47 protein-coding genes, 1 tRNA gene and 1 pseudogene (1 of these 49 running past the window's edge) are annotated in these 57,671 nt (G+C 65.3%); 32 read left to right on the top strand and 17 right to left on the bottom strand.

The features are described from left to right. From TVB01_RS08075 to TVB01_RS08050, 6 genes are all read right to left on the bottom strand, one after another. Nucleotides 1–11 carry the 5' end (the start) of a hypothetical protein gene (locus TVB01_RS08075; protein WP_422455386.1) on the bottom strand. Its footprint begins 1,702 nt before the window's first position, so only the first 11 of its 1,713 coding nucleotides appear in the window; it begins with the start codon at nt 9–11; the stop codon falls past the left edge of the window. 163 nt (nt 12–174) lie between these two features. Next, on the bottom strand, nt 175–699 hold the full coding sequence (locus tag TVB01_RS08070) for a ferritin (RefSeq protein WP_422455385.1): 525 nt from the start codon (nt 697–699) through the stop codon (nt 175–177). A 115-nt stretch (nt 700–814) separates the two neighbouring features. Then, nucleotides 815–1,867 (bottom strand): NUDIX hydrolase, encoded by a 1,053-nt coding sequence (locus TVB01_RS08065; protein ID WP_422455384.1) that lies wholly within the window; start codon nt 1,865–1,867, stop codon nt 815–817. Further along, nucleotides 1,867–4,092 carry an RNA degradosome polyphosphate kinase gene (locus TVB01_RS08060; RefSeq protein ID WP_422455383.1) on the bottom strand — a complete coding sequence of 742 codons (2,226 nt, stop codon included), beginning with the start codon at nt 4,090–4,092 and terminating at the stop codon, nt 1,867–1,869. Before TVB01_RS08060 ends, TVB01_RS08065 begins: the two co-directional genes overlap by 1 nt. 89 nt (nt 4,093–4,181) lie before the next feature. Then, nucleotides 4,182–5,156 (bottom strand): mycothiol synthase, encoded by a 975-nt coding sequence (gene mshD, locus TVB01_RS08055; RefSeq protein WP_422455382.1) that lies wholly within the window; start codon nt 5,154–5,156, stop codon nt 4,182–4,184. 41 nt (nt 5,157–5,197) lie between these two features. After that, entirely contained in the window at nt 5,198–5,908 is a 711-nt protein-coding gene (locus tag TVB01_RS08050; RefSeq protein ID WP_422455381.1) for a winged helix-turn-helix transcriptional regulator, read from the bottom strand. A 144-nt stretch (nt 5,909–6,052) separates the two neighbouring features. Between TVB01_RS08050 and TVB01_RS08045 the strand changes: the two genes are divergently transcribed. The 4 genes from TVB01_RS08045 (at nt 6,053) to TVB01_RS08030 (ending at nt 9,278) form a co-directional block, all read left to right on the top strand. Next, the gene (locus TVB01_RS08045; RefSeq protein WP_422455380.1) at nt 6,053–6,796 is read left to right on the top strand and encodes a hypothetical protein; all 744 of its coding nucleotides are present in this window, start codon (nt 6,053–6,055) and stop codon (nt 6,794–6,796) included. 210 nt (nt 6,797–7,006) lie between these two features. Then, nucleotides 7,007–7,606 (top strand): FABP family protein, encoded by a 600-nt coding sequence (locus tag TVB01_RS08040; RefSeq protein ID WP_422455379.1) that lies wholly within the window; start codon nt 7,007–7,009, stop codon nt 7,604–7,606. 96 nt (nt 7,607–7,702) lie between these two features. Further along, entirely contained in the window at nt 7,703–8,800 is a 1,098-nt protein-coding gene (locus TVB01_RS08035) for a YgfZ/GcvT domain-containing protein (protein WP_422455378.1), read from the top strand. Between the two features lie 70 nt (nt 8,801–8,870). Continuing rightward, on the top strand, nt 8,871–9,278 hold the full coding sequence (locus TVB01_RS08030) for an ankyrin repeat domain-containing protein (protein ID WP_422455377.1): 408 nt from the start codon (nt 8,871–8,873) through the stop codon (nt 9,276–9,278). 22 nt (nt 9,279–9,300) lie between these two features. Here the strand turns inward: TVB01_RS08030 and TVB01_RS08025 are convergent, their stop codons facing one another. The 5 genes from TVB01_RS08025 to TVB01_RS08005 form a co-directional block, all read right to left on the bottom strand. Next, nucleotides 9,301–10,020: a GNAT family N-acetyltransferase gene (locus TVB01_RS08025; protein WP_422455376.1), complete on the bottom strand. Its 720-nt coding sequence runs from the start codon at nt 10,018–10,020 to the stop codon at nt 9,301–9,303. Between the two features lie 65 nt (nt 10,021–10,085). Further along, nucleotides 10,086–11,114 carry a 6-phosphofructokinase gene (locus TVB01_RS08020; RefSeq protein WP_422455375.1) on the bottom strand — a complete coding sequence of 343 codons (1,029 nt, stop codon included), beginning with the start codon at nt 11,112–11,114 and terminating at the stop codon, nt 10,086–10,088. A 132-nt stretch (nt 11,115–11,246) separates the two neighbouring features. After that, nucleotides 11,247–11,486 (bottom strand): PspC domain-containing protein, encoded by a 240-nt coding sequence (locus TVB01_RS08015; RefSeq protein WP_422455374.1) that lies wholly within the window; start codon nt 11,484–11,486, stop codon nt 11,247–11,249. 67 nt (nt 11,487–11,553) lie between these two features. Further along, nucleotides 11,554–11,853: a hypothetical protein gene (locus tag TVB01_RS08010; protein ID WP_422455373.1), complete on the bottom strand. Its 300-nt coding sequence runs from the start codon at nt 11,851–11,853 to the stop codon at nt 11,554–11,556. Next, the gene (locus tag TVB01_RS08005) at nt 11,850–13,286 is read right to left on the bottom strand and encodes a PspC domain-containing protein (RefSeq protein WP_422455372.1); all 1,437 of its coding nucleotides are present in this window, start codon (nt 13,284–13,286) and stop codon (nt 11,850–11,852) included. The genes TVB01_RS08010 and TVB01_RS08005 overlap by 4 nt, the downstream gene beginning before the upstream one ends. A gap of 134 nt (nt 13,287–13,420) precedes the next feature. Between TVB01_RS08005 and TVB01_RS08000 the strand changes: the two genes are divergently transcribed. Both TVB01_RS08000 and TVB01_RS07995 read left to right on the top strand, forming a co-directional pair. Next, nucleotides 13,421–14,698, top strand: a complete 1,278-nt coding sequence (locus tag TVB01_RS08000) for a PspC domain-containing protein (RefSeq protein WP_422455371.1) — start codon at nt 13,421–13,423, stop codon at nt 14,696–14,698. Then, the gene (locus TVB01_RS07995; protein ID WP_422455370.1) at nt 14,695–15,354 is read left to right on the top strand and encodes a LuxR C-terminal-related transcriptional regulator; all 660 of its coding nucleotides are present in this window, start codon (nt 14,695–14,697) and stop codon (nt 15,352–15,354) included. The genes TVB01_RS08000 and TVB01_RS07995 overlap by 4 nt, the downstream gene beginning before the upstream one ends. Here TVB01_RS07995 and TVB01_RS07990 read toward each other — a convergent pair. After that, the gene (locus TVB01_RS07990; RefSeq protein ID WP_422455369.1) at nt 15,351–16,574 is read right to left on the bottom strand and encodes a pyridoxal phosphate-dependent aminotransferase; all 1,224 of its coding nucleotides are present in this window, start codon (nt 16,572–16,574) and stop codon (nt 15,351–15,353) included. The genes TVB01_RS07995 and TVB01_RS07990 overlap by 4 nt on opposite strands. Nucleotides 16,575–16,937: 363 nt before the next feature. Between TVB01_RS07990 and TVB01_RS07985 the strand changes: the two genes are divergently transcribed. From TVB01_RS07985 to rplL, 8 genes are all read left to right on the top strand, one after another. Beyond that, nucleotides 16,938–17,010 (top strand) — tRNA-Trp (locus TVB01_RS07985). A 103-nt stretch (nt 17,011–17,113) separates the two neighbouring features. After that, nucleotides 17,114–17,380: a preprotein translocase subunit SecE gene (gene secE / locus TVB01_RS07980; protein WP_227894251.1), complete on the top strand. Its 267-nt coding sequence runs from the start codon at nt 17,114–17,116 to the stop codon at nt 17,378–17,380. Nucleotides 17,381–17,479: 99 nt separating this feature from the next. Then, a complete protein-coding gene (gene nusG, locus TVB01_RS07975) occupies nt 17,480–18,256 on the top strand; it encodes a transcription termination/antitermination protein NusG (RefSeq protein ID WP_422455368.1) in 777 nt (258 codons plus the stop codon). A gap of 126 nt (nt 18,257–18,382) precedes the next feature. Then, nucleotides 18,383–18,814, top strand: a complete 432-nt coding sequence (gene rplK / locus TVB01_RS07970; RefSeq protein WP_091602584.1) for a 50S ribosomal protein L11 — start codon at nt 18,383–18,385, stop codon at nt 18,812–18,814. Nucleotides 18,815–18,946: 132 nt separating this feature from the next. After that, complete coding sequence (rplA, locus tag TVB01_RS07965) at nt 18,947–19,654, top strand: 50S ribosomal protein L1 (RefSeq protein WP_152226438.1); 708 nt, start codon at nt 18,947–18,949, stop codon at nt 19,652–19,654. Nucleotides 19,655–19,776: 122 nt separating this feature from the next. After that, entirely contained in the window at nt 19,777–20,850 is a 1,074-nt protein-coding gene (locus tag TVB01_RS07960) for a GNAT family N-acetyltransferase (RefSeq protein ID WP_422455367.1), read from the top strand. A gap of 279 nt (nt 20,851–21,129) precedes the next feature. After that, the gene (gene rplJ, locus TVB01_RS07955; RefSeq protein ID WP_422455366.1) at nt 21,130–21,696 is read left to right on the top strand and encodes a 50S ribosomal protein L10; all 567 of its coding nucleotides are present in this window, start codon (nt 21,130–21,132) and stop codon (nt 21,694–21,696) included. A 61-nt stretch (nt 21,697–21,757) separates the two neighbouring features. After that, nucleotides 21,758–22,135 (top strand): 50S ribosomal protein L7/L12, encoded by a 378-nt coding sequence (gene rplL, locus TVB01_RS07950; protein ID WP_422455365.1) that lies wholly within the window; start codon nt 21,758–21,760, stop codon nt 22,133–22,135. Nucleotides 22,136–22,230: 95 nt separating this feature from the next. Here rplL and TVB01_RS07945 read toward each other — a convergent pair whose 3' ends face one another. Both TVB01_RS07945 and TVB01_RS07940 read right to left on the bottom strand, forming a co-directional pair. Then, on the bottom strand, nt 22,231–22,713 hold the full coding sequence (locus tag TVB01_RS07945; protein WP_422455364.1) for an aminoacyl-tRNA deacylase: 483 nt from the start codon (nt 22,711–22,713) through the stop codon (nt 22,231–22,233). 31 nt (nt 22,714–22,744) lie between these two features. Then, the gene (locus TVB01_RS07940) at nt 22,745–23,965 is read right to left on the bottom strand and encodes an acetyl-CoA C-acetyltransferase (protein ID WP_422455363.1); all 1,221 of its coding nucleotides are present in this window, start codon (nt 23,963–23,965) and stop codon (nt 22,745–22,747) included. 532 nt (nt 23,966–24,497) lie between these two features. Here TVB01_RS07940 and rpoB point away from each other — a divergent pair. The 17 genes from rpoB to tuf all read left to right on the top strand — a co-directional run bounded on the left by rpoB (nt 24,498) and on the right by tuf (nt 46,890). After that, nucleotides 24,498–27,998, top strand: coding sequence for a DNA-directed RNA polymerase subunit beta (gene rpoB / locus TVB01_RS07935; RefSeq protein WP_422455362.1), 3,501 nt, complete (start codon nt 24,498–24,500; stop codon nt 27,996–27,998). A gap of 189 nt (nt 27,999–28,187) precedes the next feature. Next, complete coding sequence (locus tag TVB01_RS07930; RefSeq protein WP_422455361.1) at nt 28,188–32,078, top strand: DNA-directed RNA polymerase subunit beta'; 3,891 nt, start codon at nt 28,188–28,190, stop codon at nt 32,076–32,078. A gap of 93 nt (nt 32,079–32,171) precedes the next feature. Further along, nucleotides 32,172–32,966: an IclR family transcriptional regulator gene (locus TVB01_RS07925; RefSeq protein WP_422455360.1), complete on the top strand. Its 795-nt coding sequence runs from the start codon at nt 32,172–32,174 to the stop codon at nt 32,964–32,966. 183 nt (nt 32,967–33,149) lie between these two features. After that, nucleotides 33,150–34,346 carry a 4-hydroxybenzoate 3-monooxygenase gene (locus TVB01_RS07920; protein ID WP_422455359.1) on the top strand — a complete coding sequence of 399 codons (1,197 nt, stop codon included), beginning with the start codon at nt 33,150–33,152 and terminating at the stop codon, nt 34,344–34,346. A gap of 151 nt (nt 34,347–34,497) precedes the next feature. Further along, nucleotides 34,498–35,352, top strand: coding sequence for a protocatechuate 3,4-dioxygenase subunit beta (pcaH, locus tag TVB01_RS07915; protein ID WP_422455358.1), 855 nt, complete (start codon nt 34,498–34,500; stop codon nt 35,350–35,352). Further along, the gene (pcaG, locus tag TVB01_RS07910; protein ID WP_422455357.1) at nt 35,352–35,915 is read left to right on the top strand and encodes a protocatechuate 3,4-dioxygenase subunit alpha; all 564 of its coding nucleotides are present in this window, start codon (nt 35,352–35,354) and stop codon (nt 35,913–35,915) included. The genes pcaH and pcaG overlap by 1 nt, the downstream gene beginning before the upstream one ends. Nucleotides 35,916–35,919: 4 nt before the next feature. Further along, nucleotides 35,920–37,317: a lyase family protein gene (locus TVB01_RS07905; RefSeq protein WP_422455356.1), complete on the top strand. Its 1,398-nt coding sequence runs from the start codon at nt 35,920–35,922 to the stop codon at nt 37,315–37,317. Then, a complete protein-coding gene (locus TVB01_RS07900; protein WP_422455355.1) occupies nt 37,314–38,114 on the top strand; it encodes an alpha/beta fold hydrolase in 801 nt (266 codons plus the stop codon). Before TVB01_RS07905 ends, TVB01_RS07900 begins: the two co-directional genes overlap by 4 nt. A gap of 17 nt (nt 38,115–38,131) precedes the next feature. Beyond that, nucleotides 38,132–38,542 (top strand): 4-carboxymuconolactone decarboxylase, encoded by a 411-nt coding sequence (pcaC, locus tag TVB01_RS07895; RefSeq protein ID WP_422455354.1) that lies wholly within the window; start codon nt 38,132–38,134, stop codon nt 38,540–38,542. A gap of 112 nt (nt 38,543–38,654) precedes the next feature. Then, nucleotides 38,655–39,857, top strand: a complete 1,203-nt coding sequence (locus tag TVB01_RS07890; protein ID WP_422455413.1) for a thiolase family protein — start codon at nt 38,655–38,657, stop codon at nt 39,855–39,857. Between the two features lie 12 nt (nt 39,858–39,869). Then, a complete protein-coding gene (locus tag TVB01_RS07885) occupies nt 39,870–40,553 on the top strand; it encodes a 3-oxoacid CoA-transferase subunit A (protein ID WP_422455353.1) in 684 nt (227 codons plus the stop codon). Next, nucleotides 40,550–41,230 carry a 3-oxoacid CoA-transferase subunit B gene (locus TVB01_RS07880; protein WP_422455352.1) on the top strand — a complete coding sequence of 227 codons (681 nt, stop codon included), beginning with the start codon at nt 40,550–40,552 and terminating at the stop codon, nt 41,228–41,230. The genes TVB01_RS07885 and TVB01_RS07880 overlap by 4 nt, the downstream gene beginning before the upstream one ends. Before the next feature lie 18 nt (nt 41,231–41,248). Further along, nucleotides 41,249–42,040: an IclR family transcriptional regulator domain-containing protein gene (locus tag TVB01_RS07875; RefSeq protein WP_422455351.1), complete on the top strand. Its 792-nt coding sequence runs from the start codon at nt 41,249–41,251 to the stop codon at nt 42,038–42,040. 354 nt (nt 42,041–42,394) lie between these two features. Further along, entirely contained in the window at nt 42,395–42,769 is a 375-nt protein-coding gene (gene rpsL / locus TVB01_RS07870) for a 30S ribosomal protein S12 (protein ID WP_055239341.1), read from the top strand. 1 nt (nt 42,770) lies between these two features. After that, nucleotides 42,771–43,241 (top strand): 30S ribosomal protein S7, encoded by a 471-nt coding sequence (gene rpsG / locus TVB01_RS07865; RefSeq protein ID WP_422455350.1) that lies wholly within the window; start codon nt 42,771–42,773, stop codon nt 43,239–43,241. 113 nt (nt 43,242–43,354) lie between these two features. Then, a complete protein-coding gene (gene fusA, locus TVB01_RS07860; protein WP_422455349.1) occupies nt 43,355–45,469 on the top strand; it encodes an elongation factor G in 2,115 nt (704 codons plus the stop codon). 230 nt (nt 45,470–45,699) lie between these two features. Further along, on the top strand, nt 45,700–46,890 hold the full coding sequence (gene tuf, locus TVB01_RS07855; RefSeq protein ID WP_104052739.1) for an elongation factor Tu: 1,191 nt from the start codon (nt 45,700–45,702) through the stop codon (nt 46,888–46,890). 52 nt (nt 46,891–46,942) lie between these two features. Here the strand turns inward: tuf and TVB01_RS07850 are convergent, their stop codons facing one another. Genes TVB01_RS07850 through aroA form a run of 3 tightly spaced genes read right to left on the bottom strand, consistent with a single transcriptional unit; the run spans nt 46,943 to nt 53,202 of the window. Beyond that, nucleotides 46,943–48,955 (bottom strand): FAD-dependent oxidoreductase, encoded by a 2,013-nt coding sequence (locus TVB01_RS07850; RefSeq protein ID WP_422455348.1) that lies wholly within the window; start codon nt 48,953–48,955, stop codon nt 46,943–46,945. A gap of 9 nt (nt 48,956–48,964) precedes the next feature. Next, nucleotides 48,965–50,164 (bottom strand): acyl-CoA dehydrogenase family protein, encoded by a 1,200-nt coding sequence (locus tag TVB01_RS07845; protein WP_422455347.1) that lies wholly within the window; start codon nt 50,162–50,164, stop codon nt 48,965–48,967. Further along, nucleotides 50,161–53,202 (bottom strand): 3-phosphoshikimate 1-carboxyvinyltransferase, encoded by a 3,042-nt coding sequence (gene aroA / locus TVB01_RS07840; protein ID WP_422455346.1) that lies wholly within the window; start codon nt 53,200–53,202, stop codon nt 50,161–50,163. Before aroA ends, TVB01_RS07845 begins: the two co-directional genes overlap by 4 nt. 212 nt (nt 53,203–53,414) lie before the next feature. Here aroA and TVB01_RS07835 point away from each other — a divergent pair. Then, a pseudogene (locus tag TVB01_RS07835) lies at nt 53,415–57,671 on the top strand (hypothetical protein); the annotation flags it as partial.

Genomic DNA, 57,671 nt, shown 5'->3' with positions numbered 1-57,671 from the left:
AAAGCGTTCACAACGATCCCCCGATGTCCTGCACGAATTATTTGTACCGAGTATTTGGTACAAAACTCCATCGGTCAAGGCTCCCGAACCATCGAGATAGCAGAAACGGCCCGTATGAGCGCTCATACGGGCCGTTTCTGCTATCTCGATGGGGGGAGAAGTGGGGAGTGAAGCCTAGAGGGCGCCGCCCGCTGCCTCGGGAGCGCCCGAGTCCGCGCCGCCGTCGCCAACGCGCTCGCGGGCCATGAAGTTTTCCAGGTCGAAGAGGTTGTCTGCGCGGCGGGCCACGGTCAGCAGCGTGCTCATGGACGCCACCTCTTCCACCTGCTCCTTGAGGAACCAGAGCATGAACTGCTCGCCGAGGGCATCGCCTTCGGCGCGGGCAGCAGCGAACAGGGCCTCAATCTGGGAGGTGACCTGCTTCTCCTGCGCGAGGGCCAGCGCGATCGGCTCGACGACGTCCGAGAAGTCGTTCTTCACCGCGGCAATGCCTGGGATCCGCACGGGCAGGTCCCGGTCGAGCATGTACTGGACCAGCATCATGGCGTGGTTCCGCTCTTCGACGGACTGCGCATAGAAGTGGCGTGCCAGCTGCGGGAGGTCTTCGCCGTCGAAGTACACGGCCATGGCGACGTACTGCTGCGAGGCGTTGAATTCGTTCCCGATCTGGGCTTCAAGGAGTTCGGTGAATTTGCTCATAGCCCTACAATATGTGCGCTGACCTGCGGATAAAAGGACGGATAGGCTTAGCTCGCCAAGGATAGGCTACGCATGCACCGGCGGCAGCGGGTCCCGGGGGCCAAATCGTCAAACCCTAGTCATCAAACGGGCGGTAGCGTTCCACGGAAACGGTTCGGCGCGGATTGCGGCGGCTGACCTGGCAAACCACCATTTCGCCCGGGGCAAGGTAGGGGTCTTTGTCCGGGAGCTTGTCCGCCATGGCATTGGTCATGGTTGAGGCCAGGACCTCGAAGACCAGGGGCAGGACCGGGCGATGCGTGCACAGCGCCACGGGCCGCATTTTCTCAAAGAGGTTGTCGACGGCGCCGCGCGCCTTCCCGGGCTTGCGCTTGGCATTGTGTTCCGTGAGCGCGTCCACGGTCTTGAACTTGGGCTTGCGGGCATTGACGTACGGGCCCATGGTCTGGACGCACCGGAGCCATGGACTGGACACCACCCGGCCCGGCTGCCACGCAACGAGCAGGCGTGCGGTCGCCTTGGCCTGGCGCTGCCCCGTTGCGGCAAGCGGACGGTCGCCCTCTGCCCTGGCCCAGGAGGAGCGGGGTTTGGCCTTGGCATGACGGACGATGATCAGCGGCCACGTCGCGAGGTCCCCGGCTTCGAAAGCGGTGACCAGTGCTTCCAGCGGGGCCCGGTCGGTCGGGTTGGTGAGCAGCTCGTAGGCTTCTTCCGGCGCGGACCAGCGGAACCCGTCGACTTCCTTGCGGTCCGGGCGGGGCTTCTCGTCGTCGACCTGCGCCGCCCAGTAATGGACTGCCTTGATTCCCGAAGCCACGGGATAGCGGGTTTCCGGCAGCGGGATGCCGAGCCGGATTTCCAGCCCCACTTCCTCCTTCACCTCGCGGACGGCACATTCCGGCAAGGTCTCGCCGGCGTCGAGTTTGCCTTTGGGCCAGGACCAGTCGCCGTACCGCGGACGGTGGATCAGCAGGACCTGCAGCCCCTCGGCACGCACCCGCCAGCACAGCGCGCCTGCGGCAACTACCCGCGGCTCCCCGGTGAGGTCCAGATCCGTGTTGTCCTGGCCCAGCAGCAGCGCGGCTGTCTCTTCGGGCGTGTCCTGGCCCGAATGAGGTTCGGTGCTGCCGGTCCCCTGCGGGGAAGCGGAGCTATCCGTGCCGGGCATTAGCGGCGGGCCAGCGCACGCTGGCGGGAGCGTGAAGCCAGGAGCCAGGACTGCACATCCTCGAGCGGGGTTCCGTTCCCGTCTTTGTGGTGCCGGGTCCAGATGCCGTCGGCGTCCAGGTGCCAGCTCGCAGTTCCGGCGTCCAAGTAGCGGTCCATGAGCTCAATCAGGTCCGTAATGTCGTCCTTGGACCCCAGCTGGACCAGGGCCTCCACACGGCGGTCCAGGTTGCGGTGCATCATGTCCGCAGACCCGATGTAGACCACCGGGTCCCCGGCGTTGGCGAACGCGAAAACCCGCGAGTGCTCCAGGAAACGTCCCAGGACCGAACGCACGGTGATGTTCTCGCTGAGGCCGGGAACGCCCGGCCGCACCGAACAGATTCCCCGCACGATCACGTCCACCCGCACCCCTGCCTGCGAGGCGCGGTAGAGGGAATCGATGATCGCCTCGTCCACCATGGAGTTGACCTTGATGATGACCCGCGCGTCCAGTCCGGCCTTCTTATTGGCGATTTCACGTTCGATCCGGTCGATCAGTCCGGAGCGGACCGACCGCGGTGCCACGAGCAGGCGCTTGAACGTGGACTTGGGGGCGTAGCCGGAGAGCTGGTTGAACAGTTTGGTCAGGTCTTCACCGACCTTGTCGTTGGCGGTGAGGAGTCCAAGGTCCTCGTAGTACCGGGCAGTACGCGGGTGGTAGTTGCCGGTTCCGATGTGGCAGTAGCGGCGCAGCCCGTCGACCTCCTGGCGCACCACCAGGGACAGCTTGCAGTGGGTCTTCAACCCCACGATTCCGTAGACCACGTGGACGCCGGCCTGTTCGAGCTTGCGTGCCCAGGAAATGTTCGCCTGCTCGTCGAAGCGGGCCTTGATCTCCACCAGCGCCAGGACCTGTTTGCCGGACTCTGCGGCGTCGATCAGCGCGTCGACAATGGGGGAGTCGCCCGACGTGCGGTAGAGGGTCTGCTTGATGGCCTGTACGCGGGGATCCGCTGCTGCCTGTTCCAGGAAGGCCTGGACGGAAGTGGAGAACGAGTCGTAGGGATGGTGCAGCAGGATGTCCCGGCGGCGCATCGCAGCGAAGACGTCAGCCGGCTTGGAGGTTTCGGATTCCTTCAGGTGCAGGCTCGTGTGCGGAACCTGCTTGGGATAGTGCAGGTCCGCCCGGTCGATGCGGCTGATGACGCTGAGTCCGCGCAGGTCCAGCGGCGCCGGAAGGGTGTAGACCTCGTCTTCTTCCACGCCGAGTTCGCGCACCAGCAGTTCGCGGATGCTCGGATTGATATCCGGAGTGACTTCGAGCCGTACGGGCGGTCCGAAGCGGCGGCGGAGCAGTTCCTTCTCCAGCGCCTGGAGGAGGTTCTCGGCGTCGTCCTCTTCAACTTCCAGATCCTCGTTGCGGGTGACCCTGAAGGTGTAGTGCTCCACGACGTCCATGCCGGGGAAGAGCTGGTCGAGGTGCTCGGCAATGACTTCCTCGAGCGGAATGAAGCGTGCTGTCCGCCCGGCGACGGTTCCAGCCCTGGGCCCGTCGACGGAGACCAGCCGCGGAAGCTGGTCCGGTACTTTCACCCGTGCGAAGAACTCTTTTCCGCTGACCGGGTTGCGCACCACCACAGCGAGGTTCAGGGAGAGCCCGGAAATGTACGGGAACGGGTGTGCCGGGTCGACGGCGAGCGGGGTCAGGATCGGAAAAACCTTCGCCGCGAACTGGCGGTGCAGCTGGGCCTTGGAAGCGTCGTCGAGTTCTTTCCAGCTGATGAGGTGAATGTTCTCGTCGTCGAGCGCCGGGCGGATCTGCCGGGCGAAGACCTCCGCATGCCGCTGCTGCAGCCGGTAGCCTGCTTCGGTGATTTCCTCCAGCTGTTCCACCGGGCTGAGGCCGGCGGCGGAGGGCACGGCAAGGCCGGTGGCGATGCGGCGCTTGAGGCCGGCGACCCGCACCATGAAGAACTCATCCAGGTTCGAGGCAAAGATGGAGAGAAAGTTGACCCGCTCCAGCAGGTACAGATCAGGGTCCTCAGCCAGTTCCAGGACCCTGGCATTGAAGTGCAGCCAGCTGATTTCGCGGTCAAGGAAACGATCCGGGGTGACTTCACCGCTGGGCAGCAGTGCGGGCCCGAAGTCCGGGATGTCGATGCGGTCCTGCGTTGCCCGCGGTGCCGGCATGGCTTCGGCCGACCCGAAGGACGTCCGTGTGCTGGCTGCGGTGTCGGAATCCATAGTGTTTTCTCCCCTGGCAGTTCTGGCAGGCTGCGTGCGCCGGTAGCCCGGTGCCGCACCTCATCCTCCACATTACAAGCCGGCAGCGCCTATTCCGCCGCGTACATCACGTCTACATCCCAGCGCACGAAACCGAGCCTTCGGTAGAGCGCAACCGCGGGGGCGTTGTCCGCATCCACGTAGAGCATGACGGCGTCCAGGCCCGCCTCGTGCAGGTGCCGGATGCCGGCCAGCGTCAGGGCCTTGCCCAGCCCGGAGCCCTGCGCTTCCGGGGTGACCCCCACGACGTACACCTCACCCATGGCCGGATGGCTGCCCATGCGCGGGTGGACCTTGGTCCAGTGGAAGCCCAGCAGCTCGCCGTCGTCCTCGCGGACCGCCAGCAGGAACCCGGCAGGATCAAACCACGGCTCTTCCATCCGCGCTGCCAGGTCCGCGCGGGTCATGGCGCCTTGTTCCGGGTGATGCGCGAAGGCCGCTGCGTTGGCCTTCAGCCAGGCATCTTCGTCGCGTCCGGGTTCGAAGGAACGCAGCACGACGCCGTCGGGCAGGGACGGCGCGGGCAGCTCCGCCTTGAGGGAATCGCGGGTCAGGCGCATCCGCCACAGTTCACGCACCGGCCGGTAGCCGAAGTGGGCGGCCAGCCTGACGGCTGCCTCATGGTTGCCGTGGGACCAGGCCTTGTAATCCCGGCCGGTGTCCTCCCGCACGGCACGGGCCAGCGCCGAGCCCACGCCCTTGTTGCGGTAGTTCGGATGCACCACGAGTTCCAGGACGCCGGCGTCCGGATCTCCGGGGTCAACGCCCAGGACGGCGACGCCGGCGAGTTCCTGGGTGGTGGAGGGATCAGAGCGGTCGTCATGGGCGAACGTGGAGTAGACGCGCAGATGGTCCGGATCTGCGTCAGCTGCGCGCAGGTCCACCAGGGTCTGTTCCGAGAGCGGGGGATTACCGTCAGCCTCGGCGGCAGCGCCGGCAAGCTCCAGGATGCCGCGCAGTGAACCTTCGTCAGGAGTGCCGCGGGTAGTGAGGATAGGCCATGTGGTCAGGGGATTCTCGCTCATTGAAGAAGACTAGCCCCCATAGGCCTGTCAGGGGAGACAGATCAGCCCTCGCGTCCGGCGGCGGCCGTCTGCTCCTCAGATGTCCGTGAGCGTGCGAACCGGTAGCCGACGTTGCGCACGGTGCCGATCAGGTTCTCATGGTCCGGCCCCAGCTTGGCGCGGAGGCGCCGGACGTGCACGTCTACGGTACGGGTGCCTCCGTAGTAGTCGTAGCCCCAGACTTCATGCAGCAGCTGGTCGCGGGTGAAGACCCGGCCCGGATGCTGGGCGAGGTACTTCAGGAGTTCGAATTCCTTGTACGTGAGGTTCAGTGCCGTGCCGCTGACGCGGGCGGTGTAGCTGGCCTCATCGATGACGACGCCGGAGGCATGGATCTCGGTGCCCGTGTCCGCGGCAGCGGCATTGGACCGGGAGACGGCCAGGCGCAGCCTGGCCTCCAGCTCGGCCGGACCGGCTGTGTCCAGGACGACGTCGTCGGCCAGCCAGTTCGCCGCGACAGCGGCCATGCCGCCCTCGGTCAGGACCAGGATCAGCGGTGCCCCGAGTCCGGTGGCCTTAAGCAGCTGTGTCAGCGACCGGGCGCCGACCAGGTCCTTGCGGGCATCGACAAGCACAACTTCGCACGGCTCGATATCCAGCAGGGCAGTCGGTTCGGCCGGGACTATGTGGACCTTGTGGTTCAGGAGTTCCAGGGCAGGCAGGATTTCAACTGAAGACCCGGCACTGTTGGTCAGGAGCAGAATGTGCGACATAGAACCTCCGAAAGTTAGGCGCACATCATCGGGCACGTTTACTACCCGGTCCCAGCGGCCAGAGAGTGGTTGAAAGTATACCCAGCGGCACGCGGAGAACCCGTAGCTTTTATGAGTGCCGCGTAATAAGGCAGTATGGCTAGGGTGAAACTTTGGACCATAGCGGTGCCGGCCGCCACTGTACTGACCGGCATCGTGGCAGCATCCTACGTTTCTCCCGAAGCAGTCGCCATCGTCACCGGAGCGGCAGCAGCACTGGCCGGTTTCGGCTGGCCGTACCTGCTGGGGGTTCCCGCCCGCAAGACCCAGGGAGCTGTCCTGGCACTCGTTGGGGCAGGCAGTACTGCCGCGGCCTATTTTGCCCCGGCCACTGCCATGCTGACCTGGATGCCGGGCGTCGTTGCCGTAGGCGTGGGTGCCGTCTTCGTGATTCAACTGCTGCGCGGCACCGGCCAGGCCCAGCGCCTGGAATCGACCCTGGGCGTGATTAGCGGAGCACTCGTCGCCGGCATGGGAGCGGGATGGGTTGCCGCGGACAGGCTGGCAGGTGCCGAAGGTACCCAAGGGCTGATCGTCGCCAGTGCTGCAGCGATCGCCGTTGCCGTCGCCGTCTCCCTGATTCCGCTTCCGGACCGGATCACCGCGCCCTTTGGTGTCCTGACGGGAGCTCTTGCGGCTGCCGCAGCCGCAGCATTGGTGCCGGGACTTCCCGTGGCTGCCGGCGCCTTCATCGGTGCGCTGTGCGCCGCCGTGGTTGTAGCGGTGCGCCGTCTTGCGCTGATCCGGGACGATGCTCCCGGACTGCCGGGCTTGATCTCAGCCGGCATGGCGCCGGTTCTGGCGCTGGGTACGGCGGTGTACTTCGCCGGCCGCCTGCTGGTTCCGTAGAGGCCCCTGCCGCACGGCGTAACGGAGACAAAGCAGTCTGCCGTCAGGTTAGGATGTAGGCATGTCGCTTCTTGCTCTTGAAATCTTCTTCATTGTTCTCCTGGGTGTTGCCGGCCTGGCCATGGCCGGTTTCGCAGCCCTCGTCGTGGCACGCCTGTACAAGGGTCAGAAGTAATTCCACACCCGTAAAACCACAGGAAGGGTCCGGCCATGCCCATGGAGATCCCCACTGACCTGACACCTGAACTGGTGCCGCTTTCCTGGCTCCTCGGAGTGTGGGAAGGATCGGGCCGCCTCGGCGAAGGCGATGCCGAATCCGAGCACTTTTCCCAGCGTGTCACCTTCGCGCAGAACGGCCTGCCCTACCTGCAATACACGGCGGAGAGCTGGCTGACGGACGAGGAAGGCACGGTACTGCGGCCACTGGCTGTGGAAACGGGCTTCTGGGCCCTGGACCGCCCCCTGAACGACGCCGACGGCGGGCCGGGCCTGATCCCCGCGGACATTGTTCCCGCCATGCGCAGCGCCGATGAGGTTGAACAGCTGCGCAATGACGACGGCGGTTTCGACATCACCGCCACGATCGTGCATCCCGGCGGAATCGCCGAACTGTACTACGGACAGATCAAGGGCCCGCAGATCCAGCTGAGCACGGACCTCGTCATGCGCGGCGTCAACTCGAAGGAATACACCGCGGCCACCCGCATCTACGGGCTGGTGAACGGCGATCTCTACTGGCGCTGGGACGTAGCCGCAGAGGGCAAGGCACTGGAAGCGCACGCCTCCGCCATCCTGAAGAAGCAGCCCTAGCCGCCGGTGCCCGCTTACGGTGCCGCGGGGCACGGTATGGCACCCTCCATGCTCCTTCCCGGAATACCGCTCCCAGCCAAGGACGTTGCACCTGACATGAGCATCAAGAGCCCTCTCCTGACCCGTCCCGGCGCCGTCGAATCCGGCAGCCCGGATACCGGCATCGCGGCCCATTACGGGGATCCCCTGCGCGAACAGCGTGCCCTGGCCCGCGGCGAGGCCGTCACCGACCTTTCCAACCGGGGAGTTGTCACGGTCGAAGGACCGGACCGCCTGAGCTGGCTGAACACGCTCTCCTCGCAGCAGCTGCTTTCCCTCGCCCCGGGAGAGAGTACGGAGTTGCTGCTGCTCAGTGTCCAGGGGCGCATCGAGCATGATGCGCGTGTGCTCGACGACGGCGAACGCACCTGGCTCATCGTGGAGGGGAACGAAGCGCCGGTTCTCGCGTCGTGGCTCCAGAGCATGAAGTTCATGCTTCGGGTCGAGATTCAGGACGTCAGCGCCGACTGGGCCGTTGCGGGCTCTGTTGCCGAAGTGCCCGCCTGGTCCGGCTACCTCACCTGGAGTGATCCCTGGCCCAAGGTTGGTCCGGGAGGATTTGCCTACACGGAGACTCCGGAGGAAACCCATCCGGGCCTTGAACGCACCTGGTATGAATACCTGATTCCGCGTGCTTCCCTTGAGGATGCTGTTGCGGCTTCCGGGCGCACGCTGGCCGGAGCCATGGCGGCCGAGGCGCTGCGCATCGCTGCCTGGCGGCCCCGGATCGGCATGGAAACGGACGATAAAGCCATTCCGCATGAACTCGACCTGATCCGCACCGCAGTCCATCTGGCCAAGGGCTGTTACAAGGGGCAGGAAACAGTGGCACGAGTCCACAACCTCGGGCACCCGCCGCGCAGGCTGGTTTTCCTGCAGCTGGACGGATCCCAGCACACCCTCCCGGCTGCCGGTGCTCCCGTGAAGTTTGGCGAGCGCACGGTTGGACGCGTGACGTCGGTGGCCCAGCACTATGAAATGGGAGCGGTGGCCCTGGCCGTTATCAAGCGGTCAGTAGACCCCGAAGCCCAGCTGACCGTCGATGACGAGGGCGAACTGTACGCCGCAGCCCAGGAAATGATTGTTTCCCCGGCCGCGGGGCAGGCAGTCGGCCGCCCGACCGGTTTGCTGCGTACGCCGCGGGCGCGCGGCTGAGCGCCGGGTGCCCTGAACCAGGAACAGCCCCGCGGCCAGGCAGCGCGGGGCAAAGGAAGGACGGAGACACATGACAGATTCCCCCAACACAGCACAGGACGGCATGGAAGCCGACATGCTCGAACTGGCCGAACGCCTGTTCAACGCGGCACGTGAGGGAGACACCGGGCTCCTGCGCACCTACGTCACGGCCGGTGTGCCGGCAACGCTGACCAACTCGGCAGGAGATTCCCTGCTGATGCTTGCCGCCTACCACGGCCACGCGGAGACCGTTGCGCTGCTGGTGGAGCAGGGTGCGGACGTCAATACGCTCAATGACCGCGGGCAGTCGCCGCTGGCCGGGGCTGTCTTCAAGGGATACGCGGACGTCGTCCGTGTCTTGGCTGAAGCCGGGGCCGACCCGGATGCCGGGAACCCTTCTGCCCGGGCAACTGCAGCCTACTTCCAGCGGACGGACCTGCTCTCCGGAACCGCCTAGGGTACTGGTGCCGGCGGGCAGCCTAGGCGGTCAGGGACACGGAGGACCGCATGCCCGCCGGGACGAACCCTGCGCCTGCCGCTGTCCGCGTCGCGCCGACGTTGTTCGAGGGAATGCGTGACTGCGGAATCAGCCCTGCAGCCATGGCGTCTTCGACCGCAATGCTGGTGACGTAGGAACCCAGCCCGCGCATCCGCAGGCCCGGCGCTGTCAGTGCCGCGACGTCGGCCAGGATGCCGTCCCTGATGCTGTAGCCGGCGCCCGCAACCGGGACCGGACTGTTCCCGTCAGAATCATCCACCAGCACAAACAGCGAATCCCGGTGCGAAAGCTTCGCTTCGATGACGTCGTCCGGAGGGCAGAGGCGTTCCAAGGCTTCAGCGAAGTGCGGCTCCTGGGCGACAGCGAGTTCTTCGGCGGGGGGAACAGGGGGAAAAGAATCGGCGTAGTACAGGTACTCGGTGGCCATCGCACAGCCGCCGTGCTCGTGGGAAAGCCGTAAGAGCGCTGCATCACTGCTCAGCTCGGCGCCGCTGATGGAGCGGACCTGCTTGGCCGCCCATCCCGGTCCGGAAAAGACTTCGCGGCCAAACAGGTTGACGAACGAAACTTCCTGGGCCTCGTCATGGACGTCGTAGATGCGCTCGTGGCGGTCCGCGGCCGCCAGGGCATCGTCGTCGAGTCCCAGCCTGCGGGACCATGCGAGCTGGATGATGGCAATAGTGCCGGGGTCAAGGTCCATAAATTTCAAACTACACGGGGGTGCGCCGCCCTGCGCAAGTCCGGCTCCCCAATTTGATAGGAGCCCTAACCAAAAAGGATGGCGGCTTCTTCGTAGCGGCTCTCCGGAACCGTCTTGAGGTTGCCGAGCGCCTTTTCGAATCCAACCCGGACTATATCCGTTCCATGAAGTGAAACCATGGTGCCCCACAGTCCCTCCATCACGGAGTCCACGGCTGACATGCCCAGGCGAGTCGCCAGCACCCGGTCGAAGGCAGTAGGCACGCCGCCGCGCTGGATGTGTCCCAGTACCGCGGCCCTTGTTTCGATGCCGGTTCGGGCCTCGATCTCCGGAGCCAGCAGCTCGCCGATCCCGCCAAGGCGGGGACGGCCGAAGGCATCGAGTCCGCGCTCGGAGTGGGGGGCTTCCATGTCCGTGGTGACGAAGCCTTCGGCGACAACCACCAGGGGAGCACGGCCGCGCTCTCGCGCATCGTTGACCCATTGGGCGATTTGGTCCAGGCTGACGGGCTTCTCGGGAATCAGGATGGCGTGCGCGCCGGCGGCCATTCCGGAGTGCAGGGCGATCCAGCCGACGTGGCGTCCCATAACCTCCGCAACCATGCAGCGGTGGTGGGATTCACCCGTCGTGCGGAGCCGGTCAATCGCTTCTGTCGCGATCTGGACGGCAGTGTCAAAGCCGAAAGTGAAGTCTGTTGCGTCGAGATCATTGTCGACTGTCTTGGGGACACCGACGATCTTGAGGCCTGCATCGGTAAGCCGCTGTGCGGCCGCGAGCGTTCCTTCTCCGCCGATGGCGATCACAGCGTCGATGCCGAGCCGGTCCATCGTTGCCTTGATGTTCTCCGGGCCCCCGTTGGGACCTTCGAAGGGGTTGGTGCGGGAAGTGCCCAGAATGGTGCCGCCCTGCTTGGAAATGCCGCGGACCCTTGTCCGGGGGAGGTCAATGATGTCCCCGTCAACTACACCGCGCCATCCGTCGAGGAAGCCGACAAACTCCGCGTCGTGCGTCTTGATGCCGTTGAGCACTGCTCCGCGGATCACCGCGTTGAGTCCGGGGCAGTCGCCCCCACTGGTGAGAATGCCGATCTTCATTGCAGAACCCCTGGATCTGTTGGTGGGCGGCGGCCTTCTTTGATTCTAGCCACCGCGGCCCACCGCGCCGTCATAGACGCGGCGCCCGGGGGCAGCGAGCCCCGGGATTTACTTCCCGGGGCCGCACCGGCTTTAGCTGCGGATGAGTTTCTGCAAAACGATTGTGCCGTCGGTGGTGGGCAGCAGAAGCCACGCCACCAGGTAGGTGCCGATGCCGATAAACGGCAGCAGGAAGCTCAGCAGCACGCCAATGCGCACCAGGGAGACGTCCCAGCCAAACTTCTGGGCAATTCCGGCACAGATGCCGGCGACCCAGCCGCCGCGGGCACGCTTGATGGGGGAAGAACGGAGTACGTCATAGAACTTTTCCATGGGGATATTCTGCCTGCTTTCAGTTCTGGTGCCGGAGTAGGGTCCCGGCGCGGAGCCGGGGGAGATGTTATGGAGTTCGCCGGCGGCCCAGCACCGCCAGGAGCCCTCCGATGACCAGGGCGGCGCCTGCACCGATGAGCAAGCCGAGCAGCACCATTTCGGTGTCGAGCCGGATGCCGGTTAGCTGGACGGTCAGGATCAGTCCGCCGACTGCTGCCAGGACAAGGCCCCAGACGATCGTTCCAACCCGCAGCGGCCGGCGCTCAGGTTCGTGTTCCGGGAGGTAGGTGTCATCGGACGGACCGCTTCCGAAGGCGCTCGTGCCCCCGGCTCCGATCTTCTCGGATTCGTTCGTGAAATCGCTCATTGCTTGAGGCTGCTTTCGTTCGCGGTCACCAGCACGTGGCTGGCGACACCCTTGATCTGGATGACGATCCGGTTACCGGTTGCGTTGGGGTTCAGCTGCCGCTCCTGGTCGCCGACCCACAAGCCGCCGAAGGTGGCCTGTGTTCCGCCGTACTCCAGCTCCACCTCGCCCATGGCCATTTCGCTGTAGACCGAGACCGGAACGTCGTCGGGCACCAGGATGGTGAGATCGCCAGCGGCCACGCTCACCGGAACAATGACATCACCGTCCTTGAGGTCTCCGGCGACACCGCGCAGGTCCAGGGCACCGTCGGCGGCGATCACGCTGTAGCCCTCTGCTGCGCTGCTGGACTGCTCGGCGCTCCAGCTGGACTCGTTGGCGACCACCAGGTTCCGGTAGGCATAGTTGCCGCTGAACAGCAGCGCTCCGATCAAGGCGAGGACTCCGAGCCCGCCTGCAATGCCGGAGGACCGGCCGGCCGCGCCGAGTCCTGCGACGCCGAGGCCAATGATTACGCCTGCGGTTGCGAGGGCGACTGCTGCCGGGGATCCGAGGTCGTAAATGCCCGTGTAGTCCAGTGCGAGCAGGGTTCCCGCCGCGAGGAGGGCGAATCCGCAGATCAGTGCAGCCCACGACGCCGGGGGTGAGGTGCTGGGGGCTGTGGCAGGCTGCGGCTGCGGCGGCGGGGCAGGCATGTAGCCGAAACCGCTGTCCCGGTGGGGCTGTCCCGGGTAGGCCGTAGCTCCGGAAGGGAAGGGGAGCGGCATGGTAGGCGCATCCGGACCCGGGTATCCGGCGGCAGGGGGGAAGCCGGCGGTAGCCTCCGGAGAGGGGCCCGGTGCCGGGAACTGTGCCGAGGGCCAGGAGGGTTGGGGTGGTGCGGCAGCACTGTGCGGGTCCGTTCCCGGTACCCCGGCCGGTGTACCGGCGGGACCGGACCGGCCGTTCCGTGTCGTGGCCCAGTAGATGACCAGGATTACCGCAGCGACCCAGAAGAGGCCCCAGAGGATTGCTCCCAGCCAGCCGTCATCGGCCCAGAAGGAAATGCCCGGGCCGCTGAATCCAAGGATGGTGAAGGTCAGGGCGCCGGTCATGCCCGCTGTCCAGGTTCCGCGGATCGCCTGCTCCAGGTGGATCCGGCCATCTGGCTCGGGCAGCAGTGCCCAGGCGACGCCGTAGAGGACCACGCCGATTCCGAAAAGGGAGAGCAGGATGACGAGGCCGCGGACGAGGACTGGGTCAAGGCCGGTCCGCTGCGCCAGTCCACCGGCCACTCCGCCAATCCAGCGGTCCGGGGAGCGGCGGAGGCCCAGCTGCCGAAGCCAGAAGAAGAAGGAATTCTGCTGCGCTCCGCCGCCTTTTGGCTGAACGGGCGGGATGTTGCCCCCGGGGGCGGGGGGCCCGCTGGAGGGCTCGGAAGGGTGCGTGTTCATGCTTTCCAGTCTTCCGCTCCCGGCAGCTCGTTGCATCCGGGTTCCCCCTGAGCAACCCCTGATCCTTCCCTGAACCCGTGCGCCTGGACCGCAGCGGGGGCGGTTTCGCCTGTCCGGCGTGCTTGGATTGGAGCATGAGACCGCCCTTGCTCCGTTCCCAGCAGAAGGTAGTGGCAGGCGTTTGCCCCGGCCTGGCTGTCCACTTGGGATTGCCGGTGCGGACCGTCCGCCTCCTGATGGTGCTGCTGTCACTCCTGGCCGGTGCCGGCGTTGTCCTCTATGGATGGCTCTGGATCATGGTGCCCACCGCGGAGGAAAAGGCGGCTGCCGGGGAAGCTAATCCGCGCAGTGTTGCGGAGAACTTTGCCCGCTACCTGCAGCAGGGCCAGGGCGACCGTTCCGGTGCGGGCACCGCCGTATTGGGCAGCCGGGAAATCCTGATCGGCGTCGGACTGCTCCTGGCAGCCGCTGCCATCGTCGCCCAGGCCCTGGGTGCCTCAATCAACGTGCAGATCCTGCTTCCCTTCGCCGTGATCGTGGCAGGTGCTGTCCTCGCCTGGTCCCAGCTGGACGCCAGCAGGAGGGCCGGACTGGTCGCCGGAGCGGGAGGGAACCGGAAAATGGGCCTGTTCCGGCTGGTGACCGGGCTGGTCCTGGTGATCGCCGGCTTCCTGCTGGTGATTTCCGGTTCCTTTACCTGGGATGTCCTGCTGGCTGCCTCCCTGGCGTCCCTGGCCGTGCTGGCCGGCGTCGCGCTGGTGCTGGCACCGTGGGCCGTGAAGTCGTGGCGGGCCTTCCAGGCTGAACGGGCCGGCCGGATCCGCCAGACCGAACGCGCCGAGATCGCAGCACACCTCCACGACTCGGTCCTCCAGACGCTGGCCTTGATCCAGAACCGCGCAGGTTCCGAGGCCGACGTCGTCAAGCTCGCCCGGGCACAGGAACGTGAACTGCGCCAATGGCTCTATGCGGACCCGGAAAAGGGCACGGGCACGGTGGCTGACGCGCTCAAGGCCGCGGCCGCCGAGGTGGAAGATGCCTACGGCCACCCGGTGGACTTTGTCGCCGTGGGCACGGCGGAGCTGACGGAACAGAGCTCGGCGCTGGTCCAGGCCGCCAGGGCCGCACTCTTCAACGCAGCCCAGCACGCCGGCGGACAGATCTCCCTGTACCTCGAATGCCGGCCCGAGGCAGCTGAAGTGTTTGTCCGCGACCGGGGCAGCGGCTTTGATCCGGCCGCCGTACCCCTGGACCGCCTGGGGGTGCGGGAATCGATCATCGGGCGCATGACCCGGAACGGCGGGACAGCGAAGGTGCGCAGCAGTGCAGACGGCACCGAGATACATTTGGCATTGCCACTGGCCGGCGCTGACGCCCCGGTGGAACCGAAACGGGAAACGGAGAACAGTTGAGCAGCCCAGCAGAACCCATTTCGGTAGTGGTGGTGGACGACCACGCTATTTTCCGCTCCGGCCTCAAGGCAGACCTTGACGCGCGGATCGATGTCCTGGCCGAGGCCGCGACGGTAGAAGCTGCGATTGCAGCCATCCGCCGGTTCCAGCCGCAGGTAGTGCTTTTGGACGTCCACCTGCCCGGAGGCTCCGGAGGCGGCGGAGCCGAAGTCCTTGCGGGCTGCGCCGACCTCCTGGGTTCTACCAGGTTCCTGGCCCTCAGCGTCTCCGATGCAGCCGAAGACGTGGTCACCGTGATCCGCGCCGGAGCACGCGGCTACGTCACGAAGACCATTTCAGGCGCCGAAATCTCCGACGCCGTTGTCCGGGTTGCAGACGGAGACGCCGTCTTTTCGCCGCGACTGGCGGGGTTTGTCCTCGATGCTTTCGGGGCCTCGACGACGGTCAGCGTGGAGGACGAACTGGACCGGCTCTCGGTGCGTGAACGCGAGGTCATGCGCCTGATAGCCCGTGGCTACAGCTACAAAGAGGTAGCGAAGGAGTTGTTTATTTCCGTCAAGACGGTGGAGACCCACGTTTCCGCAGTCCTGCGGAAGCTGCAGCTCTCCTCGCGCCACGAACTGACGAGGTGGGCTGCAGCCCGCAGGCTGCTCTAGGCCTTGGCCTGTCCCAGGAAGTCCTTGAGGCGGTCCATGCCGGTTTTGAGGTCGTCGTCGCCCAGGGCATAGGAGAGGCGCAGATAACCGGAGGGGCCGAAGGCCTCACCGGGAACGACGGCGACTTCCACGGTGTCAAGGATCAGGGCCGCAAGTTCTGCCGAGGTCTGCGGACGTACCGGACCTGCCGCACCGGGGAATTCCTTCCCGAGCAGGCCGCGGACGTCGGCATACGCGTAGAACGCGCCTTCAGGCATCGGGCAGTTAATGCCCTCAATCGAATTCAGGGCCTCCACCATGGCCTTGCGGCGGCGGTCGAACGCCAGTTTCATTTCATCGACGGCCGCCAGCGGGCCCGACACTGCTGCCAGGGCCGCCATCTGGGAGATGTTGGAAACATTGGATGAAAGGTGGGACTGCAGGTTTGTCGCAGCCTTGATGACGTCCGGCGCAGCGATCATCCATCCGACCCGCCAGCCGGTCATGGCGTACGTCTTCGCCACACCGTTAAGGATGACGACTTTGTCCCCCAGCTCCGGGCAGCGCGTGGCGATGGACGTGAACGGCACGCCGTCGTAGGTCAGGTGTTCGTAGATTTCGTCGGTCACGACGAACAGCCCGTGGTCGGCGGCCCACATGCCGATTTCCGCGACCGTCTCGGAAGGGTAGACGGCACCGGTGGGATTGGAGGGCGAGACGAACAGCAGCACTTTGGTCTTGTCCGTCAGGGCAGCGTCGAGCTGCGAGACGGTCACCATGTAACCCTGCTCCGGCCCCGCGAAGACCTCAACGGGGACACCCCCGGCGAGCCGGATGGCTTCGGGATAGGTGGTCCAGTACGGCGACGGCACCAGAACCTCGTCGCCGGGATTAAGCAGCGTTGCGAACGCCTCGTAGACGGCCTGCTTGCCGCCGTTGGTCACCAGGACCTGGGAAGGGTCGACGGCGTACCCGGAGTCCCGCTGTGTTTTCTCCGCAATGGCCTTCTTGAGTTCAGGCAGTCCGGACGCTGGGGAGTACCGGTGGAAGCGCGGCTCCCGGGCGGCAGCAACGGCGGCGTCCACGATGTAGCCGGGTGTGGGAAAGTCCGGCTCGCCCGCGCCGAAGCCGATCACCGGGCGGCCGGCGGCTTTTAGGGCCTTGGCCTTCGCGTCGACTGCAAGGGTGGCGGATTCTGCAATGGAGGCGATGCGCTCTGAGATTCGGCCGTTGGAAGGCATGGCGTTCCCGTCTGGTTTGATGCTGAAGGCGTGCAGTTACGTGTGTGGTTCCGCGGAAAGCAGTGCCTTCCGCGCAGGACGGATGTGTCCGCCCCCGTATGGAAGCCAAGCTTAGGCGTGCCGGGGTCACATTGCAGTCTTTTACACTTTTCCGGCCGGGCCCCGGGAGCTGATTCCTGCGGCTGGGACACCGCTCGTGCGGCTGTCTGGGGACCGTGCCCGCAGGGCCCCGCGGGGCCGGTTCGACTCAGGGGAAAAGATTGCGTAGACTTGATCCTCGGTGTTGTTCTCTCGATGCTGGTTCATGCCCGCGGCCCGGTTAGGCCGGAGCAGGTTTGTACCGGTAATGTAGGACTCTCCCAAAGGGTAGTGGCGCAATTGGTAGCGCAGCGGTCTCCAAAACCGCAGGTTGCAGGTTCGAGTCCTGTCTGCCCTGCGCATGACGTCGTTTTTTCGCCGTCTAGAGCAGTTCCTTCATGAAGCAGCAGTTCCCAGCGCACGCTGCGGAACTGTGAACCGACAGATGAGTGAGGCGAAAGGTGACCGAAACAGCTGCCAGCAGCTCTAAGGGACACCCCTCAGGCAAGCCCCGGAAGCGCGGCTTCTTCGCCGGAATCGCCCTCTTCCTCCGCCAGGTCATTGCTGAGCTGAAGAAGGTGGTGACCCCCACCCGCAAGGAGCTGCTGCGGTTCACCATCGTGGTTATGGCCTTCGTGGTGGTCATGATGATCATCGTGTCGTTGCTGGATTTCATCTTCGGCACCGGCGCACTGTGGATCTTCGGTTCGGGCGGCGGCGAAAGCTAGCCACCGGCGTACCTCCAGCCGCACAGCCTGAAGGTACGGCGAAGAACCTGAGCTAGTGACAAACCCAAAAGAGCTCTGAAGAAGAAAGCAGGAATCTACGTGTCCGAGCAAGAACTCGAATCACAGATCAATGACGAAACCGCTGATCTGGATACCGAGGACCAGGTAACCGAAGCAGACGCCACGGCGGCTGCCGGTGACGCATCGGCCGAAGACGCGGAACAGGCTCCCACCGAGGAAGCGGAAACCGCGGCTGCTGAAGAGCCCGAAGAAGACCCTGTTGAAGCATTCAAGGCCAAGCTGCGCCGCCAGGAGGGTGACTGGTACGTCATCCACTCCTACGCAGGCTACGAGAACCGTGTAAAGGCCAACCTCGAGACCCGCATCCAGACCCTGGACATGGAAGAGAACATCTTCGAAATCCAGGTCCCGATGGAGGAAGTCGTCGAGATCAAGAACACCACGCGCAAGATCGTGAACCGGGTACGTATCCCCGGTTACGTCCTGGTCCGCATGGAACTCACCGACGCATCGTGGGGCGTCGTCCGCCACACTCCGGGTGTCACCGGCTTTGTCGGCAACGCACACAACCCGGTTCCGCTGAGCCTCAACGAAGTCTTCTCCATGCTGGAGCACACGGTGGTGTCTCCCAAGGCTGCCGCCGCCGGCACCCAGGCGAAGGCCGCGCAGTCCGCCGTTACCGTGGACTTCGAGGTCGGCGAGTCCGTGACCGTGAACGAGGGACCGTTCGAAACCCTTCCGGCAACGATCTCCGAGATCAAGCCGGAATCTCAGCAGCTTGTGGTCCTGGTGACCATCTTCGAGCGCGAGACTCCGGTGACGCTCTCCTTCGGCCAGGTCACAAAGCTGCAGTAACCAGACTTCGCTGCCGCGGGACCGCTTTATCCCGCCAAGCAGCGTTCGGCCGCCGCGCCACGGCGGCCACCAACCCGGATGGACGCTCCTGTTCTTCGGGAACATAATTTAGAGAAGGACCCTTTCATGGCCCCCAAGAAGAAGGTCACCGGCCTTATCAAGCTGCAGATCAATGCAGGCGCCGCCAACCCGGCTCCTCCGATTGGTCCCGCGCTTGGCCAGCACGGTGTCAACATCATGGAATTCTGCAAGGCGTACAACGCTGCAACGGAATCCCAGCGCGGAAACGTTATCCCGGTTGAAATCACGGTTTACGAAGACCGTTCCTTCACCTTCATCACCAAGACGCCTCCGGCGGCTGAACTGATCAAGAAGGCTGCCGGCGTCGCCAAGGGCTCAGGCACCCCGCACACCGTCAAGGTTGCGAAGCTGACCCAGGCACAGGTTGAAGAGATCGCCACCCAGAAGATGGAAGATCTCAACGCCAACGACGTCCAGGCTGCTGCAAAGATCATCGCAGGCACCGCCCGTTCCATGGGCATCACCGTCGAAGGCTAATAACGCCTTTCCGCTCGGGTTCGCCCGGGCACAACCAAATTCATCATCGCTGATCCGCCATCAGGGCAGGACAGCACGTGGCAGGGCCGAGCGCGGTCCGACAGACCACAACTGCACAAGGAGAAAAAGCAGATGGCAAAGCGCAGCAAAGCATATGAAGCCGCTGTGGCAAAGATCGACGCGGACAAGCTGTACGCGCCGGTAGATGCCGTAGCACTGGCGAAGGAAACCAACCCGTCCAAGACGGACGCAACCGTTGAGGTTGCCTTCCGCCTGGGCGTTGACCCCCGCAAGGCTGATCAGATGATCCGCGGCACGGTCAACCTTCCCAACGGCACGGGCAAGACGGCCCGCGTCCTGGTTTTCGCGACCGGCGAGAAGGCTGAAGCAGCAATCGCTGCCGGCGCCGACTTCGTTGGCTCCGATGACATGATCGAAAAGGTCGCAGCAGGCTGGACCGACTTCGACGCCGCAGTGGCTACTCCGGACCTCATGGGCAAGGTCGGCCGCCTGGGCCGCGTGCTCGGCCCGCGTAACCTCATGCCGAACCCGAAGACCGGAACGGTGACCCCGAACGTTGCCAAGGCAGTGTCGGACATCAAGGGCGGCAAGATCGACTTCCGCGTCGACAAGCACTCCAACCTGCACTTCATCATCGGCAAGACCTCCTTCGACGCGCAGAAGCTGGCTGAGAACTACGCAGCTGCCCTCGAAGAGGTGCTTCGCCTGAAGCCGTCCGCAGCCAAGGGCCGCTACATCCAGAAGGCCACCGTGACCACCACCTTCGGCCCCGGCATCGCCGTGGACCCGAACGTCACGAAGGTTCTCGCAGACGCATAGTCAGCGCATCACTTCGGGAGGCTACCTCCCCACAACGGCCGCAGCTTATGCTGCGGGCGTTTTGTGTTTCCGCTGCGGAACCATCTATGGACCCGGCGGATTTTTCCGGGAGGATGGGGACCATGACTCCTTTGGTTGTGGAACTGCTCGTCCTGCCGCAAAGCACGGAATTGCCGGACGCGGACGGCTTCCTGGCTGTTGCCGGACTCTTCAATGCCCAGCAGCGCGAGATCTGGGGAAATGACGACTTCTGCGAAACGCCCCGGGCACAGCTGGCCAGGCTCCGGAGCACACCCACCCGACGGCGGCAGCTGCTGGTTGCACGGGCCGGTTCCGCACAGGTGATCCTCGGCGTGGCCCAGCTCAACTTTCCCCTGACCGACAACCTGCATACGGGCACCATGAACGTGGTGGTGGATGCACGTGCGAGGCGCAGGGGCGTCGGCGCGGCGCTCTGTGCTGCGGCCGAGGAGCTGGCTGCCGCAGACGGCCGGCGGACCCTGATAGCGGAGACCGACCATCTGCTGGGCGGAGGGGAAGGAACAGCCGGCGAGGGTCCGGCGTCGTTCATCCCGCAGGACGCAGCGGCGTCCTACGCCTTGGCCTGCGGATTCAGGCTGGAACTCGTTGAGCGGATCAGCCGGCTCGACCTGCCGGCGGACGGTGCCGGGGAAGGTTTCCCGGACAGCGCCGCGGGCGCCGGCTACGAACTCGTCTTCTGGCAGGACGCATGCCCGGACGCACTGGTGGATGCCTACGCGCAGCTGAGGCAGAAGATGAGCACTGACGCACCCCTGGGCGGCCTGGACCTGGTGCCCGAAGTCTGGGACGCGCCCAGAGTGCGGGAAGCTGAGGGCAAAGCGCGTGGGATGGGGTATGGCGTGCTCGTGTGCGCCGTCCGCCATACGGCCTCGGGTGAGCTCGCGGGCCATACCGTGCTGGAAGTTGCCCGGAGCAAGCCGGCCGTGGCCTACCAGGACGATACGCTGGTGCTGCAGCGCCACCGCGGCAACCGGCTTGGGATGATGTTGAAGGCCGGGAACCTCCGGCAGCTCGGGCTGCACTTCCCCGAAGTGCAGCGGGTTTACACCTGGAACGCCGAGGAGAACCGGTACATGCTCGCCATTAATGAGCAACTCGGGTTCCGCCCCATCGGCTATGCGGGGGAGTGGCAGAAGGAGCTTTCCCTGGACTAGGCCTCCGATTTGTCCCTCCCCGGGATCTCCCGTACTCTTGAACTACCAAAGACCGTCGGTCGATGTGCCTTCAATCCCACTGTAAAAGCTGAACCTTCAGCCTGCGCGGGTGGAAACCGGTTGGGGAAACATCCGAAAGTCCCTCATGAGGGCGGCCTGCGCAGGTGAACGAACTGAACTCCGGAGAAATCCGTTGAGTGAAGCCCCGTGCATCTGCCCGGGGCGTTTTTTATGGGCGGGACCAGATCCACCGGCATTATTTTCCCCGGAAGGAGGGTTATGGCAACGCCAACCAAGGTGTCAGCAGTTGAAGAAATCGCCAACGATTTCAAGGATTCAACCGCCGCTGTCCTAACCGAATACCGCGGGCTCACCGTTGCACAGCTCAAGGAGCTGCGCCGTTCGCTCGGCCAGGACACCAAGTACTCGGTCGTCAAGAACACCCTGACGGGCATTGCAGCCAAGGAAGCCGGCATCGACGCGTTCGATGGCCAGCTCTCCGGCCCCACTGCAATCGCCTTCATCAAGGGTGACGCAGTTGCCGCTGCGAAGAGCCTGACGGATTTTGCAAAGACCAACCCGCAGCTGATCATCAAGACCGGTGTGTTCGAGGGCAACGCCCTTGACGCGTCCGGTGTTGCTGCCCTGGCTGCGCTCGAGTCCCGCGAGTTCCAGCTTGCACGCGTCGCCGGTGTCCTCAAGGCACCGATGTCCATGCTGGCCCGCTCGGTCGATGCCCTGCGCATCAAGCTCGAAGAAGAAGGCGGCGCTGCTGCTCCCGCTGCGGAGGAAGCTCCGGCAGCCGCAGAAGAAGCACCGGCCGCCGAAGCAGCCACCGAAGAGTAAGAACTCTTCACCCTCAAACTCCGGCGCCCTCGGGCGCCACTTATAGGAAGGACGCCACATCATGGCGAAGCTCACCAACGAAGAGCTCATTGAAGCTTTCAAGGAACTGTCCATCATCGAGCTCTCCGACTTCGTGAAGCTCTTCGAAGAGACCTTCGACGTCACCGCTGCTGCTGTTGCAGTTGCCGGTCCGGCTGGCGGCGGCGCTGCTGAAGCTGCAGAAGAGAAGAGCGAATTCGACGTTATCCTCGAATCTGCCGGCGACAAGAAGATCGCAGTGATCAAGGAAGTCCGTGCACTGACTTCCCTGGGCCTGAAGGAAGCCAAGGACCTGGTTGACAGCGCTCCGAAGGCCATCCTCGAAGGTGCCAACAAGGAGACCGCTGACAAGGCAAAGGAAGCCCTCGAGGCAGCCGGCGCCACGGTTACGCTCAAGTAGCATCAGTTCCGCGGGCATGCCCGCAGCGCTTTTCAAAAGCCCCCGCCGCCTGGAATCAGGCAGCGGGGGCTTTTGGCATTCAGGGGCCGGGGCCGCTAGGGGAGCGGTTCAGTGATGTCCAGGACTTCGGCGTCCAGCGCCGCGAGCAGCTCATCGCCGTTCACGAACAGGCTGGCGCCGTGCTCGCCGGCGCCCATGGAAACGCGCCGGCCGCGGATTCCCGGCGCGGCGAAGACGGGCCACGCGACTGTGCTGCCCAGAGGCGTGATCGTGCCGCGGAGATAGCCGGTGGCCTCGAACGCCTCGTCTGCCGGCGGCAGGACGAGTTTGTTCGCCCCCGCTGCTGCGCGGAGCTTGGGCCACGAAATCTGCTCATCGCCGGGAACGAGCGCGAACAGGTAGTCCCCGGCCCTGCGCCTCACCACCAGGGACTTCACGATGTCCGCCGGGCTGATGCCCAGCGCGGCCGCCGCTTCCGGCAGGCTCGCCGCTGCCGGCCGGTCCACGATGGTGACATCCAGCCCCAGTGTGTCCGCGGCCCGCAGCACCCGGTCTCGACCTCGGAGCTCCTCCGCCATGACCATTTCTCCTGGTTTCGCAGTCTCTCTCCTAGTTGCGGTACAGGAGCAGTGCCTCGCCCTGCCCGCCGCCCCCGCAGAGTCCGACGGCGGCGCGTCCGGATCCCCGCCGGTTCAGTTCATGGGCGGCATGGAGGGCCAGCCTGGCACCCGAAGCACCGATCGGATGGCCCAGCGCGATCGCCCCGCCGTGGATGTTGCAATCGGCCAGGTCGATCCCCAGTTCCTGCAGGGACTGCACCGCGACGGAACCAAAAGCCTCATTGATCTCAACGAAGTCCAGGTCTGCTGCTGTCCAGCCGGCACGTTTGAGCGCCTGCGCAATGGCGTTGGACGGCTGGGAATGCAGGCTGTTGTCCGGTCCCGCCACCTGGCCCGGCATACCCACGAAGGCCAGGATCTCCAGGCCCTGTTCCTCGGCGAAAGCGCGGGAGGCAAGGACAACAGCGGCCGCTCCGTCGGAAAGCGGTGACGAGTTGCCGGCGGTGATCGTCCCGTCGGCTGCGAAGGCCGGCCGCAGTCCGGCCAGCGTTTCCACGGTGGTGGTGGGACGTACTCCTTCATCGGCGGTGAGCACCACCGGGTCGCCCTTGCGCTGGGGAACGGAAACGGGGGCGATTTCGACGTCGAAGATGCCCGCCTCGGCCGCAGCAGCTGCCCGCTGGTGCGAAGCGGCGGCAACTTCGTCCTGGGCGGTCCGGCCGATCCCGAGGGCAGTGTTTCCCCGTTCCGTGGAAACACCCATGGACTCGTTGTCGAAGGCATCGGTGAGTCCGTCGTGTGCCACGGAATCCACCACGGACATGTTGCCGTAGTTCCAGCCCTGGCGTGAACCCGGCAGCACGTGCGGGCCGCGGGTCATGGACTCCTGGCCGCCTGCGACGACGACGGTCGCTTCCCCGGAGCGGATGAGGCGCGCCGCATCCGTAATCGCAGCGAGGCCGGAGAGGCAGACCTTGTTGATGGTTACCGTGGGTACATCCCAGCCAAGCCCTGCCTTGATGGCGGACTGACGGGCGGGGTTCTGCCCGCAGCCGGCCTGTACTACATGGCCCATGATCAGCGTGTCCACCTGGGACGGAGAGACACCTGCACGCTGCAGGGCGGCGGAGATGGCGAAGGCCCCGAGTTCGACGGCGGTAAAGGCCGCCAGCTGTCCGTTCAGGCGTCCCTGCGGAGTTCGCGCGCCGCCGACGATCACCACCTCCGGAGCGCCGTCGCTGCCGGATCCTGCAAATGCCGAAGTGCTCATGCGGACTGTCCACTTTCAGTTGGGGGAAGTACAAATTCTGCCCTTAGGCTACCTCGCCGGCCGTGGCGAGGGACACACCCGGCGCAGGCGGGATGGGGAACAGAGGAGCAGCGCGGTGTGCAGGGAAGGGCAGCGTGTGGATGAAAGCGCGCACAGCCGGCGGACTTGGGGTACGCTTGTGTGTAGCCAGCCGCATATCGGTACGCTGGCACCGCGCCCGTAGCTCCCCGCAAGGACGCAGCAGAGGAGAACCAGAGGTTCGGCGCTGCTGGAACCAGGGTAGAGCTGGCAGGGGTTTCAATTACCGGGTAGACTTCTGTGTCCCCAATGCCCTATAGTGGATATTTGCTTCCCTCTCTTAACCTTCAGCCTTCATATAGCGGTGGGCTGTGTCACGGGCCAGGCGGCATCGATAGGCGTTCCCACAAGAACTGTTCGATGCCCGGCGCCCCGCCAGGACGCACGCGGACCAGGTCCGTCAGTGCAGAGGGGGAGCGTGAAACACGCCTGAAGGTCTGTGGAAGGATCCCTCTTGGTCGCCTCGAGCACCTCTAATAACGCAACCGCTACCACTCCGGAGAACGCAGCTTCCCGGATTTCATTCGCAAAGATTCACGAACCGCTGGATGTTCCCAATCTTCTTGCACTGCAGACGGACAGCTTTGACTGGCTCGTCGGCAACGAACGCTGGAAGGAACGCCTGAGGAAGGCGCAGGAAGAAGGCGACGCCGGCTTCGCTACCACCTCCGGCCTCGCGGACATCTTCGAAGAAATCTCCCCGATTGAAGACTTCCAGGGCACCATGTCCCTGAGCTTCTCGGAGCCGGAATTCGCGGACCCGAAGTACACCATGGCCGAGTGCAAGGACCGGGACGCCACGTACTCGGCACCGCTGTACGTCAAGGCCGAGTTCATGAACAACAACACGGGCGAAATCAAGCAGCAGACCGTGTTCATGGGTGACTTCCCGCTGATGACGGAGAAGGGCACCTTCGTGATCAACGGCACCGAGCGTGTCGTCGTTTCCCAGCTGGTCCGTTCCCCGGGTGCCTACTTCGAGCGCACCGCTGACAAGACCAGTGACAAAGACATCTACACCGCGAAGATCATCCCTTCCCGCGGTGCCTGGTTTGAGCTGGAAATCGACAAGCGCGACCAGGTGGGTGTCCGCCTGGACCGCAAGCGCAAGCAGTCCGTCACCATCCTGCTGAAGGCCCTTGGCTGGACCGAAGGACAGATCCTCGAGACCTTCGGCGAGTACGACTCCATCCGCGCCACCCTGGAGAAGGACCCCACGGAGACGCAGGAAGATGCCCTGCTGGACATCTACCGCAAGCTGCGTCCGGGAGAGCCGCCCACGGTCGAAGCCGCCAAGACGCTGCTGGAGAACCTGTACTTCAACCCGAAGCGCTACGACCTTGCCAAGGTTGGCCGTTACAAGATCAACCGCAAGCTGGGCGTCGAGAAGCCCATCGGCGATTCTGATGCCTCGGTCCTGAACATCGACGACATCGTCGCGATGATCAAGTTCCTCGTGGCCCTGCACGCCGGCGAGAAGACCATCCCGGGCAAGCGCAACGGTGAAGACGTAGACATCCGCGTCGAGGTCGACGACATCGACCACTTCGGCAACCGCCGCATCCGCGCCGTGGGCGAGCTGATTGAAAACCAGATCCGCACCGGCCTTTCCCGCATGGAGCGTGTTGTCCGCGAACGGATGACCACCCAGGACGTCGAGGCAATCACGCCGCAGACCCTGATCAACATCCGTCCGGTCGTTGCCGCGATCAAGGAGTTCTTCGGAACCTCCCAGCTCTCGCAGTTCATGGACCAGAACAACCCGCTGGCAGGGCTGACGCACAAGCGCCGCCTCTCCGCGCTGGGCCCGGGCGGTCTGTCCCGTGACCGTGCAGGCATGGAAGTCCGAGACGTCCACCCCTCGCACTACGGACGTATGTGCCCCATCGAAACCCCTGAAGGCCCGAACATCGGCCTGATCGGTTCGCTGGCGTCCTACGCCCGGATCAACGCCTTCGGCTTCATTGAGACCCCGTACCGCAAGGTTGTGGACGGCGTCGTCACCGACCAGGTTGATTACCTGACCGCAGATGACGAAGTCGAGCGCACGATCGCACAGGCAAACGCCCCGCTGCGCGAAGACATGCACTTCGAAGAGGACCTCGTCCTCGTCCGTGCCCGCGGTGGATCCGGCGAGCCCGTGCTCGTTGAGCCCGAAGGCGTGGAGTACATGGACGTTTCCCCGCGCCAGATGGTGTCGGTTGCAACGGCCCTGATTCCCTTCCTCGAGCATGACGATGCCAACCGTGCCCTCATGGGTGCCAACATGCAGCGCCAGGCCGTTCCGCTGCTCCGTTCCGAGCGTCCCGTTGTGGGCACCGGCATGGAGAAGTACGCCGCGATCGACGCCGGTGACTCCGTCACCGCCGCGAAGGCCGGTGTCGTCACCGAGGTTTCGGCTGACCTGGTTACCGTCATGAACGACGACGGCACCGAGACCAGCTACCCGATCATGAAGTTCGCTCGGTCGAACCAGGGCAACGCCTACAACCAGCGCGTGACCGTCTCCGAGGGCACCCGTGTTGAGGTCAACGACGTCATCGCCGACGGCCCCTCCACGGACCAGGGCGAACTGGCACTGGGCAAGAACCTGCTCGTTGCGTTCATGTCCTGGGAAGGCCACAACTACGAAGATGCCATCATCCTCTCGCAGCGCATGGTCTCCGACGATGTCCTGACCTCGATCCACATCGAGGAGCACGAGGTTGACGCCCGCGACACCAAGCTCGGTGCCGAGGAAATCACCCGCGACATCCCGAACGTGTCCGAGGAAGTCCTCTCCCAGCTCGACGAGCGCGGCATCATCCACATCGGTGCCGAGGTTGAAGCAGGAGACATCCTGGTTGGCCGCGTAACGCCGAAGGGCGAAACGGAACTGACCCCGGAAGAGCGCCTGCTGCGCGCCATCTTCGGTGAGAAGAGCCGCGAAGTCCGCGACACGTCCCTGAAGGTTCCCCACGGCGAGTCCGGAACCGTCATTGGTGTGCGCATCTTCGACCGCGACAACGACGACGAGCTGCCCCCGGGCGTCAACCAGCTGGTCCGCGTCTACGTGGCACACAAGCGCAAGATCACGGACGGCGACAAGCTGGCCGGCCGCCACGGCAACAAGGGCGTCATCTCCAAGATCCTCCCGATCGAAGACATGCCGTTCCTGGAAGACGGAACCCCCGTCGACATCGTCCTGAACCCGCTGGGTGTTCCGGGCCGAATGAACGTCGGACAGGTCCTGGAAATCCACCTGGGCTGGGCTGCCAAGCAGGGCTGGAAGATCGAGGGAGAGCCGGACTGGGTCAAGGACCTGCCCGAGCTTCCGCGCGAAACCGGTCCCACGACTGTCGCCACCCCGGTGTTCGACGGTGCCAGCGAGGATGAAATCACCAACCTGCTGGATTCCACGAACGTCACCCGCGACGGCGACCGCCTGATCGGTGCTTCCGGAAAGGCGCGTCTGTTCGACGGCCGCTCCGGCCAGCCGTTCCCGGATCCGATTTCCGTTGGCTACATGTACATCCTGAAGCTGCACCACCTTGTCGACGACAAGATCCACGCACGCTCCACGGGTCCGTACTCCATGATCACGCAGCAGCCGCTGGGTGGTAAGGCACAGTTCGGCGGCCAGCGCTTCGGTGAAATGGAAGTCTGGGCCCTGGAAGCCTACGGTGCCGCTTACACCCTGCAGGAACTGCTCACCATCAAGTCCGATGACATCCACGGCCGCGTTAAGGTCTACGAAGCCATCGTCAAGGGTGAGAACATCCCGGAGCCCGGCGTTCCGGAATCGTTCAAGGTGCTCATCAAGGAAATGCAGTCGCTCTGCCTGAACGTGGAAGTCCTTTCCACCGAGGGCAACACGATTGAAATGCGTGACTCGGATGAAGAAGTCTTCCGGGCCGCGGAAGAGCTGGGTATTGATCTGTCCCGCGCAGAGCCGAGCTCAGTAGAAGAGGTTTAGCCGTAACTGGCCCGGCTGGGGCCGGGCGGCCCGGAACGGCGGCAACGAAATTCCTTGCTCGCAGAGCTCGCAGGAATATTAAAGCCGCCTAACCCGGACCGTCCGGCCCTGGCTGGGGACCAGTTCAGCTTTCGCTTCTTCCCGTACCCGAGACATTCAGATTTAGAGAACAAGAGAGAACAGGGACCCATGTCCAACGATTCCACGTTCGGCCTCATGCGAATCGGCCTTGCCACTGCGGACGAAATCCGCAACTGGTCATACGGCGAGGTCAAAAAGCCGGAAACCATCAACTACCGAACCCTGAAGCCGGAGAAGGACGGTCTTTTCTGCGAGAAGATCTTCGGTCCGTCCCGCGACTGGGAATGCTACTGCGGCAAGTACAAGCGTGTCCGCTTCAAGGGCATCATCTGTGAGCGCTGCGGCGTCGAAGTAACCCGTGCCAAGGTCCGCCGCGAGCGGATGGGCCACATCGAGCTCGCCGCTCCGGTTACCCACATCTGGTACTTCAAGGGTGTTCCCTCCCGCCTGGGCTACCTGCTTGACCTGGCGCCGAAGGACCTCGAAAAGGTCATCTACTTCGCTGCGTACATGATCACTGCCGTTGACGAAGAGAACCGCCACGCCGAACTGCCGAACCTGCAGGCCGAGCACGACCTGGAGCGCAAGCACCTCGTCGACCAGCGCGACTCCGACATCGCCGCCATTGCCAAGGACCTCGAGGGTGAGCTTGCCCGCCTCGAAGGTGAAGGTGCCAAGGCCGCTGACAAGAAGAAGGCCCGCGACTCCGCCGACCGCCAGATGGCCAAGGTCCGCCGCGACGCCGACAACAACATCGAACGCCTCGAGCAGGTCTGGGAGCGCTTCAAGAACCTCAAGGTCGGCGACCTCGAGGGCGACGAAGGTCTCTACCGCGAACTGCGCGACCGTTATGGCCTGTACTTCGAAGGCTCCATGGGTGCCGAAGCCATCAAGAAGCGCCTTGAAGACTTCGACATGCAGCAGGAGTCCGAGAACCTGCGCGAGATCATCCAGAACGGCAAGGGCCAGCGCAAGACGCGTGCCCTGAAGCGCCTGAAGGTTGTCAACGCGTTCCTGACCACCACGAACAGCCCCATGGGCATGGTCCTCGACGCTGTCCCGGTGATCCCGCCGGAACTGCGCCCGATGGTGCAGCTCGACGGCGGCCGTTTCGCGACGTCGGACCTCAACGACCTGTACCGCCGCGTGATCAACCGCAACAACCGCCTGAAGCGCCTGCTCGATCTCGGGGCCCCCGAGATCATCGTGAACAACGAAAAGCGCATGCTCCAGGAAGCCGTTGATTCCCTGTTCGACAACGGCCGCCGCGGCCGTCCGGTCACCGGACCGGGCAACCGCCCGCTGAAGTCGCTCTCGGACATGCTCAAGGGCAAGCAGGGCCGGTTCCGCCAGAACCTGCTCGGCAAGCGCGTTGACTACTCCGGCCGTTCCGTGATCGTGGTTGGCCCGCAGCTGAAGCTGCACCAGTGCGGCCTGCCCAAGCAGATGGCCCTGGAGCTCTTCAAGCCGTTCGTGATGAAGCGCCTGGTTGACCTCAACCACGCGCAGAACATCAAGAGCGCCAAGCGCATGGTCGAGCGTTTCCGTCCGCAGGTCTGGGATGTGCTGGAAGAGATCATCACCGAACACCCGGTGCTGCTCAACCGTGCACCCACCCTGCACCGCCTCGGCATCCAGGCCTTCGAGCCGCAGCTGGTTGAGGGCAAGGCCCTGCAGCTGCACCCGCTGGTCTGTGGCGCCTTCAACGCTGACTTCGACGGCGACCAGATGGCAGTGCACCTGCCGCTGAGCCCCGAAGCGCAGGCCGAAGCACGCATCCTGATGCTGTCCTCGAACAACATCCTGAAGCCGTCCGACGGCCGTCCGGTGACCCTGCCCTCGCAGGATATGATCATCGGCCTGCACCACCTGACCACCAAGCGTCAGGGCGCAGCCGGTGAAGGCCGTGTGTTCGCATCGCTGGCCGAGGCCATCATGGCCCACGACCTTGGCGAGCTGCACCTGAACGCTCCGGTCAAGATCCGCGTTGACGGCTTCGTCCCGAGCGCCGATCAGCCCGCTCCGGAAGGCTGGGAAGAAGGCACTCCTGCCCTCATCCCGACGTCGCTGGGCCAGGTTCTGTTCAACCAGACCCTGCCTGAGGACTACCCCTGGGTCGAGGCAGTTGCCGACAAGGGCCAGCTCTCCCAGATCGTCAACGATCTGGCCGAACGGTACCCGAAGGTCGTCACGGCGGCGACGCTGGACAACCTGAAGGACTCCGGTTTCTACTGGGCCACCCGCTCAGGCGTGACCGTTGCCATCTCGGACATCGCTGCTCCGATCGACAAGCCCGCCATCATGGAGGTTTACGAAGCACGCGCAGCCAAGGTCGAAAGCCAGTACGGCAAGGGCCTGATCGCTGAAGACGAGCGCCGCCAGGAGCTCATCGACATCTGGAACCAGGCAACCAACGAGGTTGCCAAGGCTATGCGTGACAACATGCCGATCGAGAACAACATCAACCGCATGGTGTCCTCCGGTGCACGAGGCAACTGGCTGCAGGTCCGGCAGATCGCCGGTATCCGCGGCCTGGTGGCCAACCCGAAGGGCGAGATCATCCCACGTCCGATCAAGTCTTCCTACCGTGAAGGCCTGTCGGTCCTGGAATACTTCATCGCTACCCACGGTGCCCGTAAGGGCCTGGCCGATACCGCCCTGCGTACCGCCAACTCGGGTTACCTGACCCGTCGTCTGGTGGACGTCTCGCAGGACGTCATTGTCCGCGAAGAGGACTGCGGTACCGAGCGCGGCCTGAACGTCACCATTGCTGTTCCGGATCACAACGGTGAACTGGTGCTGCACGAAGAGGTCGAGAACTCGGCGTACGCCCGTACGCTGGCCACCGACGTCACCGATGCAGAAGGCAACGTCCTGGCAAAGGGCGGCGACGACGTCGGCGACGTGCTGATCGCGAAGCTCTTCGCTGCCGGCGTCACCGACATCAAGGTCCGCTCCGTGCTGACCTGTGAGTCGGCCGTTGGAACCTGTGCACTGTGCTACGGCCGCTCCCTGGCCACGGGTAAGACCGTGGACATCGGCGAGGCCGTCGGCATCATTGCCGCACAGTCCATTGGCGAGCCCGGTACCCAGCTGACCATGCGTACCTTCCACACCGGTGGTGTTGCATCGGCGGAAGATATCACCCAGGGTCTGCCCCGTATCCAGGAGCTCTTCGAAGCACGTACCCCCAAGGGCGTTGCTCCGATCTCCGAGACGGCCGGCCGGGTCACCATCGAAGAGACCGACCGCCAGATGCGTCTGGTTGTCACTCCCGATGACGGCACCGAGGAAATCGCCTACCCGGTCCTGCGCCGTGCCCGCCTCCTGGTTGCCGACGGCGACCACGTCGAGGTTGGCCAGCAGCTGGTTGCAGGTGCAGTGGATCCCAAGCAGATCCTCCGCATCCTCGGCCCGCGCAAGGCACAGGAGTTCCTGGTGGACGAAGTCCAGCGCGTGTACCGCAGCCAGGGCGTAGGCATCCACGACAAGCACGTGGAAGTCATCGTCCGGCAGATGCTGCGCCGCGTGACCGTGATCGAATCCGGCGATTCCGACCTGCTCCCGGGTGAGCTGGCAGAACGCCGCCGGTTCGAGAGCGAGAACCGCCGCGTGGTCTCCGAAGGACGCCGTCCGGCCGCTGGCCGTCCGGAGCTGATGGGTATCACCAAGGCATCCCTGGCGACCGAGTCCTGGCTGTCCGCTGCTTCCTTCCAGGAAACCACCCGCGTCCTGACGCAGGCGGCCATGGAAGGCAAGAGCGATCCGCTGCTCGGCCTCAAGGAGAACGTCATCATCGGTAAGCTGATCCCGGCCGGAACGGGCCTGCCCCGTTACACCGAGGTCACTGTCGAGCCGACCGAAGAAGCAAAGGCCAATCTCTTCACCGGCCCGAGCGCCTTCAGCGACTTCGACTACGCCGGCGTTGACGGCGGCCTGAGCCCCGAGTTCCACGCCATCCCGCTGGATGACTACGACATGGGCAGCGAATTCCGCTAACCCGGAAGAAGCACCGAAGGGAAGGGCCCCCCCGCAAGGCGGGGGCCGTCCCCGGTTAACCGACGCGCCCCCCGCGTGTGCCAAAGTACTGGTATGGCCAATTCCCCCTCCGGTGATTCGATGGCGGAGCGAATCGTGCGGGTCATCTCGGCGTTCGACGCAGAAAACCCGTCCATGCCCGTTGCCACCCTCGCCCGGCGTGCCGGGCTCCCGCTTTCCACTGCCCACCGGCTGGCGGCGGAACTCGTGTCCCTGAAAGTCCTGCAGAAGTCGGGAACGGGCGAGCTGCGCCTGGGCCTGCGCCTCTGGGAACTGGCCAGCCGGAGTTCCTCTGCGCTGGACCTGCGCCGGGTGGCGATGCCCTTTATGGAAGACATCCAGGCCGTCATCCGCCAGCACACCCAGCTTTCGGTACTGCAGGACGACGAGGTGCTTTTCATTGAACGGCTCTCCAGCAGGGGGTCGGTGGCGAACTTCGCCAAGGTGGCGGGGCGGCTGCCGCTCCATATCTCGTCTTCCGGGATGGTCATGATGGCCCATGCGCCCCGGCACGTGCAGGAGGGATTCCTCGCCCGGCACCGGGACGACCCTGCGCCGTTTCCCGCCGCGGATGAACTGCGCCGGCAGTGGGCCGGGATCCGCAGGGAAGGATGCGCGACGCTTCCCGGCGTCGTCGATCCCGAGACCACAGGCATTGCCGTCCCCATCTTCGGACCGCAGGGTCCGGCAGTAGCGGCGCTTGGGGTAGTTGTGCCCCTTGGCAGCGAGAATACCGCTGCCACGGTGCCGGCGCTCATGACCGCGGCGCGGGGTATCTCCCGCGGACTCGGTACGGACTCCGCCGAAGCCGGCCCCCGCTACGGCAGCGGAGCAGCGGTGGGGGACTAACCCCCCCGACCGAGATGGCAGAAATGGCTCTTATGGGCGCCCAAACGGGCAGTTTCTGCCATCTCGGGGAAAGATTCTCATTGAACGGGAAAGAACTCGCGCCGATGCTGTGCCGGTACTCACACTGGACTCTAGGGTGTTCCCGCCCGCGTACGTCCAGCCTGTCCCCGAAGGAGTACTGCATTGACTGCAGCGCGCACCGTCCTCAAGACCAAAGTCGGCATTGTTGGAGGTGGCCCGGCCGGGCTTATGCTCTCCCACATGCTCGCCAAGTCGGGCATCGAGAATATTGTCGTGGAAAAGCGCGACCATGAAACCATCCGCACGACACACCGTGCCGGCATCCTGGAGCATGGCAGTGTCCGCATGCTGACGGAAGGCGGAGTCAGCGACCGGGTCCTGGTTGACGGCTACAAGCATGACGGGATCGACCTGCGCTTCGGCGGCGAAAGCCATCGCATCGACTTCGAGGACCTGGTGGGGGAGTCCGTGTGGCTCTATCCGCAGAATGAAGTCTTTGTGGACCTTGCCGCAGCCAGGGAGCGCGACGGCGGCGACGTCCGCTACGCCGTGTCCAACACCGAGGTGCTGGACCAGACAACTTCCGTGCCCAAGATCCGTTTCACGGACCAGGAGGGTTCGGACTTCGAAATCCACTGCGACATCCTCGTCGGGGCCGACGGTTCACAGGGTATCTGCAAGCGCTCCATCCCCAAGGAGCTGCGGACGGATAACTTCATTGAGTACCCGTTCGCCTGGTTTGGCATCCTCACCGAAGCGCCGCCGAGTGCCCCGGAGCTGATCTACGCCAACTCCGACCATGGATTCGCCCTGATCAGCCAGCGCAACGACAACGTGCAGCGGATGTACTTCCAGTCCGACCCCACTGAGGATCCCGAGGCCTGGAGCGAGGAGCAGATCTGGAATGAGCTGCAGCGCCGCGTGGACGGCCCGGACGGATTCGAGCTCAAACGCGGTCCGATTTTCGAGAAGACGGTCCTGAAGTTCCGCAGCTACGTCTGCGAGCCGCTGCGCTACGGGAACATGTTCCTCGCCGGTGACGCCGGGCACACTGTTCCGCCAACCGGCGCCAAAGGCCTGAACCTGGCCCTGGCTGACGTTGCGGTGCTCTTCGAGGCCATCGACTCGTTCTACGCGACGGGGAACACCCGGCTCTTGGACGGTTACAGCGAAAAGGCACTGAAGCGGGTCTGGCGCGCGCAGAACTTCTCCTATTGGATGACGTCCATGCTGCACACGCGTCCGGATGCCTCGCCGTTCGAACGCAAGCGTGCACTGGGCGAGCTGAACGGTGTCGTCTCCTCCCGCCACGGCCAGGCCTACCTTGCCGAAGCCTACACCGGCTGGCCCGGCCAGTAGCGGCAGTCCACAAGACCGCAGCGAAACAGTTGTTCACTGGGTGAACAACTGTACAGATAGTGAACACAAAGGTGTATCGTGGTGTCCAGCCACGGGATGCCGGCCCCTGCGGGACGCGAGGAAGCGTCCCGCCCTGACAGGAAGAAGGACCATGGACGAGAACACCATGGATGTGAACCGCAGCTCCGCCCCCGCGGATGATCTGTTTGCAGACCAGATTGTCGAACGGCTGGATGCAGCCGAGGCATCCCAGGACCAGATTTCCGACGAGATCCGGACAATCCACGAAGCGTACCGGAAGGGCGTGGACAACGGCGCCCCCGAGGAAACGCAGCCGCGGATCGATTTCCGCCCCTACCGCAGCTCCCTCCTGCGCCACCCGACCAAGAACCTGCACCACACCGATCCCGAGACGATTGAGCTGTGGTCCCCGGCGTTCGGACACCAGGACGTGCATGCCCTGGAATCGAACCTGACCATCCAGCACAACGGCGAACCCCTGGGTGAGCGCATCATCGTCCGCGGCCGGGTGCTCGACGGCGACGGACGTCCGGTCCGCAACCAGCTGATCGAGGTCTGGCAGGCCAACTCGGCCGGGCGCTACATCCACAAGCGGGACCAGCACCCCGCTCCGATCGACCCGAACTTTACCGGCGTCGGACGGGCCATCACCGGCGACGACGGCTCCTACGAGTTCATCACGATCAAGCCCGGCCCCTACCCGTGGAAGAACCACTTCAACGCCTGGCGGCCGGCCCACATCCACTTCTCCCTGTTCGGGACGGATTTCACCCAGCGGATGATCACCCAGATGTACTTCCCGGGTGATCCGCTCTTCGCCCTGGATCCGATCTACCAGTCGATCACCGACCAGAAGGCCCGGGACCGTCTGGTGGCTTCGTATGATCACAACATCACCTCGCACGAGTGGGCCACCGGCTACAACTGGGACATCGTGCTCACCGGCAGCAACCGCACCTGGATGGAAGAAGAGGACGCAGAATAATGAGCGAGAAACTCGTCGCCACCCCCGGCCAGACCATTGGCCCGTTCTACGGCTACGCCCTTCCCTTCGAAAAGGGCGGTGAACTGCTGGCTCCCGGACTGCCCGGCGCCATCCGGCTGCAGGGAACGGTCCGTGACGGAGCCGGTGACCCCATTCCCGACGCCCTGCTGGAAATCTGGCAGGCGGACGCGGACGGCAGCATTCCACAGAAGACGGGTTCGCTGGTCCGCGACGGCTACACCTTCACCGGGTGGGGCCGCGTCCCCGTGGACAACACCGGCAATTACACCTTCACCACTGTGAACCCGGGACCGACTGAGGAGGGCGCAGCGCCGTTCATCTCCTTCGTCGTCTTCGCACGCGGCCTGCTGAACAAGCTCCATACCCGGATGTACCTGCCGGAGGACGAAGCAGCACTGGCCAAGGATCCGCTGCTGTCTTCCCTGTCCGAAGACAGGCGCCGGACCCTGATCGCCACACGCGAAGCTGACGGCGGACTGCGCTGGGACATCACGCTGCAGGGCGAGAACGAGACCGTCTTCCTCGCCTTCCCGGGAGCTTAATCCATTGGGTTCCGCGGAAACTGCCGACTACGGCCTGCTGTCTCCGGCATGGGCAGGCACCCGCGCCGCAGCACTGACTTCTGACGAGGCGCTGCTGCAGGCCATGCTCGACGTCGAACTCGAGTGGCTGCAGGTGCTTGCTTCCGCGGGCCTGATCGATTCCCGGGTGCCCGACGCCGTTGCTCCCGCCTGCCAGGCTTCGCGGTACGACGCCGCGGACCTGGCGGCGCGTGCGCAGGGCGGCGGCAACCCCGTGATTCCGCTCCTTGCGGACCTCCGGGCGATCGTCCGGGAGGAAGCGCCCTGGGCCGTGGGTCCGATCCACAAGGCCGCCACCAGCCAGGACATCCTGGACACGGCCCTGATGCTGATGTCATCGCGTGCGCTCAAGACCGTGCTCGATGACGTCCACAACGCCGAAGCGTCCCTGGGGGGCCTGGCCCGGCAGCATGCCGGAACCGTCAGCGTCGCCAGAACCCTGACCCAGCATTCCCTGCCTTCCACGTTCGGCCTCAAAGCGGCCCAGTGGCTGCACGGCGTGGGGCAGGCCGGAGCCGCACTCGAAGCCGTAGCTGCCGCTCTGCCGCTGCAGTGGGGCGGTGCCTCCGGAACCATGGCGGCGCTGACCACCGCAGCGCAGCAGGGACAGGCCCAGCCCCTGGAGCTGGCGGCAGACCTGGCCGCACGCCTGGGCCTGGCCCATCCGCTGGCACCATGGCAGACCAACCGGCTGCCCGTCACGGCGCTCGGCTCCGGGCTCGCCGATTTGCTGGCGGCAGCGGGCAAGATCTCCAACGATGTCCTGCTGCTGAGCCGGCCCGAAATCGGCGAGGTCAGCGAACCGCGCGAAGCCGGCCGCGGCGGCTCGTCCGCCATGCCGCAGAAACAGAATCCCGTCCTTTCCGTGCTGATCCGCAGCGCTGCCCTTGCCGCACCAGGCTACGCGGCCATGCTGCACGCCGCGGCCGCTGCGGCAGACGACGAACGTCCTGGCGGATCCTGGCATGTCGAGTGGCAGGCACTGCGCCAGCTCCTGCGCCTGGCCGGGGGAGCGGCTGCCAAACTCGCGGAGCTGGCAGCCGGGCTGAGCGTCAACAGCGACGCCGTCGCCCGCAACCTCGCCCTTGCCGGTCCGCTGGTCGTCAGCGAAAAGGTGATGGCACGCGTCGCGCCCCTGCTGGAGGACGGCGTTCCCGGCCAGGGCAAAAAGCGCGTCCAGGACCTGGTGTCGCTCTCGCTCGCCGGTGGGAACTTCGCGGCGCTGCTGCGCGCGGAGGTGCCGGAAAGCGACCTCAGCGACCAGGACATTGCGCAGCTGCTGGACCCGGCCAACTACCTCGGCCAGTCCGACGCCCTGATTGAACGAATTGTCTCGGCCTACCCCGGAAGGACACGCCCGTGAGCGTCCCGCAGATCAAAGCAACCCAGCTCTCCAATGCCGGCCCCGAAGCACCCGTGCTCATTGCCGGACCGTCGCTGGGCACCTCCGGCACGGCGCTGTGGAGCAGCACGGCTGCCCTGCTGGACGGATTCACCGTGATCGCCTGGGACCTGCCCGGGCACGGCAACAGTCCCGCCGCAGCCGAAGGCTTCTCCCTCCCGGACCTGGCCGAAGCAGTGGCCGGCCTGGTCAAGGCGGCAACAGCTGCCGGAGACATCTCCGAAACCCAGGACCTGTACTACGCCGGTGTATCGCTCGGCGGGGCGGTCGGCCTGCAGCTCGGCCTGGACTTCCCCATGCTGTTTACCTCTCTGGCGATCCTGTGTTCCGGTGCCAAGATCGGTGACGCCGAAGGCTGGGAAGCCCGTGCCGAAACGGTTCGGACCCAGGGCACTCCGGCAGTGCTCATTTCCTCCGCCCAGCGCTGGTTCGCGGAGGGCTTCATTGAACGCGAAAAAGGTGCATCGGCAGCCCTGCTGCACTCCCTTCAGGACGCAGACCGGTTCTCGTACGCGTTCTGCTGCCAGGCACTGGCAGGCTTCGATGTCCGGGAACGCCTAGCGGAGATCGCAGTCCCCGTACTGGCCGTAGCCGGCTCCGAGGACGTCGTGACACCAGCTGCGTTCGCGGAACTGATCGCAGCCGGCGTGCCGCAGGGCAGGGCCGCCGTCGTGCCCGGTGCCGCGCACCTGGTGCCGGCCGAACAGCCTGCCGCCACAGCCGAACTGCTGGGCAGTTTCTTCCGCCCCGCCAACTAACCAAGGAAAACATCACCGTGAACGAGTTCAGCGAGAAGACACAGCAGGAAATCTACGACGAGGGCATGGCCGTCCGCCGCCAGGTCCTCGGGGATGCGCACGTCGACCGTGCCAACGCTGCCAAGGACGATTTCACCGGCGACTTCCAGGACATGATCACACGCTACGCGTGGGGGACCATCTGGACCCGTCCCGGTCTGCCGCGAACCATGCGCAGCGCCATCACGCTGACAGCGCTGATCGCGCACGGGCACATGGAAGAGTTCGCCATGCACATCCGTGCGGCGCTGCGGAACGGCCTGTCCAAGGAAGAGATCAAGGAGATCATCCTGCAGTCGGCTATCTACTGCAGCGTGCCGTCCGCGAATTCCGCCTTCAAGGTTGCCCAGGGCGTATTCGCTGAGCTGGACGGGTCTTCGGCTTCCTAGCAGCTCTGGAAAAACACCCGAATCTGGGATAAATTCGCATCTTGTACGAATGTTCGGTGAACGAACACACGCTCACCGCCGCGCCGCGGTGCAGCCAGTCAAAGGAGCCATGGTGAACCAGGCCTACATTTACGACGCAGTCCGGACCCCGTTCGGCCGCTTCGGCGGAGCTCTGGCTTCCGTGCGGCCCGACGACCTCGCAGCACAGGTGATCCGCGCAGCCGTCTCGAGGGCACCCGGGCTTGACCCGGAACGAATTGACGAAGTCGTTTTCGGCAACGCGAACGGCGCCGGTGAAGAGAACCGCAACGTGGCACGCATGGCCACGCTGCTTTCCGGCCTTCCCGTCTCGATTCCCGGTACTACCGTGAACCGCCTGTGCGGATCATCCCTGGACGCGGCAATGATCGCGTCCCGGCAGATCAACACCGGAGAAGCCGACCTGATGCTGGTGGGCGGCGTCGAATCCATGAGCCGCGCGCCCTGGGTCCTGCCGAAGAACGAAAAGCCGTACCCCGCCGGTGACCAGACCCTGGCCTCGACCACCCTCGGCTGGCGCCTGGTCAACCCGGAAATGCCGAAGGAATGGACCGTGTCGCTCGGGGAAGCCACGGAACAGCTCCGGGAAAAGTACGGCATTACCCGCGAACGCCAGGATGCCTTCGCCGCAGCCTCCCACGAGCGCGCCGCCCAGGCTTGGGACGAAGGACGCTACGACAACCTCACCGTCCGGGTCGACGGTGTGGACCTGGCCCGGGATGAGAGCATCCGCGCCGGCTCCACCGTGGAAAAACTGGCGACCCTGAAGACTGTCTTCCGCCCGGCGTCGGACTCACCCTCCGGCGGCACGGTGACCGCGGGCAACGCTTCTCCGCTGAACGACGGCGCCTCCGCCGCCTGGATCGGCAGCGACGCAGCCTCGGAAATCCTGGGCATGGAGCCCCTGGCCCGGATCGCCGGCCGCGGCGCCGCAGCAAATGAACCGCAGTTCTTCGGCTACGCACCGGTCGAAGCTGCCAATAACGCGCTGAAGCGTGCCGGCATTAGCTGGGGCGATGTTGCCGCCGTCGAGCTCAACGAAGCCTTCGCCGCCCAGTCCCTGGCGTGCATGGACGCCTGGGACATCGACCCGGCGATCGTCAACGCGTGGGGCGGCGCCGTTTCAATCGGGCATCCGCTGGGCGCGTCCGGCACCCGGATCCTGGGCACCCTCGCCCGCCGCCTGGAGGCCTCCGGCGAACGCTGGGGCGTCGCCGCCATCTGCATCGGCGTCGGCCAGGGCCTCGCCGTCGTACTCGAAAACACCAAAGCCTAACCAGGGAGAACCGTGCTGAACATACTGCAGGACGCCGACGCAGCCGTCGCGCCGATCCATGACGGAGCAACTGTCATGATTGGCGGGTTCGGCAAGGCCGGCCAGCCCGTGGAACTCATCGAGGCACTGCTGCGCCAGGGTGCCAAGGATCTGACGGTCGTCAACAACAACGCAGGCAACGGCGAAGAGGGCCTTGCCGCCCTGATCGGTGCCGGGCGGGTCAAGAAGATCATCTGCTCGTTCCCCCGCCAGTCCGATTCGCAGATCTTCGACGCCAAGTACCGCGCCGGGGAAATCGAACTCGAACTGGTGCCGCAGGGCAACCTTGCCGAGCGCATTCGTGCCGCAGGTGCCGGCATCGGCGGATTCTTTACCCCCACCGCCTACGGCACCCCGCTGGCCGATGGCAAGGAAACCCGCATGATTGACGGCCGCGGCTATGTCTTCGAGACACCGCTGCACGCTGACTTCGCGCTCGTGAAGGCGCTGAAGGCTGACCGTGCCGGCAACCTGGTCTACCGCAAGACTGCCCGGAACTTCGGTCCGATCATGGCTGCGGCAGCGAAGAACGCCATTGTCCAGGTCCGCGAGATCGTGGACATCGGCCAGATCGATCCCGAGGTCGTCGTGACGCCGGGGATCTACGTCAACTCCCTGGTCCAGGTATCCCGCGAGAAAGCACCGGCAGCAGCATGAGCGAAAAGGCAGTGAACACCACCGTGAGCGAAAAACTGGACCGCTACCAGCTGGCTGAACTGGTTGCCGGGGACATTGCACCCGGTTCCTTTGTGAACCTGGGTATTGGACAGCCCACGCTGGTTTCGAATTACCTCAAGCCGGAACAGGCCGTCACACTGCACACCGAGAACGGCATGCTGGGCATGGGTCCGGAAGCACAGGGAGATGAGATCGACGGCGACTTGATCAACGCCGGCAAGATCCCCGTGACCGAGCTGCCCGGCGCTTCTTACTTCCACCACGCCGATTCATTCGCCATCATGCGCGGCGGACACCTGGACGTGTGCGTCCTCGGTGCTTTCCAGGTTTCCGCCACGGGTGACCTGGCGAACTGGCACACCGGAGCACCGGACGCGATTCCTGCCGTTGGCGGTGCCATGGACCTGGCTACGGGTGCCAAGGACGTGTACGTCATGATGTCGCTGTTCACCCGCGAAGGGGTCAGCAAGCTGGTTGCCGAATGCTCCTACCCTCTGACCGGTGTTGGATGCGTTACCCGCGTCTACACTAATGAAGCGGTATTCCTCCTGAAGGAGGACGGCGTCCATGTTCGCGAAACCTACGGAATCAGCTTCGAGGAGCTGGCCGCCAAGGTGGACGTACCGCTTATTGCGCCGTCTGCCGGCGCAGCCTAAAACAGCAACGGGGGACCCATGAGCGAAACGATCGCGGCCAGTGACCAGTACGTCCAGTCACTGGCCCGTGGCTTGTCCGTGATCCGGGCGTTCGACGCCGAGAACGTACAGATGACGCTCAGCGATGTCTCCCGCCGCACCGGACTCACCCGGGCTACCGCCCGCAGGTTCCTGCTGACCCTGGTGGAACTTGGCTACGTCCGCACCGACGGACGCAACTTCGAACTCACGGCGCTGGTGCTGCAGCTGGGGTATTCCTACCTTTCAGGCCAGACCCTGCCGCAGCTGGCCCAGCCGCTGCTGGAAGACCTGTCACGTGAAATCCATGAATCGACGTCGGCCTCCATCCTGGACGGCAACGAAATCGTGTACGTGGCACGGATCCATACCCGCCGCCTAATGACCGTGGGCATCGCAGTCGGAACCCGGTTCCCCGCCTACGCGACGTCGATGGGGAGGGTGCTGCTGGCCGGCCTGCCGCAGGAACGGCTGGACGCGTACCTGGCGGAGGTCGAACTTCGGCCCCTGACTGAACGGACCCTGACTACCGAAGCTGAGCTTCGCGCCGAAGTGCAGCGGGTCCGGGAGCAGGGGTGGGCCGTAGTGGACCAGGAGCTGGAGCGCGGCCTGCGGTCGGTGGCGGTGCCGATCTTCAGCCCTGCCGGCGAAGTTGCCGCTGCACTGAATACCTCAATGCAGGCGACGCTGGGCCTGGACGGGCCTACACTGGAGGAAGCAGCGGCTTCAGTGCTGCCGCATCTGCAGGAGGCATCCCGCAAGATCACCCAGGCCCTCGCGGCCAGGAGCTGACCTCGGGTATCCCTCGCCTGGCAGGCGGTTTCGTCGGCCGGATGCGCGCGGTTAAGGCGGACGGGGAAGTCTGCTAGACTATTAACAATTGTTTGTGTGGCAGTGGATGAAGGCCGCTCGCATGTTCTCCGGGTTCAACTCCGAAGTGCGGGTGGGGGCCTGTTTCCGGGTTGCAGGGTTCTTGTGCAACGAATGCCACACTTTTGCACGCCTACGGTCGCTTCGGATCAACGGAACGTCTCGGGGGTGCTGCGGCAACAACTTTGAAAAGCCTCGCCCGCGGACTGCCTGACAGCGGCGGCCGGGCGACAGCAAACCAGAGAATTTTTCTCGAGATAAACGGAGAACTGATAAGTGCCTACGATTCAGCAGCTGGTCCGCAAGGGCCGCTCACCCAAGGTCTCCAAGACCAAGGCTCCTGCCCTTAAGGGCAGCCCGATGCGCCGTGGTGTCTGCACCCGTGTCTACACCACCACCCCGAAGAAGCCGAACTCGGCTCTGCGCAAGGTAGCCCGTGTCCGCCTCAACGGCGGCGTGGAAGTTACCGCTTACATCCCCGGTGTAGGCCACAACCTGCAGGAACACTCCATCGTGCTCGTTCGCGGTGGTCGTGTTAAGGACCTGCCCGGTGTCCGTTACAAGATCGTTCGCGGCGCACTGGACACCCAGGGTGTCAAGAACCGCAAGCAGGCTCGCAGCCGCTACGGCGCGAAGATGGAGAAGAAGTAATATGCCCCGCAAGGGTCCGGCCCCCAAGCGGCCGCTCGCAGTCGATCCCGTTTACGGCTCCCCGCTCGTCACGCAGCTGATCAACAAGGTCCTCGTTGACGGCAAGAAGTCCACCGCCGAGCGCATTGTTTACGGTGCACTCGCCGGAGCCCAGGAAAAGTCCGGACAGGATCCGGTCGCTGCCCTGAAGAAGGCAATGGACAACATCAAGCCGAGCCTTGAGGTCAAGTCCCGCCGCGTCGGCGGCGCAACCTACCAGGTGCCGGTTGAGGTCAAGCCGGGCCGTGCAACCGCCCTGGCGCTGCGCTGGCTCGTTGGCTACTCCAAGGCCCGCCGCGAAAAGACGATGACCGAGCGCCTGCGCAACGAAATCCTGGACGCCTCCAATGGTCTTGGTGCTGCTGTGAAGCGTCGCGAAGACACCCACAAGATGGCCGAGTCCAACAAGGCCTTCGCCCACTACCGCTGGTAATTAGCACCACCCATATCTTTTCAGCCCAGGCCCTGCGGCCCGCTCCGGCGGGCCTCGGGGCCGAAGGCCGAATTGATGACCGGCGGGGCCAGAACCAAAACTAGGGAGTAACCGTGGCACTGGACGTGCTTACCGACCTCAACAAGGTCCGCAACATCGGCATCATGGCGCACATTGATGCCGGCAAGACCACTACTACCGAGCGCATCCTGTTCTACACCGGTGTCAACCACAAGATTGGCGAGACGCACGACGGCGCCTCGACCATGGACTGGATGGCACAGGAGCAGGAGCGGGGTATCACCATTACCTCCGCAGCTACCACGTGCTACTGGGACAACAACCAGATCAACATCATCGACACGCCGGGTCACGTTGACTTCACTGTCGAAGTTGAGCGTTCCCTGCGCGTGCTCGACGGCGCCGTTGCTGTCTTCGACGGCAAGGAAGGCGTGGAGCCGCAGTCCGAGACTGTTTGGCGCCAGGCCGACAAGTACAACGTTCCGCGTATCTGCTTCGTCAACAAGATGGACAAGCTGGGCGCTGACTTCTACTTCACCGTAGACACGATCATCAACCGCCTCGGTGCCAAGCCGCTGGTCCTCCAGCTGCCGATCGGCTCCGAAAGCGAATTCGAAGGCGTCGTTGACCTCATCGAAATGCGTGCCCTCACCTGGCGCGGCGATGCCAAGGGTGACGTCACCATGGGCGCAAAGTACGAAGTTGAGCCGATCCCCGCAGACCTGCAGGAAAAGGCCGAAGAGTACCGCGCGAAGCTCGTGGAGACTGTGGCTGAAGCCAGCGATGAGCTGATGGACAAGTACCTCGAAGGTGAAGAGCTCACCGTTGAGGAACTGAAGGCCGGCATCCGCAAGATGACCGTCAACTCCGAGATCTACCCGGTGCTGTGCGGCTCCGCGTTCAAGAACCGCGGCGTCCAGCCGATGCTTGACGCTGTTGTCGCCTACCTGCCCAGCCCCCTCGATGTCCCGAACATCAAGGGTCACGACATCCGCGACGAAGAGGTTGTCCTCGAGCGTGCCGCTGATGCCGATGCGCCGTTCTCGGCACTGGCATTCAAGGTTGTGACGCACCCGTTCTTCGGTCGTCTGACCTACATCCGCGTTTACTCCGGCAAGGCTGCTTCCGGTGCCCAGGTCATGAACTCGACCAAGCAGAAGAAGGAGCGCATCGGAAAGCTCTTCCAGATGCACGCCAACAAGGAGAACCCGGTGGATGAAATCACCACCGGCCACATCTACGCGGCTATCGGCCTGAAGGATACGACCACGGGCGACACCCTGTGCGACCTTCAGAACCCGATCGTGCTGGAATCGATGAGCTTCCCGGAGCCCGTTATCTCCGTGGCCATCGAGCCGAAGACCAAGGGTGACCAGGAGAAGCTCTCCACGGCCATCCAGAAGCTCTCCGAAGAGGATCCGACCTTCCAGGTCTCCCTCGACGAAGACACCGGCCAGACGATCATCGCCGGCATGGGCGAGCTTCACCTGGACATCCTGGTGGACCGCATGCGCCGCGAGTTCAAGGTTGAGGCCAACGTGGGCAAGCCCCAGGTTGCCTACCGCGAGACCATTCGCCGTACGGTCGAGCGCTACGACTACACGCACAAGAAGCAGACGGGTGGCTCCGGCCAGTTCGCAAAGATCCAGATTGCCATCGAGCCGCTGGATACTGCCGAAGGTGCGCTGTACGAGTTCGACAACAAGGTCACCGGTGGCCGTGTTCCGCGCGAGTACATTCCCTCCGTCGACCAGGGCATCCAGAGCGCCCTTACCGACGGTATCCTCGCCGGCTACCCGGTGGTTGGCATCAAGGCAACGCTTATTGACGGCGCTTACCACGATGTTGACTCCTCCGAAATGGCGTTCAAGATCGCCGGCCGCCAGGCTTTCAAGGAAGCTGCGCGGATGGCCAGCCCGGTTCTTCTGGAACCGATCATGGATGTCGAAGTCCGCACCCCTGAGGAATACATGGGTGAAGTCATCGGTGACATCAACTCGCGCCGCGGGCAGATGCAGTCGATGGAAGACGCCAGCGGCGTGAAGGTCATTCGTGCCCTCGTTCCGCTGTCCGGCATGTTCGGGTACATCGGCGACCTGCGGTCCAAGACCCAGGGCCGCGCCGTTTACTCGATGCAGTTCAACAGCTACGCAGAGGTCCCGAAGGCAGTAGCCGACGAGATCATCCAGAAGACGCGCGGCGAGTAAGACCCTGGCCGGTGTTCCGGTTTTATCGGAACACCGGCTGTGCGCGGCCCGGGTCTGAAGGATTTCCATCCTGAAGACCCAGGCTGCGCGGCCAGACTGAGCGGAACCTGCCAAGGACCGCGGCACAAGGCAATTTCATCAAATAAACAGCCCCAAGTAGACTTGGATCGGATCAGTTGCGAGAAGCGCGGCTGGTGATTGAAGTCTTCTAACCTTTCTAGGAGGAACCCGTGGCGAAGGCAAAGTTCGAGCGGACTAAGCCGCACGTCAACATCGGCACCATTGGTCACGTTGACCATGGAAAGACGACGTTGACCGCTGCCATTTCGAAGGTGCTTGCTGACAAGTACCCTGATCTGAACGAAAAGCGCGATTTCGCTGCTATCGACTCTGCACCTGAAGAGCGCCAGCGCGGTATCACCATCAACATCTCGCACATCGAGTACCAGACCGAGAAGCGTCACTACGCACACGTTGACGCCCCCGGCCACGCTGACTACATCAAGAACATGATCACCGGCGCAGCTCAGATGGACGGCGCAATCCTCGTGGTTGCCGCTACTGACGGCCCGATGGCTCAGACCCGCGAGCACGTTCTGCTCGCCCGCCAGGTTGGTGTTCCCTACCTGCTGGTCGCACTGAACAAGTCCGACATGGTTGATGACGAAGAACTGCTCGACCTCGTGGAAATGGAAGTTCGCGAACTGCTGAGCTCCCAGGAATTCGACGGCGACAACGCTCCCGTCGTCCGCGTTTCGGGCCTCAAGGCTCTGGAAGGCGATCCCAAGTGGGTTGCTTCCGTCGAAGAGCTGATGGAAGCCGTTGACAACAACGTTCCGGACCCGATCCGCGACAAGGACAAGCCGTTCCTGATGCCGATCGAGGACGTCTTCACGATCACCGGTCGTGGAACCGTTGTTACGGGCCGCGCCGAGCGCGGTACCCTCGCCATCAACTCCGAGGTCGAGATCGTCGGCATCCGCCCGGTCCAGAAGACCACGGTGACCGGTATCGAGATGTTCCACAAGCAGCTCGACGAAGCATGGGCCGGCGAGAACTGTGGCCTGCTGCTCCGCGGCATCAAGCGCGAAGACGTAGAGCGCGGCCAGGTTGTCGTCAAGCCGGGTTCCATCACCCCGCACACCGACTTCGAGGCCAACGTCTACATCCTGTCCAAGGATGAAGGCGGCCGCCACAACCCGTTCTACTCGAACTACCGCCCGCAGTTCTACTTCCGCACCACCGACGTCACGGGTGTCATCACCCTGCCCGAGGGTACGGAAATGGTTATGCCCGGTGACAACACCGAAATGACCGTTGAACTGATCCAGCCGATCGCAATGGAAGAGGGCCTCGGCTTCGCTATCCGCGAAGGCGGCCGCACCGTTGGATCCGGCCGCGTCACCAAGATCATCAAGTAATTTGATCTACTGACGCTCGGACCGTTTGGTTCAGCTTGAAAGGGCCCCGCTGCTACGGCAGCGGGGCCCTTTTGCGTTCTCCGGCCAGCTCCGCGGCCAGGGCCGTGCCGCACGCCAGTCCCTCGGCGAAGGCCCGCACGGCGTTGAGCCCTGCGGCTGAGGCTGCCCCGCCGACGCTCGTGTGCGCTATGCCGGCTGCGGCCAGTTCACGCGACAGGGAGCTGTTTTCGACCTGCCCTGCGGCGACAATGACGGCTTCCGCCGGAACGAGTTCGTCCTGCCCCTCGGAGCCCGTAATGACCAGTCCCCGGGATGTCACTTCCTGGTAGCTGACGCCGGTCAGCATGGTGACGCCGGCAGCGCGCAGCGCCTGCAGCACGGCCCATCTGGTGGAAGGTCCAATCCCCTCTCCGATGCGGCTGCCCCGGCGCAGCAGGGTGATCTGCCGGAAGCGGTGCTCCGCGAGCAGGTGGGCGAGGTCGACGGCGATGCCCCCGGCCCCGACGACGGCGAGCCTGCGGGGGAGGGCGGCGGCCCTGGCGAAGGCTGCATGGTAGTCATAAACCGGCAGGTGCTCGGTGCCCGGCAGGCGGATGGTCCGGGGGAGGACTCCCGTGGCGTCGATGACATGGCTGTAGCCGGAGAGCACCTCCGCACCGGCCCGGATATCTGTGTGGACCTCGACCCCCAACCGGGGAAGTTCGCGGGAAAAGTAGCGAATGGTCTCGGCGAAATCTGTTTTGCCGGGCACCCGGCAGGCCAGCCGGAACTGTCCCCCGAGTCCGGGTGCGGATTCGAAGAGGTCTACGTGGATGCCGGCTTCCGCCAGGGTAGCCGCTGCCTGCAGGCCCGCCGGACCGGCGCCGGCTACTGCGGCACGCGCCGCACCGGCGCTCCTGGTCCGTGGCGGAGAGAACAACGGGAAGGCACGTTCACGTCCGGCGCGCGGGTTGACCAGGCAGGAGACCGGCTCTGTTCCGAGCGACCGGTCGATACAGGCCTCGTTGCAGGCGATGCAGGTGTTCACCAGGTCCGGCCTTCCAGCGGCCGACTTGGCAATGATGCGGGGATCAGCCAGCAGAGGGCGGGCCATCGACACGAAATCGACCATGCCGTCCGCCAGCGCCGCCTCCGCCTGCGCCACCGAGTTAATTCGGTTGGAACCGATCACAGGCACGGCATGCCCGGTACCCATGAGGTGCCGGCGGATACGGGCCGCCACCGGCAGCCAGGTACCGTGGGGGACCAGTGCCTGCACGGTCGGGATCCGGGATTCATGCCATCCGATGCCGACGTTCAGGGCATCTGCGCCTCCCGTGGCCAGGGCTCCGGCCAGCGACACATATTCCTCGGGAGGACCGGCGCCGTCGACCAGGTCATCCCCGGACAAGCGGAAGACGACCGGGAATCCGCCGCCCACGGCCCCGCGGACTGCAGCGAGGACCGCCAGCGGAAAGGCCTGCCGGCGCGGGGCGTCCCCGCCCCAGGCATCATTGCGCCGGTTCGTGGCGGCCGACGCGAACTGGTTCACCAGATAGCCCTCGGACCCCATGATCTCCACGGCGTCGAAGCCCAGCTCCTTCGCCTGCCCGGCGGCAGCGGCGAAATCGGCCAGCGTTCGGTGGATATGTGCCTCGTCCATAGCCGCCGGCATGGCCTTGGAATAGGCGGACCAGACCGCGGACGGGGCGGCCGGCTGCAGGCCGTAGGTGCTTTCGAAGGCATAGCGACCGGCATGGAAAAGCTGGAGCGCCAGTTTCGCTCCGGCGTCGTGCACCGCTTCCAGCGCTGCGGCGGCAGCTTCGCGGAAAGGCGCCTCGCCCGCCACCAGGTATGTCCGGCCGCCTGAACCTTCCCTGTTAATGGCAGCGCCTCCGGTGACGATCAGCGCGGCCCCGCCGGCTGCCCGCTCCGTGTAGAAGGCGGCGAGTGCGAGCGGATCCTGCTCAAAGTTCAGGTGCATGGAGCCCATGATGATCCGGTGCGGCACCTCCAGCGTTCCGATCCTGCCGGGTGCGAAGACATGCGGGAACTGCCGGAATCCGGGGCGGGGGTCATCCGGCATGGCAGGTGCCTACCCCGCTGCTCCGCCGAGGAGGTCCCGGGCGATCACGGTCTTCTGGATCTCATTCGTGCCCTCTTCGAAGCGCTGGGCTCGGGCGTCGCGGTACACGCGTTCAATCGGCTGGGTCTGCCAGTAGCCGATGCCGCCGTGAACCTGCAGGGCCTTGTCCGTGACCCGTCCCAGCATGTCCACTGCGGTCAGCTTCGCCATGGAGGAGAGGGCAGCGGCGGTGGGTTCCGCCGCCTGCCAGGCTGCTGCGGCGGTGAGCGTCAGGGCCTTGGCCGCTGCGATGTCGGCGGCGTTTTCCGCCAGTGAGAAGGCGATGGCCTGGCGGGACGCCAGGGGTTTGCCGAAAGTGGTGCGCTGCCGTGCATAGTCCACGGCCAGCTCCTGGGCACGCTGCGCCAGGCCAACGCAGCTCATCGCCACCGAAATCCGGCTAGGAGTCAGGAACCCGCCCAGGGCAACGGCCAGTCCTTCCCCTTCGGCGCCGAGCCGGTTCCCTACCGGCACCGGTGCGTCGGTGAAGGTCAGGGAAGCATGGTCGGTGCCCCGGACTCCCATGGTCGCCGAGGTGTCCTCCACCTGGACGCCCGCGGTATTGCGGTCCACCAGGAGCGCCACAGTTCCGTTCCGGCCGGTGCTGCCCTCCAACCGGGCAAAAAGCAGCCAGTAGTCGCAGCGGACGCCAAAGGTAATGAGGTGTTTGCGTCCGCTGAGGTAATAGATGTCCCCGTCCCTGCGGACAGAGGAGGTGATGTCGGCTCCGCTGCCGTTCGCGGGCTCCGTCAGGGTAAAGGCGACGACGGTCTCGCCAGCGACGGCCGGGACCACGAACCGCTGCCGCTGGGCCTCATCGGCAAAAGGATTCATGGCCCTCCAGGTCCCGTTCAGGACATGGACGATCATCCGCACCGAAGCATGGGAGCGGGAGAAGACTTCCATGAGTCCCATCCACTGCACGAAACTCAGGCCCGCGCCGCCCAGATCCCGGGGAGCAGCGAGGGAGAGGAAGCCTTCGCCGCGCAGTTCTTTCCAGAGGTCGTCCGGGACAGTCCCCGTGGCTTCGATTCTTCCGGACCACTCCTCACCCGGGCCCTGGACCCAGCCGGTAACCCTGGCAAGCAGCGCCTGGAAATCGGCTTCCGGTACCGAGCTGCCCCGCCCGTCGGAGGTAACGGTGCTGGTCTTGGTGCCGCTGGTGTTCACGAGGGGCTCCTGTCATCTGCGGTCCGGGCATTCCCGGCCAGTTGCCGCGCCAGATCTCGCAGCAGGAATTTTTGTACCTTCCCCACGGGGTTGCGGGGAATCTCGCTAAGCAGTTCAAGCTGCTCCGGCCAATAATGCTTTGCGACCCGGCACTGGTCCAGGTAATCCGTGAGTTCGTGCAGCGTGGGCGGGGTTCCGGCGGGAACCACAAAGGCGCACGCCCGTTCGCCCAGCCGGGGATCCGGCATGGCAGCCAGTGCGACGTCATCGACCTGCGGGTGCCGGTAGAGCAGCTGTTCGATCTCCGCCACCGGGATCTTCTCCCCGCCGCGGTTGATCACGTCCCTGACGCGTCCGGTGATCCGGAGGTAACCGGCGTCGTCCAGCGTCGCCAGGTCACCGGTGCGGTACCAGCCATCGTCCGTGAACGCCTCCTTGGTGAGGTCCGGACGGTCCAGGTAGCCCTCGAACAACGTGGGACTGAGCAGTTCAAAGTTCCCTTCCGTTCCTGCGGGCAGCGGGAGGCTGTCGTCGCTGACGATCCGCGCCCGGACCCCGGGCAGCAGCTGCCCGTCAGTTCCCCAGACGAGCGCCGGATCGTCTCCCGGGGTGGAAACGGCACCCAGGCAGGTCTCGGTGGTTCCGAAAGCCCCGCACACCGCGGCGTCCAGCACCCTGGTGGCCCGCTCGGAAAGGTGGCGCGGAACGGCAGCACCTGTGTTGACGAAGATCCGCAGGCTCCGGGGCGCGGGAGAACCGGCCTCCACGGCTTTGACCAGGTCATCCAGGAACGGGGTGGCGGCCTGCACGAAGGTGCCCTGCCAGCCGCGCAGCATGTTCAGGGCCCGGACCGGGTCCCAGACGGACTGCAGGATCTGCGGAGCTCCGAGGACAAAGGAGAGCCACATGCCGTAAAGGAAACCGGTCTGGTGGGCCAGGGGAGAGGGCACGAAGATGGCGTCACTGCCGCTGAGTCCCAGCTGGTGAGCCTGCATTGCCGCGGCCCGGGAGAGGGTAGCGTGCCGGTGCAGGACACCTTTGGGCTCTCCGGTGGTTCCCGAGGTAAACAGGAGCTGGGCCGGTGCCTGGGCACCCGGGGCGGCTGCGTCTATGCGTTCGCGGTCCACGGGGGTTTCGGCCAGCTCCTGTTCCCAGCCGTGCCACCTCACGCCCCGTTCCCTCACCGGCAGGGGAGGGGCGGCGGCTCCGATGACCAGGACGTGCCGAACCGCGAGCTGATAGTCGGGGTCGCTGCCGGCTGCGAGGATCCCGGAAAGCTCGGCGGCGTAGTGCCGTCCGCGGAACTCCTCGGGAACAACAACGACGGCGGCGCCGGAGCGGTGCAGCGCGAACGCGACTTCCCGTTCCCGGAAAATCGGCATGATGGGAGCTGCCACCGCACCGATCCGCAGGGCAGCCACGGTCAAGAGGACGAACTCGCTCCAGTTGGGCAGCTGGAAGGCTACCCGTTCTCCGGCACGCACTCCCAGGTCCAGCAGCAATGCGGCGATCCGGTCTGCCCCGGCGTCGAGTTCGGCCCAGGTCAGGTGTCCGGTGCCCTGCGGGCGGCCGTCCACCACGGCAGTGCGGGCAGGACGCTGGGCCGCCCACCGGCGGACCCAGTCCGGGGCGGTGACACGGGCAGCTGCCTCGATGTCCGGGGCCGGTGTCCCGGACCGGCGGGGACGGGCGCTGAGGGGTGCGGGCCGCCTTGCAACCTTCCCGTCCCGGACCTGCATGGACAGGCCGAAAGAGTTCATTGCTTCAAGGAACTCCGGGTAGGAAATCCGGTAGGCGTTCGGATAGGTCAGTGTGGACAGTCCTTCGGCGGCCGAGGCCGCGACGGCCAGGGACATCAGCACCCGGTGGTCGTTGAACGAGGAGAGGTCCGCACCGGACAATTGGGCCGGCCCGCGGACGAGGAGGTCGCTGCCGCTCATGCGGACATCGGCTCCCATGGAATTCAGCTGCAGCATGGCGGCAACCCGGTCCGATTCCTTCAGGCGCACGTGTGCGACGTTGCGGAAGACGCTCTCGCCGTCGGCGCAGGCAGCCATGACGGAGAGGATGGGAAGCATATCCGGGACGGTGCGGCAGTCGATTTCCGCCGGTTGCAGGGATATCCCGTCGTGCCGGACCCGGACCGCGTCCAGTGCAGCGTCGTACTTCATGGGCAGCCCCATGGAAGCGGCGACGTCCAGGAAATCCGCTTCCGGGTGGTCAGCGTCCCCGGACGTCACGCTCCGCAGCCCGTGCAGGAGCAGGTCAGCCGGGTGCAGGGCCGCAGCGGCGAGTCCGAAAGCCGCCGATCCAAGGTCCGGCGGTATCCGCAGATCGGTGGGAACAGCCTGCTGGCCGGGCGGGACCTCGAAGCGGTGCCAGTCCTCGGACACGTCGATCCGGAGTCCGAAGCGGCGCATCATCTGCACCGTCAGGTGCAGGTAGGTGCGTTCGTTCAGCGTTCCGTCCACCACCACTGCGGTGGGGCGGGAAGCGAACGGAGCCAGGAGCAGCAGGCCCGAGATCCACTGGGAGAGAGTTCCGGCAATGTGTACCTCGCCGCCGGTGGGCGCCTTGGCCCGCACTTTGATGGGCGGGCAGTCCGTGGGGGAGTCGACGTCGAGCCCCATCTGGCGCAGCGCGGCAAGCAGCGGACCGATCGGACGCCGCTGGAAGTACTTCTGCCCCGTGACTGTCACATCCCGCGAGCCCAGGGCGGCCAGTCCCACCATGAAATAGAGGGTGGTGCCGGAACTTCCGGCGGAGATGTCCTGGCGCGCCGGCCGGTACGGTCCGCCGTGGACCACGTAGGTGCCGCCGTCGATCTCGATCCGGGTGCCGAGGCGCCGGAGCATTTCCACTGTGTAGTGCACGTGCCGGGCGTCGGTCAGGCCCGTGATCCTGCTGGTGCCCGGCGCCAGGGAGGCCAGGATCAGCGCCCTGTGTGCGTGGTATTTCGAGTTGGGCACCAGGGCTTCGCCGCAGATGCGCTGTGCAGTTCCCAGGACCGAAAGGTACATGGCGTCAGAGCCCTTCAAACGGCTGTCCTCGTTCAGGCGTCCACCCCGGAAGGTGACGCTACCAGTTGCGCAGCGGGGCCGGAACAGGGCGCGGGCGGCCCAGCCCGGGGGAGCGGCCATTCGTCCCAGGGAACCGGTGTTTCTCCACACCCCCCGACACGTGCGCGGCGGTGCAGGAAAGGCTCAATTAGGATGGGCAGGTCTTTGGCGTCTTCGGAAAGCAGCAGGTCATGGGGGAGTTTTTCTTTTTTGTTGCCGTTGCGGCAGCCGGATTTGCGGTGGGCCGTCTGACTCCGCGGCGGTCTTCGGGCCGCACCTCCGGCAATGCCTACGGATACGGAAAAGTCCTGCCTCATCCTGCACAGATCTTCGAGGAGGGTTATCAGGCGGGACGCCGGGACGCGGAGCTGGCGGGTCGGGCAGCCGGCGTTCCGGCCGGTGGTGTTGCCGGTGCCGCAGGTGCCGCAGCCGGTACTGCCGGTGGTGTGGCCGCCGGCACAGCGGGTGCCGTGCCTGTCCGGGAAGACCGTCCGCAGCCCGACCCTGGTTCCGCGCAACCCTTCCGCCCTCCCGCTCCCCATGTTCCCGCACCGAACCCCGCAGGTTTCTATCCCCCGGCTCCCCGGCAGCAGCCACAGCGCCCGGTCCAGCCTGCAGCCGCCGGGACGCCGCGCCCGTGGGGGAATGCCCCCGCGGCAGCAGGCACGGTCCGTCCGTCGCTGTATGCGCCGCAGCCGGTGAAGTCGGAAGCAGACCTTGCCCGCGAGAAACGCCGCCGGGACCTGCGCAACATCAACATCACTCTCTATGCCGGCAGCCTGCTGCTCGTCGCCGCAGCCTCCCTGTTTATCGGTATTTCCATCCCGGAGCAGGCACGGTTCGCGGGCGTTGTGGCCCTGACGATCCTCTTCTACGCCTCCGGGCTGCTGGTCCACTCACGGCGGGAGGCCCTGCGCCCTGCCGCTGTCGCGTTCACGGGCACCGGTCTGGCGCTGATACCCGTGGTGGGGCTCGCCCTCTACAACTTCCTCCTGCCGGACGCGGCCCTGGCCTGGCTGGTCACGTCAGCGGTGGGAAGCGTGGCCTTCGCCTACGCCGCAGCACGCCTGGAAAGCCGCGTGGTGACCTATCTGGCGCTGACCTTCCTCATTTCCACGGCGCTGGCCTCGGGAGCGTCCCTGCGGGCCGGCATCGTCTGGGCTTTCCTCTTCACCGTGCTGCTCGCAACACTGGTCAGCCTGGCTGCCATCCGGCGCCCGGCCTGGCTGCAGAACATCTATCTGGACGCTTTCGTGCAGGCGCACCGCTATCTGGTGCCCGCGACGGCAGCAGCAGCAGTACTTAGCTGGGCAGAGCTCGGTACGGCCTCCATAGCGGCCCTCTTCCTAGCCTTCGGCGCGTACTACCTGGTGCTGTTCCGGCAGGGCCCACGGTCCCAGGCACTGGCGCACAGTCTTGGAGCGCGTCTGTCAGCGACGATTGGACTCACAGCGCTCGCTCACACCGTACTGGACGGCTGGCCTGCGACTCTGCTGGCAGCAGTCTTCCTGCTCGGGGTGCAGGCCGCCGCGCTTTGCGCCGGTTCACGCCGCTACCTCGCAATTACGGCCCTGATGTTCGCACCGGACCAGGCCGTACCAAGGGATGAGCCGCCCTCGGCAGGCCTTCGGGCAGCCGTACCGGGGGCCGTGCGGGTCTTCCACAGCGACCTTCTGAGCGTGCTTGCCCTGCAGTTCGCCGCTGCCACGGCCGCGGCCGCGGTCTACGCGCTGGACGCGCACGAAGGGTCCGGGAACCTCTGGCTGTTTACTGCCGCCGCGGTCCTGGTCCAGCTCACGCTTTTCACGGCTGCCTGGAAGCTCCGGAACGCAGCTGAGCCGCTGGCCGCAGCAGCGCTGCTGCTTCCTGTCCTGGCCTGTGTGCTGACCAGCGAGGCGCCGCTGTGGCCGGTCCTGCTGCTGCTCGTGACGCTGACCGGCTACCTTGTCCTGCGAGCGGTGCGGGCCGACGCAGGGACCCGTGCAGCCTTCACACTGGCAGCACGGACTGCTGCCCTCCCGGCTGTGCCGCTGGCGGTCTTCATCCTGCTGGAATCCCGCGCACCTGTAAGTGCCTGGACCTGGACCCTCGCCGCGGCCTTCCTGGCCGCAGCGCTCAACCAGGTGTGGTCCGTCCTGCTCGGTATCACCGGCAGAGCCGAAATCTACCCGCAGACAGTCCATGGCCTCTCCGCAGCGGCCGCGCTCGTGTCCGCCGCTGCGCTCGCCGTTGAGGCTCCGTCGGCCGGCCTGATACTCGCGGTCATCTGGATCACAGTGCTGTTGAATACCGCGTCGTCGCTCCTGCTTCAGCGGGCGGGACGTGCATGGGCCGCCGTTTACGCTCCTGCGGGATTCCTCGCCGGTGCCCTGCTTGGTGCCGGTGAGCTTGGCGTGCGCGGATATGAAGTACTTGCCGCTTTGGCACTGGTCTACAGCGCCGTCCAGGCGGTGTGGGCCGCTCCGCGTCCGCTCCGCGGATACTACCTGGCCGCGGGGCAGGCGCTTGTCAGCGTCCTGGCCGCGCTCATTGCAGCGGACCTGCGGCTCACGGTGCACGGCGTCTTTGTGACGGTGGCCGTATCCCTGGCCCTCCAGCACCTGGCCAGGACCCTGCTCGGCAAGCGGCTGGACTTCTTCGGGCTGGTCCGGGTGCTCACCTGGGGTAGCCTGCTCGCCCTGGCCGCCGTGGCCCCGGCCTACTATCTCCTGCTGGCATCCCAGGCCCAGGCGGAAACCGGCACTGTCCTGCTCCTGATAGCAGGAGCCAGCGCAGTGGTGACGCAGATCGCCGCATCCCTGCTGCCGGCAACCGACCCGGCATGGAACCGGGCGCCGGTGGCAGCGGCGGCACTGGTCCTGCTGCTTTGTGCCGGAGTTCGCGCCGCAGAGTCCCCGGCGGGACCTTTGGCCGCCGCAGCGCTGTGGGTCGCCCTTGCCGCCAACCTCCTCACGGCGGCACGCCACCGGCATACACCGCTCGCCCTCCAGGCCCCGGGCGGGTTCCTCGCGGCGGCGGCACTGGGCTCCGGTGTCCTGGGGCTGCGCGGCTACGAGTTCCTCTGCGCCGCAGCGCTCGCTTACTGCGTACTGATGGTGTTCGACCGGGCGGGAGGTTTCCGCGGAGCGTACCTCGCCGCCGCACAGGCCCTAGCCCCGCTCCTCGCCGCGCTCATTGCAGCCGATGGGGCCGCGGATTCCCGCGCCGCATTCTTCGCCGTGATGTCCATCGGCACTGCGGCCGGTCACATTCTCAGGACGCTGTTCCATGCACGGGTACGGGACCTGGGTCTTGCGGAACCCGTCCGTTGGAGCGGGCTGGCTGTGCAGACGCTCCTTCCATTCGCCTACGTTCTGTCCGGCCGCACGGAACCGGTGACACTGCTCATCATGATCCTTGCCGCCGCTGCCGTGTTCATGCTGACCCAGCTGGACGCAGCCGTCAGGATCCGGAACAGCCGGGCGCTGCCGCACTCTGCCGAACTGGTCATAGCGGCCGCAGCAGGCGCACTGCTCGCAGTCCCCGCGATCCGGCTGGCCGGCGAGCAGGAGGCCGTCTGGGGTATCGCCGTCCTCTGGACCGCGCTCGGCATTAATGCAGCGGTGTCGCTGCTGCTGCGGCCGGGGCGCTGGGAGGCACTGGCCGTGGCCGGCTTCGCAGGAGCCGGCGTCACCGGCACAGGCCTGCTGGGGCTGCGCGGCTACGAACTGCTGGTCGGCGCTGCCCTTGGCTACTCCTCGTACCTGGCTGCACGAAAGGACCACACGAACAGGGGACGGTACCTCCTGGCCGTTCAGCTGCTCACCGCGGTTCTCGCGGTCCTGGTGGCAGCCGACGCCGGCGCGGACGTCCACGGCCTCTTCGCCTCGGGTGCGGCTGCCCTTGCCGCAGCCCAAATCCTGCGGACAGTTCTCGAACCGCGGCTGGCAGGGGTTGGCCTGCACACTGCTGCCCTGTGGACGAGCCTCGCCTTCCTGTCCCTGGCACCCGTGGGATACACGGCGCTGGTGGCGGACCGGATGCAGCGGGACGTGGTCGCCGCGTTCCTGCTCCTGATGATCGCCGTCGGCGTCTCCGGCTTCCTCCGCTGCCGCCGGGCGGGAGTGCTGTATCCGGCAGCAGCTGCCCTCGGCGCCCTGCCGCTGGCCCTGACAGAACTCGTGCCTTTCAGCGGCAGGGGAGTGCTTCCGGAGGCACCCCTGCCCATCCTGGCGGCTGGCCTGCTGCTGGCACTCTTCACCGCGGGCGCCCTCGCCGGCGAAGCCCGGCCGGCCCTGCCCTTACCTCTCAGGACCGTCCTGCTTGTGTCCGCCGGGGGATTCATCCTCCTTATGGGCCTGGCCGCAGGGGCGGATGCCAGCCTCGCGCTTGGCGGCCTTGCCGCCGCGGGCCCCCCCCGCCGCGCCGGGGACGCGCCCCCCCCCCCCCCCCCCCCCCCCCCCCCCGCC

The sequence above is a fragment of the Arthrobacter sp. 7Tela_A1 genome (assembly GCF_049311065.1).
In the GTDB taxonomy this organism is placed as follows: Bacteria; Actinomycetota; Actinomycetes; order Actinomycetales; family Micrococcaceae; genus Arthrobacter_B.
This window is presented reverse-complemented; position numbering and strand designations above follow the sequence as displayed.

What these genes read in the sequence shown, in the direction of transcription:
- TVB01_RS08070 (WP_422455385.1), bottom strand. Translation starts at nt 699, where the DNA reads ATGAGCAAATTCACCGAACTCCTTGAAGCCCAGATCGGGAACGAATTC.
- TVB01_RS08065 (WP_422455384.1), bottom strand. Translation starts at nt 1,867, where the DNA reads ATGCCCGGCACGGATAGCTCCGCTTCCCCGCAGGGGACCGGCAGCACC.
- TVB01_RS08060 (WP_422455383.1), bottom strand. Translation starts at nt 4,092, where the DNA reads ATGGATTCCGACACCGCAGCCAGCACACGGACGTCCTTCGGGTCGGCC.
- mshD (WP_422455382.1), bottom strand. Translation starts at nt 5,156, where the DNA reads ATGAGCGAGAATCCCCTGACCACATGGCCTATCCTCACTACCCGCGGC.
- TVB01_RS08050 (WP_422455381.1), bottom strand. Translation starts at nt 5,908, where the DNA reads ATGTCGCACATTCTGCTCCTGACCAACAGTGCCGGGTCTTCAGTTGAA.
- TVB01_RS08040 (WP_422455379.1), top strand. Translation starts at nt 7,007, where the DNA reads ATGCCCATGGAGATCCCCACTGACCTGACACCTGAACTGGTGCCGCTT.
- TVB01_RS08035 (WP_422455378.1), top strand. Translation starts at nt 7,703, where the DNA reads ATGAGCATCAAGAGCCCTCTCCTGACCCGTCCCGGCGCCGTCGAATCC.
- TVB01_RS08030 (WP_422455377.1), top strand. Translation starts at nt 8,871, where the DNA reads ATGACAGATTCCCCCAACACAGCACAGGACGGCATGGAAGCCGACATG.
- TVB01_RS08025 (WP_422455376.1), bottom strand. Translation starts at nt 10,020, where the DNA reads ATGGACCTTGACCCCGGCACTATTGCCATCATCCAGCTCGCATGGTCC.
- TVB01_RS08020 (WP_422455375.1), bottom strand. Translation starts at nt 11,114, where the DNA reads ATGAAGATCGGCATTCTCACCAGTGGGGGCGACTGCCCCGGACTCAAC.
- TVB01_RS08015 (WP_422455374.1), bottom strand. Translation starts at nt 11,486, where the DNA reads ATGGAAAAGTTCTATGACGTACTCCGTTCTTCCCCCATCAAGCGTGCC.
- TVB01_RS08010 (WP_422455373.1), bottom strand. Translation starts at nt 11,853, where the DNA reads ATGAGCGATTTCACGAACGAATCCGAGAAGATCGGAGCCGGGGGCACG.
- TVB01_RS08005 (WP_422455372.1), bottom strand. Translation starts at nt 13,286, where the DNA reads ATGAACACGCACCCTTCCGAGCCCTCCAGCGGGCCCCCCGCCCCCGGG.
- TVB01_RS08000 (WP_422455371.1), top strand. Translation starts at nt 13,421, where the DNA reads ATGAGACCGCCCTTGCTCCGTTCCCAGCAGAAGGTAGTGGCAGGCGTT.
- TVB01_RS07990 (WP_422455369.1), bottom strand. Translation starts at nt 16,574, where the DNA reads ATGCCTTCCAACGGCCGAATCTCAGAGCGCATCGCCTCCATTGCAGAA.
- rplK (WP_091602584.1), top strand. Translation starts at nt 18,383, where the DNA reads ATGGCCCCCAAGAAGAAGGTCACCGGCCTTATCAAGCTGCAGATCAAT.
- rplA (WP_152226438.1), top strand. Translation starts at nt 18,947, where the DNA reads ATGGCAAAGCGCAGCAAAGCATATGAAGCCGCTGTGGCAAAGATCGAC.
- TVB01_RS07960 (WP_422455367.1), top strand. Translation starts at nt 19,777, where the DNA reads ATGACTCCTTTGGTTGTGGAACTGCTCGTCCTGCCGCAAAGCACGGAA.
- rplJ (WP_422455366.1), top strand. Translation starts at nt 21,130, where the DNA reads ATGGCAACGCCAACCAAGGTGTCAGCAGTTGAAGAAATCGCCAACGAT.
- rplL (WP_422455365.1), top strand. Translation starts at nt 21,758, where the DNA reads ATGGCGAAGCTCACCAACGAAGAGCTCATTGAAGCTTTCAAGGAACTG.
- TVB01_RS07945 (WP_422455364.1), bottom strand. Translation starts at nt 22,713, where the DNA reads ATGGCGGAGGAGCTCCGAGGTCGAGACCGGGTGCTGCGGGCCGCGGAC.
- TVB01_RS07940 (WP_422455363.1), bottom strand. Translation starts at nt 23,965, where the DNA reads ATGAGCACTTCGGCATTTGCAGGATCCGGCAGCGACGGCGCTCCGGAG.
- TVB01_RS07930 (WP_422455361.1), top strand. Translation starts at nt 28,188, where the DNA reads ATGTCCAACGATTCCACGTTCGGCCTCATGCGAATCGGCCTTGCCACT.
- TVB01_RS07925 (WP_422455360.1), top strand. Translation starts at nt 32,172, where the DNA reads ATGGCCAATTCCCCCTCCGGTGATTCGATGGCGGAGCGAATCGTGCGG.
- pcaH (WP_422455358.1), top strand. Translation starts at nt 34,498, where the DNA reads ATGGACGAGAACACCATGGATGTGAACCGCAGCTCCGCCCCCGCGGAT.
- pcaG (WP_422455357.1), top strand. Translation starts at nt 35,352, where the DNA reads ATGAGCGAGAAACTCGTCGCCACCCCCGGCCAGACCATTGGCCCGTTC.
- TVB01_RS07880 (WP_422455352.1), top strand. Translation starts at nt 40,550, where the DNA reads ATGAGCGAAAAGGCAGTGAACACCACCGTGAGCGAAAAACTGGACCGC.
- TVB01_RS07875 (WP_422455351.1), top strand. Translation starts at nt 41,249, where the DNA reads ATGAGCGAAACGATCGCGGCCAGTGACCAGTACGTCCAGTCACTGGCC.
- rpsG (WP_422455350.1), top strand. Translation starts at nt 42,771, where the DNA reads ATGCCCCGCAAGGGTCCGGCCCCCAAGCGGCCGCTCGCAGTCGATCCC.
- TVB01_RS07850 (WP_422455348.1), bottom strand. Translation starts at nt 48,955, where the DNA reads ATGCCGGATGACCCCCGCCCCGGATTCCGGCAGTTCCCGCATGTCTTC.